General features: G+C 70.1%; 48 protein-coding genes and 2 pseudogenes (2 of these 50 only partly in view). 33 read left to right on the plus strand and 17 right to left on the minus strand.

Features of this window, described 5'->3' with window-relative positions; translation table 11 throughout:
- Window positions 1-514 carry the 3' portion of a hypothetical protein gene (locus OG226_RS12745; RefSeq protein WP_329349022.1) on the plus strand. It extends 440 nt beyond the left edge of the window, so only the last 514 of its 954 coding nucleotides appear in the window; its start codon lies beyond the left edge, outside the window; its stop codon occupies window positions 512-514.
- Window positions 515-727: 213 nt separating this feature from the next.
- Here the strand turns inward: OG226_RS12745 and OG226_RS12750 are convergent, their stop codons facing one another.
- The 3 genes from OG226_RS12750 to OG226_RS12760 form a co-directional block, all read right to left on the minus strand.
- Window positions 728-2,248 carry a cellulose-binding domain-containing protein gene (locus tag OG226_RS12750; RefSeq protein ID WP_329349023.1) on the minus strand — a complete coding sequence of 507 codons (1,521 nt, stop codon included), beginning with the start codon at window positions 2,246-2,248 and terminating at the stop codon, window positions 728-730.
- Window positions 2,249-2,462: 214 nt separating this feature from the next.
- A complete protein-coding gene (locus OG226_RS12755; RefSeq protein WP_329349024.1) occupies window positions 2,463-3,791 on the minus strand; it encodes a radical SAM protein in 1,329 nt (442 codons plus the stop codon).
- 337 nt (window positions 3,792-4,128) lie between these two features.
- A complete protein-coding gene (locus OG226_RS12760) occupies window positions 4,129-4,806 on the minus strand; it encodes a pyridoxamine 5'-phosphate oxidase family protein (protein ID WP_329349025.1) in 678 nt (225 codons plus the stop codon).
- 147 nt (window positions 4,807-4,953) lie between these two features.
- Between OG226_RS12760 and OG226_RS12765 the strand changes: the two genes are divergently transcribed.
- The 13 genes from OG226_RS12765 to OG226_RS12825 all read left to right on the plus strand — a co-directional run bounded on the left by OG226_RS12765 (window position 4,954) and on the right by OG226_RS12825 (window position 20,830).
- A complete protein-coding gene (locus OG226_RS12765) occupies window positions 4,954-6,198 on the plus strand; it encodes an FAD-binding protein (RefSeq protein WP_328677181.1) in 1,245 nt (414 codons plus the stop codon).
- 254 nt (window positions 6,199-6,452) lie between these two features.
- Complete coding sequence (locus OG226_RS12770) at window positions 6,453-7,703, plus strand: ROK family transcriptional regulator (RefSeq protein ID WP_329349026.1); 1,251 nt, start codon at window positions 6,453-6,455, stop codon at window positions 7,701-7,703.
- 11 nt (window positions 7,704-7,714) lie between these two features.
- Window positions 7,715-9,589: a glycoside hydrolase gene (locus tag OG226_RS12775; protein WP_329349027.1), complete on the plus strand. Its 1,875-nt coding sequence runs from the start codon at window positions 7,715-7,717 to the stop codon at window positions 9,587-9,589.
- A 225-nt stretch (window positions 9,590-9,814) separates the two neighbouring features.
- On the plus strand, window positions 9,815-11,080 hold the full coding sequence (locus OG226_RS12780) for an ABC transporter substrate-binding protein (protein WP_328677186.1): 1,266 nt from the start codon (window positions 9,815-9,817) through the stop codon (window positions 11,078-11,080).
- Window positions 11,081-11,100: 20 nt separating this feature from the next.
- Complete coding sequence (locus OG226_RS12785) at window positions 11,101-12,069, plus strand: carbohydrate ABC transporter permease (protein ID WP_328677187.1); 969 nt, start codon at window positions 11,101-11,103, stop codon at window positions 12,067-12,069.
- Window positions 12,066-12,932, plus strand: coding sequence for a carbohydrate ABC transporter permease (locus tag OG226_RS12790; RefSeq protein WP_328677188.1), 867 nt, complete (start codon window positions 12,066-12,068; stop codon window positions 12,930-12,932). Before OG226_RS12785 ends, OG226_RS12790 begins: the two co-directional genes overlap by 4 nt.
- Window positions 12,933-12,959: 27 nt before the next feature.
- On the plus strand, window positions 12,960-15,842 hold the full coding sequence (locus OG226_RS12795) for a glycoside hydrolase family 2 TIM barrel-domain containing protein (RefSeq protein WP_329349028.1): 2,883 nt from the start codon (window positions 12,960-12,962) through the stop codon (window positions 15,840-15,842).
- Between the two features lie 89 nt (window positions 15,843-15,931).
- On the plus strand, window positions 15,932-17,011 hold the full coding sequence (locus OG226_RS12800; protein ID WP_443066992.1) for an MFS transporter: 1,080 nt from the start codon (window positions 15,932-15,934) through the stop codon (window positions 17,009-17,011).
- Between the two features lie 34 nt (window positions 17,012-17,045).
- Window positions 17,046-18,056: an ABC transporter ATP-binding protein gene (locus tag OG226_RS12805; RefSeq protein ID WP_329349030.1), complete on the plus strand. Its 1,011-nt coding sequence runs from the start codon at window positions 17,046-17,048 to the stop codon at window positions 18,054-18,056.
- Between the two features lies 1 nt (window position 18,057).
- A complete protein-coding gene (locus OG226_RS12810) occupies window positions 18,058-18,861 on the plus strand; it encodes an ABC transporter permease (RefSeq protein WP_329349031.1) in 804 nt (267 codons plus the stop codon).
- A complete protein-coding gene (locus tag OG226_RS12815) occupies window positions 18,861-19,667 on the plus strand; it encodes an ABC transporter permease (protein WP_328677193.1) in 807 nt (268 codons plus the stop codon). Before OG226_RS12810 ends, OG226_RS12815 begins: the two co-directional genes overlap by 1 nt.
- A 96-nt stretch (window positions 19,668-19,763) precedes the next feature.
- Window positions 19,764-20,333: a SigE family RNA polymerase sigma factor gene (locus tag OG226_RS12820; RefSeq protein WP_328677194.1), complete on the plus strand. Its 570-nt coding sequence runs from the start codon at window positions 19,764-19,766 to the stop codon at window positions 20,331-20,333.
- On the plus strand, window positions 20,330-20,830 hold the full coding sequence (locus OG226_RS12825) for a hypothetical protein (RefSeq protein ID WP_329349032.1): 501 nt from the start codon (window positions 20,330-20,332) through the stop codon (window positions 20,828-20,830). Before OG226_RS12820 ends, OG226_RS12825 begins: the two co-directional genes overlap by 4 nt.
- A gap of 108 nt (window positions 20,831-20,938) precedes the next feature.
- On the opposite strand, the gene OG226_RS12830 is transcribed toward OG226_RS12825, so the two are convergent.
- The 4 genes from OG226_RS12830 to OG226_RS12845 form a co-directional block, all read right to left on the minus strand.
- The gene (locus tag OG226_RS12830) at window positions 20,939-21,286 is read right to left on the minus strand and encodes a hypothetical protein (RefSeq protein ID WP_328677196.1); all 348 of its coding nucleotides are present in this window, start codon (window positions 21,284-21,286) and stop codon (window positions 20,939-20,941) included.
- 13 nt (window positions 21,287-21,299) lie between these two features.
- Window positions 21,300-22,571 carry an MFS transporter gene (locus OG226_RS12835; RefSeq protein WP_329349033.1) on the minus strand — a complete coding sequence of 424 codons (1,272 nt, stop codon included), beginning with the start codon at window positions 22,569-22,571 and terminating at the stop codon, window positions 21,300-21,302.
- Window positions 22,568-23,197 carry an ArsR/SmtB family transcription factor gene (locus OG226_RS12840; RefSeq protein WP_329349034.1) on the minus strand — a complete coding sequence of 210 codons (630 nt, stop codon included), beginning with the start codon at window positions 23,195-23,197 and terminating at the stop codon, window positions 22,568-22,570. Before OG226_RS12840 ends, OG226_RS12835 begins: the two co-directional genes overlap by 4 nt.
- A 74-nt stretch (window positions 23,198-23,271) precedes the next feature.
- A complete protein-coding gene (locus OG226_RS12845; protein WP_328677199.1) occupies window positions 23,272-24,549 on the minus strand; it encodes a YhgE/Pip domain-containing protein in 1,278 nt (425 codons plus the stop codon).
- A gap of 123 nt (window positions 24,550-24,672) precedes the next feature.
- Here OG226_RS12845 and OG226_RS12850 point away from each other — a divergent pair, with 123 nt between their 5' ends.
- Window positions 24,673-25,254, plus strand: a complete 582-nt coding sequence (locus OG226_RS12850; RefSeq protein ID WP_328677200.1) for a TetR-like C-terminal domain-containing protein — start codon at window positions 24,673-24,675, stop codon at window positions 25,252-25,254.
- Window positions 25,255-25,506: 252 nt separating this feature from the next.
- On the opposite strand, the gene OG226_RS12855 is transcribed toward OG226_RS12850, so the two are convergent.
- Window positions 25,507-26,106, minus strand: coding sequence for a TIGR00366 family protein (locus OG226_RS12855; RefSeq protein WP_329349035.1), 600 nt, complete (start codon window positions 26,104-26,106; stop codon window positions 25,507-25,509).
- 55 nt (window positions 26,107-26,161) lie between these two features.
- Here OG226_RS12855 and OG226_RS12860 point away from each other — a divergent pair, with 55 nt between their 5' ends.
- Both OG226_RS12860 and OG226_RS12865 read left to right on the plus strand, forming a co-directional pair.
- Complete coding sequence (locus tag OG226_RS12860) at window positions 26,162-27,589, plus strand: hypothetical protein (protein WP_329349036.1); 1,428 nt, start codon at window positions 26,162-26,164, stop codon at window positions 27,587-27,589.
- A 22-nt stretch (window positions 27,590-27,611) separates the two neighbouring features.
- Window positions 27,612-28,337, plus strand: a complete 726-nt coding sequence (locus OG226_RS12865) for a hypothetical protein (protein WP_329349037.1) — start codon at window positions 27,612-27,614, stop codon at window positions 28,335-28,337.
- Here OG226_RS12865 and OG226_RS12870 read toward each other — a convergent pair.
- Window positions 28,324-28,746 (minus strand): NUDIX hydrolase, encoded by a 423-nt coding sequence (locus OG226_RS12870; RefSeq protein ID WP_328686297.1) that lies wholly within the window; start codon window positions 28,744-28,746, stop codon window positions 28,324-28,326. The genes OG226_RS12865 and OG226_RS12870 overlap by 14 nt on opposite strands.
- A 194-nt stretch (window positions 28,747-28,940) precedes the next feature.
- Here OG226_RS12870 and OG226_RS12875 point away from each other — a divergent pair, with 194 nt between their 5' ends.
- Window positions 28,941-30,512: a hypothetical protein gene (locus tag OG226_RS12875; RefSeq protein WP_328677204.1), complete on the plus strand. Its 1,572-nt coding sequence runs from the start codon at window positions 28,941-28,943 to the stop codon at window positions 30,510-30,512.
- Here the strand turns inward: OG226_RS12875 and OG226_RS12880 are convergent.
- Window positions 30,457-32,163 carry a DUF2264 domain-containing protein gene (locus OG226_RS12880; RefSeq protein ID WP_328677205.1) on the minus strand — a complete coding sequence of 569 codons (1,707 nt, stop codon included), beginning with the start codon at window positions 32,161-32,163 and terminating at the stop codon, window positions 30,457-30,459. The genes OG226_RS12875 and OG226_RS12880 overlap by 56 nt on opposite strands.
- Window positions 32,164-32,247: 84 nt before the next feature.
- Window positions 32,248-33,291, minus strand: a complete 1,044-nt coding sequence (locus OG226_RS12885; RefSeq protein WP_329349038.1) for a rhamnogalacturonan acetylesterase — start codon at window positions 33,289-33,291, stop codon at window positions 32,248-32,250.
- 187 nt (window positions 33,292-33,478) lie between these two features.
- Between OG226_RS12885 and OG226_RS12890 the strand changes: the two genes are divergently transcribed.
- Together OG226_RS12890 and OG226_RS12895 are read left to right on the plus strand one after the other, a co-directional pair.
- A complete protein-coding gene (locus OG226_RS12890; RefSeq protein WP_329349039.1) occupies window positions 33,479-35,158 on the plus strand; it encodes a rhamnogalacturonan lyase B N-terminal domain-containing protein in 1,680 nt (559 codons plus the stop codon).
- Between the two features lie 39 nt (window positions 35,159-35,197).
- Window positions 35,198-36,268 carry a pectinesterase family protein gene (locus tag OG226_RS12895; protein WP_329349040.1) on the plus strand — a complete coding sequence of 357 codons (1,071 nt, stop codon included), beginning with the start codon at window positions 35,198-35,200 and terminating at the stop codon, window positions 36,266-36,268.
- An 8-nt stretch (window positions 36,269-36,276) separates the two neighbouring features.
- Here OG226_RS12895 and OG226_RS12900 read toward each other — a convergent pair whose 3' ends face one another.
- The gene (locus OG226_RS12900) at window positions 36,277-37,689 is read right to left on the minus strand and encodes an RICIN domain-containing protein (protein WP_329349041.1); all 1,413 of its coding nucleotides are present in this window, start codon (window positions 37,687-37,689) and stop codon (window positions 36,277-36,279) included.
- 160 nt (window positions 37,690-37,849) lie between these two features.
- Here OG226_RS12900 and OG226_RS12905 point away from each other — a divergent pair, with 160 nt between their 5' ends.
- Window positions 37,850-39,958, plus strand: a complete 2,109-nt coding sequence (locus tag OG226_RS12905) for an autotransporter-associated beta strand repeat-containing protein (RefSeq protein ID WP_329349042.1) — start codon at window positions 37,850-37,852, stop codon at window positions 39,956-39,958.
- Window positions 39,959-40,046: 88 nt separating this feature from the next.
- Window positions 40,047-40,970, plus strand: coding sequence for a homocysteine S-methyltransferase (mmuM, locus tag OG226_RS12910; RefSeq protein WP_329349043.1), 924 nt, complete (start codon window positions 40,047-40,049; stop codon window positions 40,968-40,970).
- Here mmuM and OG226_RS12915 read toward each other — a convergent pair.
- Window positions 40,960-42,015 (minus strand): LacI family DNA-binding transcriptional regulator, encoded by a 1,056-nt coding sequence (locus tag OG226_RS12915; RefSeq protein WP_328677212.1) that lies wholly within the window; start codon window positions 42,013-42,015, stop codon window positions 40,960-40,962. The two genes, mmuM and OG226_RS12915, sit on opposite strands and share 11 nt — an antisense overlap.
- A 178-nt stretch (window positions 42,016-42,193) precedes the next feature.
- Complete coding sequence (locus OG226_RS12920) at window positions 42,194-43,798, minus strand: carboxylesterase/lipase family protein (RefSeq protein WP_329349044.1); 1,605 nt, start codon at window positions 43,796-43,798, stop codon at window positions 42,194-42,196.
- 270 nt (window positions 43,799-44,068) lie between these two features.
- On the opposite strand from OG226_RS12920, the gene OG226_RS12925 reads away from it, so the two are divergent.
- The 10 genes from OG226_RS12925 (at window position 44,069) to OG226_RS12970 (ending at window position 54,272) form a co-directional block, all read left to right on the plus strand.
- Entirely contained in the window at window positions 44,069-45,082 is a 1,014-nt protein-coding gene (locus OG226_RS12925; RefSeq protein WP_329349045.1) for a hydroxyacid dehydrogenase, read from the plus strand.
- A gap of 114 nt (window positions 45,083-45,196) precedes the next feature.
- The gene (locus tag OG226_RS12930) at window positions 45,197-46,288 is read left to right on the plus strand and encodes a LacI family DNA-binding transcriptional regulator (RefSeq protein WP_329349046.1); all 1,092 of its coding nucleotides are present in this window, start codon (window positions 45,197-45,199) and stop codon (window positions 46,286-46,288) included.
- Window positions 46,289-46,524: 236 nt separating this feature from the next.
- A complete protein-coding gene (locus OG226_RS12935; RefSeq protein ID WP_329349047.1) occupies window positions 46,525-47,856 on the plus strand; it encodes an ABC transporter substrate-binding protein in 1,332 nt (443 codons plus the stop codon).
- Between the two features lie 10 nt (window positions 47,857-47,866).
- Window positions 47,867-48,751, plus strand: a complete 885-nt coding sequence (locus OG226_RS12940; protein WP_329349048.1) for a carbohydrate ABC transporter permease — start codon at window positions 47,867-47,869, stop codon at window positions 48,749-48,751.
- Window positions 48,751-49,656 (plus strand): carbohydrate ABC transporter permease, encoded by a 906-nt coding sequence (locus OG226_RS12945; RefSeq protein WP_329349049.1) that lies wholly within the window; start codon window positions 48,751-48,753, stop codon window positions 49,654-49,656. The genes OG226_RS12940 and OG226_RS12945 overlap by 1 nt, the downstream gene beginning before the upstream one ends.
- Window positions 49,653-51,248 carry a family 43 glycosylhydrolase gene (locus tag OG226_RS12950; RefSeq protein WP_328677219.1) on the plus strand — a complete coding sequence of 532 codons (1,596 nt, stop codon included), beginning with the start codon at window positions 49,653-49,655 and terminating at the stop codon, window positions 51,246-51,248. Before OG226_RS12945 ends, OG226_RS12950 begins: the two co-directional genes overlap by 4 nt.
- A gap of 200 nt (window positions 51,249-51,448) precedes the next feature.
- Entirely contained in the window at window positions 51,449-52,492 is a 1,044-nt protein-coding gene (locus tag OG226_RS12955; protein ID WP_328677220.1) for a LacI family DNA-binding transcriptional regulator, read from the plus strand.
- Window positions 52,493-52,501: 9 nt separating this feature from the next.
- Window positions 52,502-52,945: a hypothetical protein gene (locus tag OG226_RS12960; RefSeq protein ID WP_328677221.1), complete on the plus strand. Its 444-nt coding sequence runs from the start codon at window positions 52,502-52,504 to the stop codon at window positions 52,943-52,945.
- Window positions 52,946-53,163: 218 nt separating this feature from the next.
- Window positions 53,164-53,799, plus strand: a complete 636-nt coding sequence (locus OG226_RS12965) for a VOC family protein (protein WP_328677222.1) — start codon at window positions 53,164-53,166, stop codon at window positions 53,797-53,799.
- A 68-nt stretch (window positions 53,800-53,867) separates the two neighbouring features.
- Complete coding sequence (locus OG226_RS12970; RefSeq protein WP_328677223.1) at window positions 53,868-54,272, plus strand: VOC family protein; 405 nt, start codon at window positions 53,868-53,870, stop codon at window positions 54,270-54,272.
- On the opposite strand, the pseudogene OG226_RS12975 reads toward OG226_RS12970, so the two are convergent.
- Both OG226_RS12975 and OG226_RS12980 read right to left on the minus strand, forming a co-directional pair.
- Window positions 54,255-54,950 (minus strand): annotated as a pseudogene (locus OG226_RS12975) (helix-turn-helix domain-containing protein); the annotation flags it as partial. The gene OG226_RS12970 and the pseudogene OG226_RS12975 sit on opposite strands and share 18 nt — an antisense overlap.
- Window positions 54,951-54,960: 10 nt before the next feature.
- Window positions 54,961-55,896: an AraC family transcriptional regulator gene (locus OG226_RS12980; RefSeq protein WP_328677224.1), complete on the minus strand. Its 936-nt coding sequence runs from the start codon at window positions 55,894-55,896 to the stop codon at window positions 54,961-54,963.
- An 81-nt stretch (window positions 55,897-55,977) separates the two neighbouring features.
- On the opposite strand from OG226_RS12980, the pseudogene OG226_RS12985 reads away from it, so the two are divergent.
- A pseudogene (locus tag OG226_RS12985) lies at window positions 55,978-56,852 on the plus strand (NmrA family transcriptional regulator).
- Between the two features lie 158 nt (window positions 56,853-57,010).
- Here the strand turns inward: OG226_RS12985 and OG226_RS12990 are convergent.
- Window positions 57,011-57,671: the 3' portion of a YihY/virulence factor BrkB family protein gene (locus OG226_RS12990; RefSeq protein ID WP_328677225.1), read on the minus strand. Its footprint extends 512 nt past the window's final position; only the last 661 of its 1,173 coding nucleotides appear in the window; its start codon lies off the right edge, out of view; its stop codon occupies window positions 57,011-57,013.

Genomic DNA, 57,671 nt, shown 5'->3' on the forward strand with positions numbered 1-57,671 from the left:
GCACCACGGCGACAGCAACGGCGGCGCCGACCACCTGAAGCTCAACACCCTGATCTCCTACGGCACTTCGGGTGCCGCCAACGACACCGACGAGGACACCGTCAAGGACGACGGACTCACCGCCGGCCTGTCCGACGTACCCACCACCGCCACCGCGGGCGGACCCGGGGTGACCTTTCGCGCCACGGTGTCCAACCCCACGGCCTCGGCGTACGAGAACGTGACGGGCGTACTGTTCACCAGCCGCTACGCCACCGTGCAGGTGCTGCGCTCGGGCACCTGGACGACACTCAAGCCGATCACCGCCCCCGCCGAACCGGACGTCTACGGCTTCGCCGTCACCGGCAAGGACTCCACCTTGGCGGCCCACAGGGATCGACGCCGTTCACCGGCACCACGTTCTGCGGAGCCTCGGCGTCGAGCGGCGGGCACAAGGACGACAAGATCGGCGCCAAAGCCCCTCTCAGTGCGAGCCAACGGCACGTGGACCTGGAGCAGTTCGGCGACTGCGTGAAGAAGCTGAAGGAACTGGAGAAGGACTGGAAGGCCGAGCCGGCCAAGGCCAAGACGGATCAGGAACGCGCCGCGCTGTAACGGGACTTGATCGGCAAGCGTAGTAACGCCGGTCCGTGAGCCGGTAGTTCGCCTGGCCGTGGTCGTCACCCGCCCGGAGAAGACGCCGGGGCGGGTGACAGCCCGCCCGAAGGGAAGGGGGGCACGGGTCGGGCTACTTGCAGACCGCGCCGTTGAGTGTGAAGCCGTACGGGGCCGAGTTCTTGCTGTTGTCCCACGTCCCAAGGAAGCCGAAGGTGAAGCTGCCGTCCGCGGCGACGTTCTTGTTGTAGTCGGCGGCGGTGGCGGTGACCCGGGAGCCGTCCTGGGCGACGCTCGCGTCCCACATCTGGGTGACCTGCTGGCCGTCGCGGTAGGACCAGGCGACACGCCAGGTGTCGAGGGCCTTGGTGGTGGTGACGGTGACGGAGGCCTGGAAGCCGTCGGGCCACTGGTTGACGAGGTCGTACGTGACGTCGCAGCTCGCCGGCGCGTTCGTACCCGCACCCGACCCTGATCCGGAACCTGAACCCGAGCCCGAACTCCTCGTCGGGTCCGGTGAGTTGCCCGCCGTGGCCGAGGCGGTGCCCTGGGGTTCCGTGTCGGGGTTCTTGTCCCCGGAGTCGGTCGCCGTGCCGCTCGCCGCGGGCCGGGTGGACGACCTGGCCGTGCCCGACGGGTGGGCGCCGACGGACGACAGGGTGGGGGCGGGATCTCCCACCGGCTGGCTGTCGGCGTCGTCGCTGGCCGCGTTGTCGTGCCCGGAGCCGCCCATCGGCATCATCGAGACCCCGAGCGCCACCAGCGACAGCAGGACGGCCGCGGCGAGCAGACTGTTGCGTACGAGGCGCGCCTTGCTCGCGCCCTCCTTCGGCTCCCCGGCCTCCAGTTCGGCCACGGGGCGCCCCGCGCCCAGCCGTACCTCGGCGGCCCGGCGGCGGCGCTCCAGATAGGCGAGCCCGCCCCAGCCGATCACCCCGCCCGCGAGGGCCGCGGGCAGTCCGCCGCCCGCCAGTCGGAGGCAGGCAGCGGCTTCCGCGCACTGCACGCAGGTGGCGAGGTGCCGGGAGAGGTCCTCGGGGGTGTCGGCGGCCGGTGAACGGGTCACCGCGTCCAGCAGCCGGGCGTAGCTGCGGCACTCCGCGTCCATCGGTGTGTCGAGGTGGTTGCGGTGGCAGCGGTCCCTGAACAGGCCCCGCACCTGGGCGAGTTCACTGGAGACGGCCGCCGGGTCGAGGCTGAGCCGACGGGCCACGACGGGCAGCGGCAGCGCCTCCACCTCGGCCAGCCACAGCAGCGCCGCGTCCGACTCCTGCAGGTCCCGCAGACCGCGCAACGCGATCGGGCGCTGCAACGGCATGCCGTGATAGCGGGCCGCCTTCTCCGAGTTGAGCCACAGCCGCAGGTCCGGGTCGAGCCGGTGCCCCCGCCCGGCGAGTTCCCAGGTGGCCGCCGTGGTCCGTACGGCGGTCAGCAGCAGCGGTATCACCGGGAGCACCCGGCGGGCCGGGCCGCGCATCGGACCGGACCCGGCGGAGCGGGCCTCCTGGATGCCGAGCGCGAAGGCCTCGCCGGCCAGTTCGGTGGCCGAGGCGGCTCCGGACGTGCACAGGTCGGCGTAGGACAGCACGGCGTCCCAGCTCTCGGTGAACAGCGCTGCCTCAGCGGCGTCCTGAGGAGTCGGCAGGTCGGGCATGGGTCTCCTGCATCCACGAATGACGGCCAACTAGCTCTGACAGTAAGCAAGTTGGAGGGGGGCTGCCTCGTGACAGGGCCAGAGCCTTTCACGCATCCCACACAACTGACAAGCCAGGTATTCAATTACGGTGACTGACAGTCGCCTCTGTGCAGTTGTACGTGTCCGAGCCTCTCCCGGCTCACCAGTCGCAGGAGTTGGCCACACCGTTACCTTACAAAGGCGCGGGCTCCTCGGCGTGCTCGGCGGGGAGACTGTCCATGAAGGAGCTGACGGAGAAGACCGCGCGGCCGGGACCCGGTTCGCCGTATCCGGGCGGGGACTTGAGGCCGAAGTCCTCCATCGTCGCGCGGTAGGCCTCCAGCAGCCGGATGTGGTACTCCAGCGGAGCGCCCTGCGGATTGGCCTTGCCCAGCGGGGTGGTGGGCTCCGGGCACCAGGTGGTGAAGCGGGGCGTGATGCCCTGCGACATGAAGAAGCGCAGGCCCTCGGTCGTCGACGCGATCGCCTCGTCGACGGTCTTGAAGCCGAACGGCTCCGCCATCTCCACGCCCGCGACGAAGTTGGGGATCACGTTGCGCGCGCCGAAGATCTCCGCGGAGTCGAGAATCCGCTTGTGCCACTCGGCGCGGCCGACATAGCGCTCCTTGCCGGGGCAGTGCAGCTTGAACAGATACTCGTCCCACACCTCGTAGTTGGGGTGGTAGATCTGCACGCCGTAGTCCTTGAACCGCTGCACGTCGTCCTTCGGCAGCGCCTGCGCGACGACCTTGCCGATCCAACGGCCCGGGAAGCGCTCCTCGATGGCCTTGGCGTAGTGGCCGTAGAAGTCGGCCTCGTCGCGCCCGGCGACGGTCTTGGTGATCGCGCCGCCGGTGAGGGTGTAGGCGGTGGACACCTTCGCGGTGTCGTACCGGTCGATGATCTCCAGCGCTTCGAGGACCTCTTCCACGTCCTTGACGCCCGTGTACGGCCGCCCGGCGGCCTTGTGCTGGCGCCAGTTGTGGTTGATGTCGCAGTACTGGCACTCCTCCTTGGCGCCGAAGTACTGGCAGACGCGGAAGACGGTCAGGTAGATCAGGTAGCCCCACTGGATGGTCGGGGCCACCTCCATGACGGACTTCCCGTTGGCGAGCTTGTGCCGGTAGTACTCCGGCATCGGCGGCACACCGACGTCCGCGATCCGCTTGCCGTCGAGGTACAGCCCGAGGACACCGTCCTCGTCGGAGGCCACGCGGTACGGCGAGGTCGGGTTCACCCGCACGGAGACGACGGTCCGTCGCAGGTCGTACGGGCCACCCGTGAGGATGATCTCCTCCGGCGGGCGGCGGAGCGCGGCCTCGCCCAGCTCGGGCAGGGTCCCGTGGTCGAAGGAGAAGATGAAGTACGACTTCGGCTTCACCTCACCGCCCTCGTTGTCGCTGAGCGCGGACGGGTCGAAGGCGACTCCCCCGCGCAGCAGGTCCTCCTTGAAGACGGCCTCCCGCGGCACGTGCGGAAAGCGCTCCATCAGATCCTCGACCAGCGCGGTGCGGCTGCCCATCCCGTATCTCCTCCCGGCTCAGGCGCCCTGCTCAGGCGTACGACTCCTCACGGTATGCCTCCGGCGGTCGGGCGGGGGGAGCGGGGGGTCGGTGTGGTGCGGTTCGGGTGTGTTTGGCCGAGGGGACGGGGCGGGGGTGGGGGGTCGGGTTGGCTGCGGGGTGCGGGTGCGTTGGGGCTGGGCGCGCAGTTCCCCGCGCCCCTGAGGGGGTGGGGGTGGGCGGGGTTGGGGGTGCCGGGCCGGGCTGGCGATACGTCCCTGGCGGCACCGCCCCGCGGCGGCACAGGAGCTTCACAGGCGCGGAACACCACTGGCACAGGCAGAGGTCCTTGCCGGGTCAGCCCTGCTTGGTTCCCTCACGGATCGCGATGTGGTCCGGTACCGGGATGCCCGGGGGCAGCGCGGGGTCCGGTACGGGTGTGCCCCAGGTCGAGGTCAGTGGGAGCGTTCCCGCCCATACGGGCAGTTCCGCGTCCGGGCCGTCGCCGTCGTCGGGGGCGCCGGTACGGATCTTGACCGACGCCTCTTCCAAGGAGAGGGCGAGGAGGGTGGCGGCCGCGAGTTCCTTGCGGTTCGGCTGCCTGGCGTACGACCACTGCCCTGGCGTCGCGTGTTCGGTGAGGCGGCGCAGGCCGGCCAGCTTCTCCTCCGGGTCGGTGACCTTGCGGGGCACCCCGTGGATCATCGCGCTGCGGTAGTTCACCCCGTGCTCGAACACCGACCGGGCCAGCACCAGCCCGTCGACAAGCGTGACGGTGACGCACACGGGGTCTCCGCCCGCGAGACTACGACTCGCGACGGACCCGTGGACGTACAGCTCCCGCCCGTACCTCCCGTACACCGTGGGGACTACTACCGGCCGCCCCTCGATCACGACCCCCAGGTGGCAGACGAAACCGGCGTCGAGGATCGCCTCCAGGTCGGCACGGTCGAGGCTGCCCTGTTCGGCGAGGCGGCGGTGCCGGGTGAGGTCGGTGACGGGGAGCGGGTCGGGAGCGGGGCCGGGAGAGGTCATATCGCCGGAGGCTACCGATATCGCAGCAATATGGCTACACATTCACCCATCAGGTCCGTCTCATCACCACATATCAACGAAATCCGTATCAGCCGTCCAGAGGTGAGAAGGTCGGGGAAAACGCGTACACCCGGAGGGACGGCAGGGATGACGGAGACGGTCACCAACTGGGCCGGCAACATCACCTACGCGGCGAAGGAACTCCACCGCCCGCGCACACTCGACGCGCTCAGGACCCTCGTGGCCGAGAGCGCGCGGGTGAGGGTGCTGGGCAGCGGCCACTCCTTCAACGAGATCGCCGAGCCGGGCCCCGACGGGACCCTGCTGTCGATCGCCGCCCTGCCGCCCGAGTTCGACGTGGACACGACGGCCCGTACGGTACGGGTCTCGGGCGGTGTCCGGTACGCGGAACTGGCCCGCCGGGTGGACGGACACGGGCTCGCGCTGCCCAACATGGCGTCCCTGCCGCACATCTCGGTGGCCGGTTCGGTGGCGACCGGCACGCACGGCTCGGGCGTCCGCAACGGCTCGCTCGCGTCGGCCGTCCGCGAGGTCGAGATCGTCACGGCGGACGGTTCCACGGTCACGATCGCGCGCGGCGACGACCGCTTCGACGGTGCCGTGACCTCCCTCGGCGCGCTCGGTGTCGTCACCTCGCTCACCCTCGACCTGGAACCGGCCTTCGAGGTCGAGCAGTACGTCTTCACCGAACTGCCGCTCGCCGGGCTGGACTTCGAGACGGTGGCGGCGTCGGCGTACAGCGTGAGTCTGTTCACCGACTGGCGGGAGCCGCGCTTCGGACAGGTGTGGCTGAAGCGGCGCACCGACCAGCCGGCCCCCGACTTCCCGTGGGCCGCGCCCGCGACCGAGGCGCTGCACCCGGTGCCGGGGATGCCCGCGGTGAACACCACCGAGCAGCTCGGGGTGGCCGGGCCGTGGCACGAGCGACTGCCGCATTTCCGCGCGGAGTTCACGCCGAGCAGCGGGGCGGAGCTGCAGTCGGAGTACCTGTTGCCGCGGTCGGCCGCACTCGACGCGCTGTACGCGGTCGACGGCATCCGGGAGACGGTCGCCGGTGTCCTGCAGATCTGCGAGGTGCGGACGATCGCCGCCGACGCGCAGTGGCTGAGCCCCTCGTACGGGCGGGACACGGTCGCCCTGCACTTCACCTGGATCGAGGACACGGAGGCGGTCCTGCCCGTGGTGCGACGGCTGGAGGAGGCACTGGACGCCTTCGACGCACGGCCGCACTGGGGCAAGGTGTTCACCGCTCCGGCGGAGGTGCTGCGCGGGCGCTATCCGCGGCTCGGCGACTTCGCGGCGCTGGCGCGGGACCTCGACCCGGAGGGCAGGTTCGCCAACTCCTTCGTCCGGGACGTGCTGGGCGACTGACCGCGCGGCCGACCGGGTGGCCGCCCCCCGCGACCGCCCGGTGGCCGACTTTGTATGGCCCCTTTCCTAACCCCTTGTCGAACGTCGCCCGCTGCCCATAGCCTTGCGCCGCGCCGGTGCCGTCGTGCCTCGGCATGACGCAAGGGGGAAGGGATGGCGACCGCTCCGGCACTGTGCCTTCCCGGGGGACAACCCCCGGACCCCCGGCAGGAAAAGCACTCGTACACCCGGTGCTTGCCGGCGAGGGGAGCTCAATGAAGCGGCGTGGCACGTCACGAGACATCCGTACCGCGAACCGCTACGAGGTGCTGCGCCAGATCATCGCCGAATCGCCCACCTCCCGGCAGGAGTTGGCCGCCGCGACCGGGCTGAGCCTGGCGACGGTGGCCACGCTCGTCGGTGAGCTGCTCGACCTCCGGATGATCACCGAGGTCGGTTTCGAGGACTCGGCGGGGGGCCGCCCGCGCGGTCTCGTGGCGGTCAACGCGTCGGGGGGCGCGCTGATCGGCGTCGACATCGCGGAGACGTACGTCCACGTCGAACTCTTCGACCTGGCACTGAACGTGCTGGCCCGTGCCGACGAGGACATGCGTCCCGGCGAGAGTCTGCCGGAGCAGGTGGTCAGCCATGTGGCCGCCGCCGTCGGCTCGGTGGTCGCGCAGGCCGGCATCGAGGGCGCGCGCGTGCTGGGCGTCGGGGTGAGCGTGCCGGGGCAGGTGGACCGCGACACCGGCATCTCGGAGTACGCGCCCAACTGGGACTGGCACGACGTGCCGTTGCTCGACCTGCTGTCCGAAGTGATCGCCTATCCCCTGTACTTGGACAATCCGCTGCGCGCCTGCGCGGTCGCGGAGATGTGGTTCGGGGCGGCGCGCGGGCGCGGGGACGCGGTGGTGGTCAACCTCGGGACCGGCGTCGGCGCGGGGCTCGCGCTCGGCGGGGCGCTGTACCGGGGGGTGAGCAACAGCGCAGGCGAGTGGGGCCACACGACGCTCGTGCTGGACGGGCGGCTGTGCCGCTGCGGCAACCACGGCTGCGTGGAGGCGTACGTCGGCGCGCCCGGAATCATGCTGAACCTGAGGGAGTTGAGCCCGCGCAGCCCGCTGCTGCACTCCGAGGACCAGACGGCCACCATCGACGCCCTGGCCCACGGCGTGGACGCGAACGATCCCGTGGCTCTCAAGGTCGTACGGGAGACGGCCCGTTACATCGGTGCGGGCATCGCCAACCTGGTCAACATCCTCAATCCCGAAGTCGTCGTGCTCAGCAGCTGGGTGGCCCGCAGGCTGGGTGAGCCCCTGCTGCACGAGGTGCGCGAGGCCGTCCAACGGCACGCGCTCAGGCGGCCGTTCGCCGCCACCCGGATCGTCCTCTCCCCCATCCTCACCGACCCGGCGTGCCTGGGCGCGGCAACGTTCGCGCTGGAAGGGGCACTTCAGTCGGTCGGGCAGAGGGCAGGTAAACGCACCGCCCCCACAAGGAGCCGTACCGCACCACCTTCATGACGACGGAAGGGATGCACGTGACTCACCCCCACCCCAGGAGAACGATCCTCGTGACAGCGGCAGCCGCGCTGGCTGTCACCGGGGCCCTGCTCTCCGCGCCGCCCGCGAACGCCGACGGCGTCGCACCGGCCGAAGTCTCCCCCCACGCGGCCCAGACCATCGACAACATCGGCGCGTCCGGCGCCTGGTGGGTCAACGACCTGCGGAACTTCACGCCCGCGGTCCAGGCGCGAGTGGCCCAACTCCTGTTCTCCTCCAAGGGGTTGGACCTCTCCTCGTACCGCTACAACATCGGCGGTGGCGGTACGGCGGTCACCACCCCGGCCCGCGCCGCCCAGGATTTCCTGAACGCCGACGGGACGTACGACTGGAGCAAGGACAAGGGCGGTCGGACGTTCCTCGGGTACGCCGCGAAGTACGGCGTGCGGGACCTGATCGGCTTCGTCAACAGCGCGCCCGCGCAGTGGACGACCAACGGGCAGAGCTGCGGCGGCCAGTTGAAGCCGGAGAACGAGAGCGACTACGCGAAGTACATCGCCGACGTGACCGCGCACTTCGCCAGACAGGGCGCGAAGTTCGACTACATCAGCCCCTTCAACGAGCCCGACAACGACTTCGGCGACTGCGGCCAGGAGGGCATGCAGGTCACCGTCGACCAACGCGACGACATCGTAAGGGCGTTGGGCGCCGAGCAGCAGGCCCGGCACCAGAGGACGAGCATCATCGCCGACGAGTCGAGCAGCACGGTCAGCTTCGCCACGGAGGTCCCGCAGTGGATCTCGCAGCCGGACACCGCGCAGTACGTGTCGAAGCTGGCGCACCACACGTACAACAACCCGAACGACGGCCAGTTGGGCAACGTCTACGAGACGGCGAAGACGGTCGGCAAGCCCTCCTGGGCCACCGAGATCTGCTGCTTCGGCAAGGGCGGCACGGGCTGGAACCAGGAGTACGACCCGACGATCGACAACGCCCTGCTCATGTCCCGGATCATCTACAAGGACTTCGCGACCTCGCACGACTCGGCGTTCCAGTGGTGGGTGGCGCTCGCCAGCGGCTACGGCACGGACCCGGCCGCTCGCAACGACGTCGGCTGGAACGACGGTCTGATCTACTACGACCCCGACTACGCGACGAACGGCAACCAGACCCTGTACTTCACCAAGCGGTACTACGCGCTGGGCCAGTACAGCAAGTTCGTGAGCCCGGGCTCGGTCGCGCACAACGTGACGGGTGCGCCGAGCGGTGTCGAGGTCAGCTCGTACGACCGGGACGGCAAGTGGGTCGTCGTGGTCAACAACCAGAACACGACCGACACTTCGCTGAACCTGCACTTCAACAGCAAGGTTCCGGTGCGGGCGACGCAGGCGGTCCGCACCTCGGCCACGGAGAACTGGGCGAAGGTCGCGAAGCCGGACGTGAGCGGCTCCACGGTGTCCACGACTCTCGCGGCCCGCTCGATCACGACGTACGTCTTCGACCAGAAGGCCCGGAAGGGCGGCAACGGCGTTCAGGGACACGGGAGTTCGACTGCCGTCACCGGCGCCCTCCAGGGCAAGCAGTCAGGCAAGTGCCTGACTGCGGACACCTCGGGAGCCTCACTCGGCACCTGCACGGGCGGGGCCGGGCAGGCGTGGTCGTACGACGCGAAGGGCGGCCTGAAAACCGCCAACGGGTATCTGACGGTGCGGAGTTCGGGGCTGACGACCGCCGCGGACTTCACGGGTGATCCCGGCCAGCGATGGCTGCTGAACGGCAACGGACAGATCCTCAGCGAGGCGTCCGGCAAGTGCCTGGACGTGAGCGGGCAGGCGACCGCGGACGGCAGCAGGGTGATCCTCTACAGCTGCAACGGCGGGTCCAACGAGGCCTGGTCAAAGGTGTAATGACCACCTGAGTACGGGGTGCGGGTCGCCTTCGCGGCGGCCCGCGCCTTCGTCACGTCCGGTATCCCGAACGCTACACAACGCTTCGAACAGACTTCGTCCAACCCCTTGCCGAAGGCTTAGGCGAAGGTTAACGTCCCGCTCCGCACCTCGATTTGAGCCACCGGCCGCCACTCAGCCGTGGAGCCGTGGAGCCGCAGCCGCGCGAGAGACAAGGACGTCACCATGTCGGCAATGAGCAACAGCAACTGGTCCCGCCGATCGATATTCCGGGCGGCAGCGGGAATGGCCGCGGCCGGCACGCTGGCCGCGTGCGGGGGGAACAACGGGCGGGGCGGAGGGTCCGGTTCGGGCACGAACCTCGTCCAGTACTTCCACGCCTACGGCGAGGCCGGGACCGAGCAGGCCATCAAGCGGTATGCCAAGGCGTACTCCAAGGCCGACGTCACCACGAACTGGATCACCGGCAGCAACTTCGAGGCCAAGCTCTTCTCGTCCCTGCTCACCAAGCAGGCACCCGACGTCTTCGAGTTCCACCCGCAGCTGCAGCTGGTCAAGAGCGGGCAGGTGGCCGACCTGAGCGACATCATCGATCCGGTCAAGGACGACTTCAACCCGGCCGACATCAAGTCGCACACCGTGGACGGCAAGGTCTACGGGATCCGGATGATCGACGACCCGCAGTTCTTCTACTACCGCAAGTCGATGCTGGAGAAGGCCAAGGTCGAAGTCCCCACCACGATGGACGAGTTGCTGGAGGCCGCCGCCAAGCTCACCACGAGCAAGGTCAAGGGCGCCTACCTCGGCAATGACTTCACCGCGGTCCAGAACCCGATCATCTGGTCGGCCGGCGCCGACACGCTCGACGCCAACAACCAGATCGCCTACCACACGGACGGGGTCGTCCAAGGCCTCAAGCAGCTCCGCCAGTTGTTCACCAGCGGCCACGTGCTGCTCGACGCCCCGACCGACTTCTGGGACCCGTCCTCGCTCAACCAGGGACTGTGCGCCATCCAGTGGGGCGGCATGTGGTCCATGCCGGCGATGCAGAAGGCGCTCGGCGACGACCTGGGCGTCTTCCCGTTCCCCAGCATCGGCAGCGCGGGCAAGCAGTCGGTGTACAACGGCGGTTGGTCGATGTTCGTCAACGCCAAGAGCGAGAACCTCGAAGCGGCCAAGGCCTACGTCAAGTGGCTGTGGATCGATCAGAAGAAGTACCAGGAAGACTGGGCGCTGTCCTACGGCTTCCACATCCCGCCGCGCTCCTCGATCGCCGCCGAGGCCACCAAGCTCAAGTCCGGCCTCCCCGCCGAGGGCGTCAAGCTCTTCACCGACTACGGCCACTTCGACAACATCGGTTTCGACCAGACCATGCTCACCGCGTTCGGCGACGTGATCGCCAACTCCGTGCGCAAGAACGGCAATCCGGAAGCCGCGCTCGACGCCTGCGACAAAAAGGTCGATGTCGAGCTCAAGAAGCTGTTCGGATAGGCCGGCGGACGGAACCCGAGATGTCGACCACCACCACACGCGGGGTCGCTCAGCCCGCCACGGCCAAGGCCTCCCAGGCCCGGCCGCGGCGGGGGCTGCGGGGCAACGCCACCCTGAACTTCTGGCTCTTCACCGGCCCGTTCCTCATCGGCCTGGTGATCTTCGTCTTCGTCCCCATCGGATGGAGCATCTGGCTCAGCTTCTTCGACGCCCGCTACACCGTCACACCGAGCCATTTCATCGGCTTCGACAACTACAAGCAGATCCTGACCAACAGCAACTTCCCTGAATCGCTGCTGACGTTCACGGTGTTCGCCGTGTTCATCGTGCCGACCACATGGGCGCTGTCGCTGGGGCTGGCCCTGCTGGTGAACCAACTCCGGTTCATGCGGGCGTTCTTCCGGTCGGTGTTCTTCCTGCCGACCGCCGTCTCGTACGTCGCCGCCGCGCTGATCTGGAAGATGTCCATCTTCAGCGGCGTCCGCTTCGGCCTGATGAACACCGTCCTCGGCTGGTTCGGTGTCGACAACATCGCCTATCTGGCGAACCCCAGCCCGCCCTGGTATTGGCTGGTCATCGTGAGCCTGCGCCTGTGGATCCAGGCCGGCTTCTACATGATCCTGTTCCTCGCGGCGCTCCAGAACATCCCGGCCGAGCTGTACGAGGCCGCCGCCATCGACGGCGCCAAGCGAGGCTGGCAGACCTTCCGGTACATCACGCTGCCCCAACTCCGCGCCACCTCGACCGCGGTGATCCTTCTCCTGCTCGTCGCCGCCTACCAGGCGTTCGACGAGTTCTTCAACATCATCGGAACCAAGGCGACTTGGGCTCAGACCCCGCTCATGGAGCTCTACAAGACGGCCCTCGGCACCAGCCAGGACTACGGCGCCGGCAGCGCGGGCGCGGTCATCCTGTCCCTGCTGATCTGCATCGTCACCCTCGCCCAGGGCAAGATCATGGGCTTCGGAAGGGGGGAGGAGGCCAAGTGACCACCACCGCACCGCAGTTGGGCAAGAACCGCAAGAAGCGCGGCAGCATCCTCGGCAATACCGGCCTGTATCTCGCCGTCGGCGTCGCCGCCCTGCTCTTCCTGCTCCCCTTCTACCTGATCGTCCGCAACGCCCTCTCCACCGACCCGGAGATCACCGGCGAGAACTGGAAGCTGCTCCCCTCCTTCCAGTGGGGCAACGTCTCCGAGCTGTTCGACGACCCCACCGTCCAGTTCGGCCGCTCCCTGTGGAACTCCATGGTCGTCGCCGTTCTGATGACCGTAGGCACGCTCCTGGTCTGCTCGTTGGCCGGCTACGGCCTGGCCCGCATCCCGTACAAGCACTCCAACAAGGTCTTCTACGCCGTCCTGGCGACCCTGATGGTCCCCACAGCCGTGACCTTCGTGCCGAGTTTCGTGCTCGTCTCGTCGCTCGGCTGGGTCGACACCTACCGGGGTCTCATCATCCCGGGCCTCTTCAGTGGTTTCACCTGCTTCCTCTTCCGGCAGTACTTCCTGGGGTTCCCCAAGGAGTTGGAGGAGGCGGCGCGCGTGGACGGGCTCGGCTACTGGGGCGCGTACTGGCGGATCGTCGTGCCCAACTCGCTGAACTTCTTCGCGGCGATCGCCACGATCACGTTCATCAGCGGCTGGAACGCGTTCCTCTGGCCACTGGTCATCGGCCAGGACCCGGACTCCTGGACCGTCCAGATCGCCCTGTCGTCGTTCATGACGAACCAGACCGTCAACTTCCATCTCATCTTCATGGCCACCGCAGTTTCCATCCTGCCCCTGGTGTTCGTGTTCCTCTTCCTCCAGCGCTGGCTGGTCCAGGGCATCGCGCAGACCGGCATCAAGGGCTGACACCCGCATCTCACGACCTGGAGACCGATGACTTCCAGCACCGCCGCCGACTACATCGAGGACGTCTCCCCGGGCAGCGGAGCCCTCCCACCCCGCGCCCGGTACGCGTCCTCGGACGCGAAGTCACTGTCGCTGAACGGCAGTTGGCGCCTGCGTGTGTCGGCGACGGCCGACGCCGAGGACGACTCGTTCGCCGGGGAGGGCTACGACGCCGGGGGCTGGGCCGAGGTCGCGGTCCCCGGCCACTGGGTCCTGCAGGGGCACGGCTCCCCCATCTACACCAACCACCTCTACCCCTTCCCGGTCGACCCGCCCCGCGTCCCGACCGAGAACCCGACCGGCGACCACCTCCGCACCTTCGACCTGCCGTCCGAGTGGCCCTCGGACGGCGGGGCCGTGCTGCGTTTCGACGGCGTGGAGTCCTGCGCCCGCGTCTGGCTGAACGGCACGGACATCGGCGAGTTCAAGGGGTCGAGGCTGCCGCACGAGTTCGCCGTCGGGCACCTGTTGAAGCCCTCCGGCAACGTACTCGCCGTCCGCGTCCACCAGTGGTCCGCGGGCTCGTACCTGGAGGACCAGGACCAGTGGTGGCTGCCCGGCATCTTCCGTGACGTCACCCTGCTGCACCGCCCGCCGGGCAGCGCCCTCGACTTCTTCGTGCACGCCTCCTACGACCACGTCACGGGCGACGGCACTCTGCGCGTCGACTCCGACGTCGACGGACGGGTGACCGTGCCCGCTCTGGACATCGATGTCGCGACGGGCGAATCGGTCACCGTGCCCGTGCGCGCGTGGTCGGCCGAACTCCCTTGTCTGTACGACGGGTTGCTCACCACCGAAGGCGAACGCATCCCCCTCCGCATCGGCTTCCGGACCGTCGAACTCTCCGACGGGCTCATCAAGGTCAACGGCAGGGCGGTCCTCTTCAAGGGCGTCAACCGCCACGAATGGCACCCGGAGAAGGGCCGCGCCCTCGACCTGGAGACCATGCGCGAGGACGTGCTGCTGATGAAGCGGCACAACATCAACGCCGTCCGCACCTCGCACTATCCACCGCACCCCGACTTCCTGGACCTGTGCGACGAGTACGGCCTCTGGGTCATCGACGAGTGCGACCTCGAAACCCACGGTTTCACCGAACAGGCCTGGCGCGACAACCCCGTTGACGACGACCGCTGGACCCCGGCGCTGCTCGACCGCGCGGCCCGCATGGTGGAGCGCGACAAGAACCACCCGTCCATCGTCATCTGGTCCCTGGGCAACGAAGCCGGTACCGGTCGCGGCCTCACCGCCATGTCCGAGTGGATCCACGCCCGCGACTCGTCCCGCCTCGTGCACTACGAGGGCGACATCAACTGCCGTGACACGGACGTCTATTCACGGATGTACGCCGACCACGCCGAGGTCGAGCGCATCGGCCGGGGCCTGGACGGCGGAACCCACAGGCGCCGTCAACTGCCCTTCATCCTCTGCGAGTACGCCCACGCCATGGGCAACGGCCCCGGCGGACTCGCCGACTACCAGCGCCTCTTCGAGTCGTACGACCGGCTCCAGGGCGCTTTCGTCTGGGAGTGGATCGACCACGGCATCAAGGACGAGCGCTTCGGCTTCGCGTACGGCGGTGACTTCGGCGAGGAGCTGCACGACGGCAACTTCGTCTGCGACGGCCTGATCTTCCCGGACCGCACGCCCTCCCCCGGCCTGATCGAGTACAAGAAGGTGATCGAGCCGGTCCGGATCACGGGCGACGGCGCGGACGGCACCGTACGGATCACCAACGCGTACGACTTCGCCGACCTGTCCGCCCTGACCTTCGCCTGGTCGTACCAAGTGGACGGCGAGACAGTCGAGTCGGGCACCCTCACCGTGCCCTCGCTCGCCCCCGGCGAGTCGGCCGACGTCAAGCTGCCCGAACCGCCCACGGGGTCCGACGGCGCCGAATCCCAGTGGACGGTACGGGCGTCGCTCGCGGCCGGCACCGCATGGGGTCCCGCCGGACATGTCATCGGCTGGGGTCAGTTCCCGGTCGCGGCCCGCCCGTTGCCGTCCGTCTCCGCCGTCGCCGGGCCGGTGCTCGACGATCGGCGCATCACCCTGGGCCCTGCCACCTTCGACGCCCGCACAGGTGAGTTGAGGACGATCGGCGCGGTCGACGTCACCGGTCTCCGCCTCGACATATGGCGGGCGCCCACCGACAACGACGACGGCGCGTCCTGGCAGACCGACATCCGATTCGGCCCGCTCTGGCGGAAGTTCGGGCTGCATCGCATGCGCCACCGGCTGGACGGTGTGGAGTTGAGCGAGGACGCGCTGACCGTACGCACCCGGGTGGCGCCCGCCGCCTGGGAGATCGGACTCGCCACGGTGTACCGCTGGACCTCGGACGGTTCGCGGCTACGGCTGACGGTGTCCGTGGGACCCGAGGGCAACTGGACGTTCCCGCTGCCGAGGTTGGGCATCCGCTTCGGCATCGACGCGAGCGCGGACCGGGTGCGGTGGTTCGGCGGCGGTCCCGGCGAGGGATACCCCGACACCAAGTCGGCCTCCGTACTCGCCCGTTGGGAGTCCACGGTCGACGGCCTCCAGACCCCCTACCTCCGCCCGCAGGAGAACGGCGCCCGCCCGGACGTCCGTTGGGCCGAACTGGGCGGGCTGCGCATCGACGGCGACCCGGATTTCTGGTTCACCGGCCGCCGCTGGACCACGGAACAACTGGACGCGGCCACCCACCGCACCGACCTGACGCCTGGCGAGACGGTCTGGGTGAACCTCGACCACGGCCAGCACGGCATCGGCTCACAGTCCTGCGGCCCGGGCCCGCTCCCGGAGTACTTCCTGAACGCCCGGCCCACCGAGTTCTCCTTCGTGTTCTCGGAAACCGTGAACACGAGATCCCCGGAGACCAGTTGACTGACATCGTCACGGAATCGTCTGCGGCCGGCCGGCTCTTCACCCGGTCGGCCGCGGTCGCGTCCTGCGTCGGCTTCATCCTCATCGGCATGCTCCAGGCCCTCTACGGCCCCGCGATCCCGGGCCTGCGGCACGAGTTCGGCCTGTCCCCCTCGGCCGCCGCCCTCGGTCTGAGCCTGCACTTCGCGGGCGGCGTCGCCGGTGTCCTCGCCTTCAACGCGATCCACTCCCGGATCAGCAACAGGGCACTGCTGGCGTGGGGTTACGGCCTGATGGCGGCGGGCGCGGCCGGATTCGCCCTCGCACCCAACTGGCCCCTCGCGCTCGCCGCCGCCTTCCTCGCCGGCCTCGGCTTCGGCGGCATCGACTACGGCCTCAACCAGCTCTTCGCCGTGGGCTTCGGCGGCCGGTCCACCGCCATGCTGAACGTGCTCAACGCGCACTTCGGCATCGGGGCGGTGCTCGGCCCGGCGATCGTGGCGTGGCTCGGTCCGGACGGCTACCCGTACGCGTTCGGCGGGTGCGCGGTGCTGGCGGCGGTGCTGGTGTTCGGCGGCTCAAGTGGCGTACGTACACGTGTATCTGACGCTCCACCAGCAACGACGGGAAGCCGGGGTCTCGGCCTGTCCCGGGTCCTCGTCGGGTTCCTGGTCCTCTACATCCTCAACGTGGCCGTGGAGGCGGGCGTCGGCGGCTGGGAGCCAACCCATCTGGAGACGGTCGGCTACACCGCGACCGTGGCCGCGTCCGCGACCTCGGTGTACTGGCTGATGATGACGGCGGGCCGCTTCCTCGTCGTACCGATCGCGATGCGCCACGCCCCCGAGCGGATCCTCGCGGTGTGCGCGGCGGGGATGACGGTGTGTCTGCTGTTGACGCTGGTTAAAGGAGTGGCACCGGTGGCGTATGCCGGTGTTGGCTTGTTCATCGCTCCGGTCTTTCCGACGGGCCTTGCCTGGCTCAACTCGGCGCTCCCCCAGGCCAGGCGCGCGGGGGCGTGGGTGATCGCGGCCTCGAACGTCGGCGGAGTGGCGGCTCCGCCGCTGCTCGGCGTCGGGATCGAGGCCTCCGGGATCCACGCGGTGCCTTGGCTGTTGACCGTGTTGTCGGGCGCGTCGCTGCTGGCGACGCTCCGGCTGATCCGACTCACGAGGAGGTCCGCGTCATGAACGCACTGTTCCGGCTCACCCGAAGGCTGATCCAGTGAGCGCGAGCAGCATCGAGGTGCGCGGTCTCTCCCGCACCTTCCACACGACCGTCCGGCGGGCGGGTCTCGTCGGCGGTCTGCGCTCCCTCGTCAACCCGGAGCGCGTGCCCAAGCACGCCGTCTCCGACGTCACCTTCGACGTCGCCCCGGGTGAACTCCTCGCCCTGCTCGGGCCGAACGGCGCCGGCAAGTCCACCACCATCAAGATCCTCACCGGTATTCTGAGGCCCACCTCCGGCGAGGCACGGGTCGCGGGCGTGGTGCCGTACGAGGAGCGGGAGCGCAACGCCCGTAACATCGGGGCGGTGTTCGGGCAGCGGACGCAGTTGTGGTGGGACCTGCCGGTGCGCGAGTCGTTCGCGATCCTGCGGGACATCTACGAGGTGCCGAAGGCGCAACACGCGGCGCGGCTGCGGGAGTTCGACGACATCCTCGAACTGTCCGCCTTCTGGGACACCCGGGTCCGCCATCTCTCGCTGGGCCAGCGGGTGCGCTGCGACCTGGCCGCCGCGCTGCTGCACGACCCGCCGGTCGTCTTCCTCGACGAGCCGACCATCGGCATGGACGTGGTCGTGAAGGAGCAGGTGCGGGAGTTCCTGCGGCACCAGGTGGAGGAGCGCGGCCGTACGGTCCTGCTGACCACGCACGACATGACCGAGGTTGCCCGGCTCGCCGAGCGGGTCGTCCTCATCAACCACGGCCGGCTGGTGCTGGACGGCACCCTCGACGAGATCCGCCGCAGGTTCGGCTCGACCTGGCAGATCCGCGCGACGCTCGCCGACGCGCACGCCGAGGTCGTGGCGCTGCCGGGCATCGCACTCGTACGGCGGGACGGCCCGCAGGTGGTGTTCGGTCCGGACGGAGCCGAGGGGCCGACCGTCCACCAGGCGCTGAAGCAGGTCATCGAGCGGTACGAGGTGACCGAAGTCGCGATGGACGAGGCCGAGTTGGAGGACGTGATGCGGGCCGCCTACGTCCAGGCCGGGCCGCCGGCCGAGGAGGCCTGACATGGCGGCCCCGCACGCCTGGCGCGCCGCCCGCGTCACCCCGCTCGGCGAACTGCTCGCCCCGCCCCGCATCACGGCCGCCCTGCTCCGCCTCACCGTACAGGTGGTCCTGGTGGCGTCCCTGTGGCGCGGCCTGTACTCCCACACCGGCACCACCGCCGGACTCACCCGCGACCAGGCGGTGACGTACGCCGTGCTGGCCGTACTCGCCTCCCGGCTACGGGAGTTGGACCAGTACGCGGGCCGGGACACGGTCCTTCAGCACATGCACTTCGGCACCATCATCTACTGGTATCTGCGCCCGCTGCCGCCCCAGCGCTACTACGCGCTGCGGGCGTTCGGTGAGCAGATGTACGGGCTGGCCTGGGCACTGACGGGCTACGTCGTGTGCCTCGCGGCCGGGGTCGTGGACCCTCCCAAGTCACCTGCCGCGGCAGGGGTGTTCGCGCTGAGCATGCTGCTCGGCCAGCTGGTCCTCTACTACGTCATGCTCGTCATCGACCAACTCTGCTTCTGGACACTCCGCAACGGCGCCGCGATGTTGATCCTGATCTTCGCGCAGAACCTGCTGTCCGGGGTGTACGCGCCGCTGTGGTTCTTCCCGGACTGGTTCATCACGATGAGCCGCTTCCTGCCGTTCCAGGCGACGCTCAGCGTGCCGCTCTCGATCTACGTGGGCCGGGTCCCGTTGTCCGACGCGGGGGCCCAACTCGCCCTGCAGGCCGCCTGGGTGGTGGCCCTGTCCCTGTTCACCCGGTTCCTGTGGCGGCGCGCCGCCCGACGAGTCGTGGCCCAAGGAGGTTGATGCGTGTGAATGCCGTCCGGATCGTGTGGCGCATCACGCGCCTCAACTTCCGTGCCCAGCTGGAATATCGCACCGAGTTCCTGCTGATGATCGCGATCGGCGCGATCTGGCAGGTGTCGGTGATCGTGTTCGCGACGGTGCTGCTCACCCGGTTCGCCGGGATGGGCGGCTGGGACAGCTCGGACGTGCTGCTGATCCCGGCGACGCGGATGATGGCGCACGGCCTGATGGTGCTGTTCCTGGGCCGTATGCACGGCATCGGCAGGTACATCCAGGAGGGCCGTATCGACATCTACTTGGTGCGCCCGATGCCGGTCCACCGCCAGGCCCAGCTGGAGTACTTCCCCACCAACGCGATCGGCGACCTGACGGTGGCGACCGGCCTGATGATCGGCGCGCTCGGCCGCAGCCACCTGGACTGGACGGCGGGCCGCACCGCGTATCTGATCGCCGCGCTCATCGGCGGCATGCTCCTGGAGGCGGCCCTCTTCACGGCCGTGGCCGGCGCCTCCCTCCGCTTCCCGTCCGCGGACTACTGGAGCCGCTGGCTGGAGGACCTCCTCGGCACCTTCGGCAGCTACCCGCTCAACGTCCTGCCCCGGGCGGTCGGCGGCTTCCTCACCTACGCCCTTCCGCTCGCGTTCGTCGCCTACCTCCCGGCCGCCGTACTGACCGGGCACGGCCACGACACCGGCGTCCCGTACTGGCTGGCGGCGGCCTCACCGCTCGTGGGCGTGCTGGCGTATCTCGGGGCTCGGTTGCTGTGGCGATGGAGTCTGAACCACTACACGGGCGTCAACGGGTGAGCGCGCCAGGGGAGTTGTGACCCAGGTCTCAGAGAGGCCGTGCAGCAGATCCGCCCGTTTCCCCGTCGAGGAGGGGTGACAGGAAGGGAGGAGCGTGTGGATCTGGCAGCCAAGTGGGCAACGGGCGCGGGGCGCAACGGAGTCGGTTCGACGGAGGGTGACTTCCATGGATTCGTCGCCGCCCGGTCGGCCGCGCTGTTCCGGGGCGCGCTGGTCCTGACGGGCAGCCGCGACGCGGCGGAGGACCTGGTCCAGGAGACCCTGGAGCGGGCCTGCCGCAAGTGGCGCACGATCAGCGCCAAGGACGCCCCGGACGCGTACGTACGGCGGATCATGGTCAACCTCGCCAACGACCGCTGGCGACGGTTCCGCCGTACGGCTCAGCACCCGGTGGACGGCGACCCGGTCGCGCCGGGCGACGAGTACGGACGGATCGACAGCCGGGACCAGTTGGTGCGTGCTCTGCAGCAACTGCCCATGCGGATGCGGACGGTGGTGGTGCTGCGGTACTTCCACGATCTGTCCGACGCCGAGATAGCGGCCGACCTGAAGATCTCGCAGAGCACCGTCCGCTCCCAACTCGCTCGTGGAATCGACCGGTTGAGAAGCCAGTTTCCCGCACTCTCCACCCCTTCATCGCAGCAGCTCACGGAAGGAACGCGATGAGTTCGCACGACCCGCGGTCCTCCGGCTGCACACCTTTCGAAGAGGAACTGATCAACGCCATGAACGACTTCGCGCACTCCACCGACTCGCCGGCCTTCGACACGACCGGCATGGTCCACCGCACCCGCCGCAGGCGCGCCACCCTCATCGCCGGTGTCGCCACGGCCCTGATCGTGGCGGGCGGCGGCACGGCCCTGGCGTCCATCAGCGGCAGTGGCTCACAGACGGCGGCGGGGACCACCGCCTCGACCGTCGACCACAAGAAGGCCACCTTCCTGTTGGGCGGCATCTCGAAGACGCCCATCCCGGTCGACCTCACGGGCCAGGACCTGGCCACGGCCAAGCAGCAGTTCCTCAAGGCACAGCTCAAGATGGGCACGATCGTCAAGACGCGGAGCCCCGGCTGCAAGCCGGCCTCGGTCGTCGAACTCACTCCCCACAGCCCGAAGATCGTATTCAAGGGCGACACGGTCGACGTGAAGCTCTGCGCGGGCTGACCGACCCCGTCACCGGATGAGCACCCGGTCCTGAGCGTGCGCGCGCGAGCCGCCCAGGACCGGCCGAACCGCTGACGACCGGTACGGCGACGCCCTTGGCGATCGGCCTCACTTCAGATCATCACCGGCGAAGGCCGCAATGTCACCAAGGGCGTCTTCAGCCACGCCACCCAGTGCGGGGTCGTCCAGCAACTCTTCAAGCCGCCGGACGACGTCGGCACTTACAGCTCCGTGGATTCTCCCCACGTGCCCCATGCAGGTCACGGCCAGAACTCTGATCTGCGGATCGGCGGCAGGGGACAGGCAGTCGAAGAGGACGGCCTCGACCCGCTCGCGGTCCGGATCGTCGAATGTCATCGCCAGCAACGCTCTGGGGGACACCCCGACCTCCGGACTCCCCAGCTCGGACATCAGAGCCGCCCGCCACCTCTCCAGCTCCCGTTCTTCTCGATCCATCACGGAGACTCAATCACTCCTGCCTCGATTCCACCGGCGCATGCCGCAACTCCCGTATCCCCGGTATCGGCGAAGCCAGCAACCACAGCGCCGACATCGCGCCCCCGACGGCCGCGACCGTAAGGGTCGCTCTCAGGCCCACCAGTGTGGCCAACTCGCCCCCGATCAGGGCCCCCAGCGGACGTACCCCGTAGTTGACCGTGCTGTACGCGCCCGCCACGCGGCTGCGGAGGCCGTCGGGGACCACCGATGTCTGGAGGGAGTTGAGGTTGACGTCGAAGAGCATGACACCGAAGGCAGAGAGGAACTCGGCCGCGCCGAGGAACCCAAGGCGGGTCCAGGCAGGGCCGGTTGCCGCCGCGATCAGGGCGAAGGGGGCCGGGAACAGCACGGCCCCTACGACGATGCTGCGGCCGATGCCGATGCGGCGGGCGATCGCGGGGGACGCCACCGCGCCGAGGAGACCGCCCGTCGCGCCCACGCCGAACGCCAACCCGATCGCGCCGGGCGACAGTTGGAGGACCCGGTCGGCGAACAGCACGAGCAGGCCCGTGCCCGACAGGAACGTGAAGAAGTTGACGGTCGTGGCGCAGAGGAGGCCCGCGCGCATGACGGGCTCGTGGATCACGAAGGTCAGGCCCTCTCGGGCACGTCTTGGCAGCGAGGGGCCAGTCGAAGTCGTAGGAACTGGAACGGGAACTGGTTCGTCAACTCCCGTACGTCCTATCAGGATTGCCGATGCCACGAACGACAGCGCGTCCGCGATCACCGCGACCGGTGCCGTCAGGGCCTGGACCAGGCCGCCGCCGACCGCGGGTCCCGCGATGAAGGACACCGATCTGCTCGCGCTGAGCTTGCTGTTCGCCTCGACGTACGACTCCGGCGGTACGAGGTGGGCGAAGAAGGACGAGTACGCCGTGTTGAACACGACCGCCGCCGTGCCGGTCAGCACGGCCACCGTGTACAGCTGCCCGAGGGTCACCGTGTCGAGGGCGTAGGCGATCGGGAGCGACAGCAGTACGGCGGCCCGGATCACGTCGGCGAGCCGCATGAGCCGGCGTTTGGCGGGGCGATGGTCCACCCAGGCGCCCAGGAACAGGCCCAGGAGGTTCGGCGTCCAGACCAGCGCGGTCAGCAGGGCCACCTGGTTCGCGGAGGCGTGCAGTGCGCCAACCGCCAGGAGGGGTAAGGCCAGTTCGGAGATCCGGTCACCGAACTGGGAGACGGACTGGCCGCACCAGAACCGTACGAAGCGGCGGTCACGCCACAGCGATCCCCCGTTCATTCCGGCAGGTCCGTCGTCTGCTCGCCGTCCTCGCTCCCGGGACCTGGCGATTCCGGCAACGCGTACATCAGCAGGCGGACACCCCGGCCGTCCGCCGGTCGCCGGTCCGGTGCGCGGACGACGTACGGCGCGATCAGTTCCTCGAACGCGTCCTGCAGCGCGGCCAGTTCGTCCGCCGTCACCACGATCCGCGTGTTGTTCGCCCGGGCGATCCTGGTCCACTCCGGTTCCAGTTCGGGCGCCGTGTCCAGCAGCCAGCGCAGGGGCAGTTCGGCGTTGCGCGCGAACATCTCGCCGGTCAGCACCCGAGCCGCCGACCGACCCTCCTCGTCCGCCGGATCCTCCGGCATCTCGAACCGGAAGCCTCGCGCCACCGCCGCCCATCGCCGCTCCCGCCGGTCCGTCCCGCCCTCCGCGTCGCGGACCAGGCCGAAGCCGGCGAGATGGCGCAGATGCCAGCTGGTGACGGACGGGGTGGCGCCCACGTGCGGGGAGAGGCGGGAGGCGGTGGCGGGGCCGTGGCGCTGGAGGCGTTCGAGAATCGCGAGCCGCACAGGGTGTGCCAGCGCGCGCATGGCCTTCGGGTCGGATATCTCTAGGTCGCCGTAACGGTTGCCGGAATCCATGGTCTGAGAGTGTTCTCTCGGAAAACCTGAGAGTCAACTCTCAGACCTCACCAGGACGTTGGTCGTCGGGTGCCTCAAGCCGGCTGCGGGGTAAGGCGCTTGTGGCCCTTCCTGTCGTAGTACTGGACCATCGCGAAACCGAAGAGCAGACCGATCGCCGTACCGATCCCGATCATGGTCCACGCGCGTGTGAGGCCCGCGTCGCCGCGGGCGTCGAAGTAGAGGATCGCCCTTACGCCGTCGCTGAGTTGGCGCATCGGCTCGAAGTGGGAGAGGAAGCGGTAGAAGCCGGGGACGGCCTGGAGAGGGACGGTCGCGCCGGAAGAGGGGAGGCCCAGGACGATGAACACGAACATGGAGACCAGCTGGCCGATTCCGCCGAACGCGGCGTTGATGGCCTGGACGCCGAGGCCGACGGCGAGGGCGGCACAGTAGGAGTAGATCCACAGGAGCGGGATGTGGGTCGCGTCCATGCCGAGGATGCTGACGCTGGCGAGCATGATCAGGGAGACGCTGAGGAGGGTGATGCCGGCCGTCATGACCATCTTCAGGAGCAGGGTCTGGGTGCGGTTGATGGGGACGGTGGGGCGGCGGGTGTGCCAGGGGCCGATCTCGTTGTCGGCGTAGCCGAGGCCGGTGTCGACGCCGTTGCTGATGACGTTGCCGCCCATGAATCCGGCCAGGACCAGCAGCAGGGTGTAGTAGAACGCGGTCAGGCCGATGCCGCTGTTGCCGCCGATGGGATGGCCGACCTGGGTGGCGATCCGCACCGGGTCCGCGAGCAGCAGCTTCTGCGTGGAGTCGGCCTTCGTGGCCGTCGCGCTGAGCTGCTTGCCGATGGTGAGCGAGGCCTGCTGAGCCGCCGTGGAGGAGATCTTGCCGGCGAGGGAGGACCCGAGGCTGCCCTTGCCGGGGTTGGTCAGCACGGTGATGGTCGGGCGGGCGGTGGCGTTCGTCGTGGTCAGCGCGGCGACGGAGTTCGTGAAGTCGGCCGGGATGACCAGGGCGCCGTAGACCTTGCCCGCGTCGAGTTCGTCCTGGGCCTGGGCTCTCGTGAGCTGGCGCCAACCGGCCGCGCGGCTACCGGAGTTGGTCACGATGGAGTGGGTGATCTGGGTGCCCAGGTTCTGCTGCTGGCCGGTGAGTGGTCTGCCGGTGTCACTGTTGACGAGGGCGATGGGGAGGTCGTTCAGTTCACGGTTGGGGTTGACGATGCCGCCCATGTAGAGGAGGGACAGCAGGAATGCGAGCAGGCCGGTGAGCACGGTGGGGATGAGCCACAGTTTGGGGCGGCCGAGGAGTGCGGTGGCGCGGAGGCCGGTGGGGGCGGGGGTGCCGGAGTCGTCGTCCATGGTGGGAAGTCTGCTGCCGGAGTCCGGTGACGGCCGTGGTGAAACGCGCCGGGCGCCCCACTTGTTATTGGCTAGTGTCCTAGGGGTTCCAGTCGTCTCAGGTCAGAGGAGAGGTGGTGGGTCGTGGCGCGCGCGGGACTGACCGCCGACCGTGTCGTGGCGGCCGCCGCCGACCTCGCCGACGAGGTCGGTTTCGAGAACGTCAGTCTGTCCGCGCTGGCCCGTGGCTTCGGCGTGAAGGACGCGAGCCTCTATTCGCATGTCCGGAACCTCCGGGATCTGCGCACCCGGGTCGCGTTCCTGGCGGGCGGCGAGCTGATCGACCGGATCGCCGTCGCGGTCGCCGACCGCACGGGCCGGGACGCGCTGGGCGCCTTCGCGGACGCGTACCGGGCCTACGCCCTGGAGCACCCGGGCCGGTACGCGGCCACCCAGATCCGCGTCGACCAGTCCCTGATCGCCGACTCCCCCGCCCTGCGCCGCACCGCGGAGATCACCTACGGCATGCTGCGCGCCTACGGCCTGGAGGAACCCGATCTCACCGACGCCGTACGGCTGTTGAGGAGTACGTTCCACGGTTACTGCGCGCTGGAGTCAAGCGGAGGGTTCGGCGCGCCGCGGGACGTACAGCGGTCGTGGGAGCGTGCGGTCGACGCGCTGCACGTGGCATTGACGCACTGGCCGCGCGAGGGTCAACTGCGGTGACGGAGACGCCGGTTCCGGTCCGCGCCCCAGCCGTATCGCTGACCGCTCAGTGGTCGGCTCCGGAAATCCTTCGGGGGTTGACTCTGGGGACATTGAGGCGTGGCACGAGGTCCTGGAACTCGTCGAGCTGGTGCGCGGACCCGCGTGCGTGGCCGGACGTACGGGATTCTGGCAGTGTCGAGGAGATCCGCGAGGCATGACGACACCCCGGGGCGGGGCGTCAGGGGAACGGGAGGGTGCGGGCGAAGAGGGTCACGAGGACCAGGGTGGCGGGAAGAGGGCGAGGAACATCGCGAAGGTGTAGCCCATGACGTCGCGTGCCTTGAGCCCGGGGATCGCCGGGGTGGGGAGCATCCAGAACGGTTGCAGCAGGTTGGCGCCGGCCTCGCCGAGGTCGTGGACGACGACCATCCAGCCCTGGTCGACGTGGAGTTGGTTCGCCGCGTCGAGGACGTAGGGCGCCTCGACGACCCACTTGCCGCCGCCGCTGGGGACGAACACGCCGAGGACGCGGCTGTGGATCGCGATGAAGGCCGGGTAGAGGAACTCGTTCGACACCGAGACCAGCCGGTCCGCGATCGTCTGGTGCAGTCCGGTGTACGCGATCATGCCGAAGATGCCGCCGTACAAAGGGAATTGGAGCAGTCCACCCGAGGTCGCGGGGGCGCCGTCACGGACGGCGCGGGCGAGGCGGCAGGCCGATGTTGAGTGCGGCGTTGATGCGTACTTCGAACTCGATCTCACAGTCGCCGAGCGCGGCGAGCCGGGGTGATCGGCGGCCAGTCGCGCAGCAACCGGTACTCCCGGCAGGACCGAATGATCAACCCCCGAAGAGCTTCCAGGCGAGACCACTTAGACTGGAAACTTCGCGAACGTCACGTGCCACCCAGGGGGGAGGGAGCGCGCCTTGTCTCAACAGCAGCTGGGACGCGGCCCCTTGAGGGCCCCGGGGCCGCCCGGTCCGGCGACTCCCGGCGGGAGCCCGCCGACCCGCTTCGTGAGCTGGCTCGGCCGGTTCGGTTGTGTGGCCGCTGGATACGCGGTGTTCCAGTTCCTGTTCGGCGTGCTGCCCGACTCGATCGACGGAGAGCCGGCCAAGTACCTGATCTCCGGGCTGAGCGGGTTCGCCACCGTCGGGATGACCTGGCTGGCGGCGGCCCTGCTCCGCGCCCGCACCGCCGGACCCGCGCCGCTCACCGCACCCGCTCCCCTCCTGCCGAACGCTCCCGGCCCACTGCCTCAGGTGTTCACTTCGGCCTACGACACCCTCGCCGCCCAGGTCGCCGTGGTGGACGACCCGGTGCGCGGCCGTCTCGTCGGCTGGCCGCACTCCCTCCGGGAGCTGGACGGCCCGGCCCGCCCGACCTCGCTGGCCACGGCGTACGGCCTGCACATCGTGCTGGACCTGGGCGTTCCGGACGGACGCCTGCACACCGCCGACCTCATCGACACCCTGTGGAGGCTACGGCTGCGGGGCGGCGGCTGGTCGGCCCGCTCGCAGGGGTCGGTGGCCCGGCCGGAGGTCACCGCGACGGTGTTGGGCGCGCTGGCCCGGGCGGGGGCCTCGCGGGAGCGGCTGGCGGACGAGGTGGCGCGCTGCGAGGCCGGTTTCACCCGTGAACTCGACGGTACGGGGCGGGCGTTGACCCATGTCGTCACCACCGTGATGCGGGGGCTGCTGCGCGCGGCACCGGACGCGCCGACGCTGCCCGTGCTGCGCGGCGCCCTGATCGACGGCGCGCTCTCCGACCCGCAGCGCCAGCACCGCCGCTGCTGGAGTCACCGGCTCTCCCCGCTGCCCTGGGTCGGGCACCCGGCTCAGCCCTCCGCGCTGCACACCGCGCAGGCCGTGGTCGCCCTGGACCGGACGGCCCGGGTGCTGGGCGAGGGGCCCGTCGAGCGTTCGGCGCGCGAGGACGGGGTGCGCTGGCTGCTGGCCTGCCCGGCGACCGCGCACGACAACTGCGCCGACCTGGCGAACCTGCGGGAGGAGGTGCGCCGGCACCACCCGGACGACTCCTCGCACCACGAGGTGCTGAACGTCCGGCATTTCACGGCGAGTTGGATCGTGCGGGCGCTGCTCACCCCGGGCGCCCAGGAGATCGCGCGGGAGGACGGCGTCGAGGACGCGTGGCGGGAGCGGCTGGACGGCGCGGCGGCAGCGGTGTGGGCGGCGCAGACCGACGGCATCTGGTCGTGGAGCCGGGACGGGTCGGCGTTCACGACGACGGAGGAACTGCGCCAACCGATCTGGATGACCTGCCAAGGCCTTTCGGCGCTGCGCGCTCATGCCGTATGGATGTACCAGCCGGACCCTCGGACGAGGCCGGTGTGAACCGGAGTCGGGGAGTGAGTGCATGGGTGGCCGGCAGATCCTGGCGGCGCGACGGCTGCTGACCGAGGCGCTGGACGGTGACCTGTCCGACCACGCCACGGTGACCGCGGCCCGTGCGGTCGTCGCCGAACTGGGCTCCCCCGACCGCCTGTTGGAGCTGATCGCCGAACTCGCCTCCGGTGAGGGCGATCCGGAGGCCTGCGCCGGGCTGTCGTACCGTCATGTCCTGGGCTTCGACAAGCTGTTGCTGATCGACGGCGGCCCCCGCCACATGCTGCGCGCGCACCTCTGGCATCCCGGCGCGACGGCGATCGGCGCGGAGGACATCCACAACCACCGTTCCCCGCTCGCCTCTTACGTGGTCCGGGGCCGACTCGCCATGGAGTTGTACGAGGCGCGGGGCGACGGCGGCATCACGGCGGACCGGTACGAGGAGTCCCTGGCCGAGCGCGGCGCCGACTGGCGGCTGCGGCCGACGGGACCGGCACGGCTGCGGCTGACGCACACGGGGCGGTACGCGGCGGGCAGCGCCTACGCCCTCCCGGCGCACACCCTGCACCGGGCCTGGTGCGACACGGACGTACCGACCGTGACACTGTTCCTGGAGACGGGGGCCGAACGGCGTCGCCACACCGACGTGTTCACGGCGGCGGGCCCGCATCCGGGGGCGGTGGCGAAGGTGCCGCTCGAAGTGCCGGAGTATCTGGGCGCGTTGAACGATCTGGCGGAGTCGCTCAGAAGTTCGTGAGGGCCTGTCGTACGACGTCCAGGTTGTACGCGTCGATGTCGATGCCGGCACCGGCGAGCTCGGAGGGCGGGAGCCAGAGGTAGGCCTGGTCGGGCTCGGGGAGGGTGATCTCCCAAGTGAGCGGCCTGACGAGGAAGTTGTCCTGCCAGTTCTTGATCTCGCGGCCCCGGTACTCGCTCACGAAGGACGACTCGCCGATCTTGCGGACGATCTCGCCGAGGAGCCCGGTCTCTTCCTTCAGCTCCCGCAGCGCACCGTCCTCGGACCGCTCGCCCGGCTCCAGCTTCCCGCACGGAACGCCCCACGCCCGCGGCAGGAACCTCTCGGTGGCACTCCGGCGCACCAGAAGCACGCGTCCGTCGTCGTCCATCACGACGGCCGCCGCCAGTCGCTTGTCGCCGGGGTCCATGGCCATGGTTCCTCGGTCCCTCGCCGGTGATGAGTCCAAAGGGTCTGATACCCAGGAAGACATCCAACGTACCAGGATCGGCCTGCCCCGGCTGGGGAGCCGGTCTCACCTTCGGACACCGCCGGACCACCGACCTCCCCATGTTTCGCGCGGCTCGACGGCAACCTCCCCCGCACCAGCGGCGACTTGGGGACATGACCAACGCAAGACGCACCACCACGCACCGTCGCCGTTCCCCCCGCCGCATCGCCCGCAAGCCGCTCGCGGGCTCGCTCGCCGTCGCGGCCCTGCTCGGCGGTGCCTGGTACGCGACCGCGGCGACGAGCAGCGGCGAGAGCGGCAGCTCTACCGCGGCCGGGACGTCCGCCTCCCCCTCCGTGTCCAGCCGCACCTCCGCCGAGGCCGCCGCCCAGGGTTCTCCGTCCACCACCGGTACGGCGACCACGTCCGCCTCGGCGAGGACCACCCCGAAGGCCGCCGCGCAGACCTCGACGACCGCCAAGGACGCGACCGGCACCCTCTCCCCGACCAGCACCACGGTCCCGCTCGCCGCCAAGTTCCCCTATCTGACGGCCGGTTACAACAACACCCGCGAGTGGACCCGTACGACGACGGCCGTGGCCCCGAACGGGACCCTGCGCGTGGCCTGGCCCGCCGCCGACGGTGTGCACGTGACCCCGCTGAACGCCGCCGGGCTGCGTTCGGGCGCCGACACGATCGTCAAGGGTGCCAAGGAAGTTGGGGGGCTGGTCGCGCACAACGACGGGTTCGCGCTGCTCACCCGGGTCGCCGACACCAACAAGTGGAAGGAGACGGCCGCCGCGATCGTCCGCTACACCAACGGCGAGCAGACCTTCCGCACCAAGCTCACCGGCACCGCGTCGAACGACACCTCCCCGGGTCTCGACGGCCAACTCACCTGGAACGGCGCCAAGTACGGCGCGTACTTCGTCGTGCACGGCGCGGGCGGTTTCGCGGACGGTCATTTCGGCGACAAGTTGGCGTACATCAGCGCCAAGGGCACCGAGCTGAGCGGTGGTTGGAGCTGGGGCTGCAGCCACAACGAGGGCATCGCGCTGCACGCGGAGACCTCCGGCGCCTTCACTTCACTCTGCTTCGACGACTGGCGCTCGGGCCTGTTCGTCTCCACCGGGATCGGCGCCCCGGACACCGCGCCGGTCGTGCAGCGCGAACAGTGCTGGGCGGGGTACTGCGGCGGTACCTTCCCCGGCCGCACCGGTGACCTGGTCAAGTCGGCGAGCGGCCGGTACGCCACCGCCTTCGCCTCCCGGGGTGCCGCCGCGGCCAAGAAGAACGCCGCCGACTCCAGCGGACGCGGCTGGACGGTCACCCCGAGGACGAGCACGCACCAGGTCGCCGTCGCCTTCATGGCGAACCGCAACTCCGGCCCCGGCAAGGCGATTTACCTCACGAGCGCGGCCGGTACCGAGAACGTCGACGTGCACATCGCGCCGTACGGCAAGGACCGGCTCCTGGTCTCCTGGGAGTCCCTGAAGGGCGCCAAGTGCGCCGCCGGCACCTGCACCGGCACCTTCACGGGCACCCACCTGCGTCTCATCGACTGGAACGGCAAGGCCCAGGGCGCGGACAAGGTGGTGACCGCCCGGATCAGCGGCGACCTGGCGGTCCTGAAGAACGGCGCCCTGACCTGGGCCTACGCCCCCGTCACCCCGACCTACGCGACCCCGCTCAACGGGGCGTCACCGACCACGACGAGTCTCCGGATCGCCCGGCTGACTCCGTGAACCGGAAGCCCGTCCGCCTGCCGCCGGCCCACTGAACGGAGACACCGTGATCCCCGTCGACCTCCACGGACACCAGTTCCGCGAGGGGACGGGGGTCCGGCTCCCCGGTGAGCCGGGCCAGCGCGACGAACAGGGTGGGCCCGTCACCGACGACACCCACACCGTCCAACAGCCCGTGCAGGGAGGTGAGTTCGGCTTCCAGCCCATCCCCCGCCGACCACCCCGTGACCCGGACCGACGTCCCCTCACCCACGCCCACCACCAGATGGGCCCGCACCTCCACCGCCCCCTCGGCCACCACCAGGCTGACCACCCGCGCCCCGGAGGCCGCCGTGTGCCGGGAGGCGACCCACCCCTCCCCCACCCCCAACGGCACGATCTCCGTACGGCTCGGATCGCCGCCGAGGATCACGCTGTTGTCGTACGACGGCGAGGGCGCCGTGACCGTGGAGTAGGCGAGGCGCGTGTAGTACGGGTCGTAGCGGACGTCCTCGCTGCCGTGGTTGTGGAGGCGGACCAGGCCGTCCGAACTGGTGGACTGGAGCAGCCAGTTGGCGGGGGCGACCGCCGTGACCGCGTCCGCACGCTCAGCCGGGCCAGGTTCCTCGGCCGCCGTCCACACCTTGTGGTCCGGCGGGAGGAGCAGGCCGAGGAAGCCCTTGCTCGCCCAGTACGGGGACGCGGGGCCCGAATAGCCTTGCAGGACAGCCTCGTTGGGGCCGTGCCACCCCAGACTCAGCAGCCCCCGGTCGTCCACCGCCCCGCGCTCCAGGAAGTACTGCAGCGCGCCCGACGCCAGCCGTCGCGTCTCCCCCGGCGACAGCGGCGTACGGCCCGTCAGCGCCCCCAGCCACAGCGGAGCCGTCGTCGCGAAGCGGTACGTCAGCGATCTGCCCTGGTGCATCGGCGCGCCGTCTCCGCCGAACAGGCGGGCGTAGTCGGCGAGATGGCGTTCCAGACGGCCGCCGTAGAGGTCGAGGAGGCGGGGGTCGTCGGCGAGCCAGGCGTGCAGGACCGGGTAGAGGTGCATCGCCCAGCCGTTGTAGTAGTCGAACTTGCGGCCGTCGCCGTCGGTGTACCAGCCGTCGCCGACGTACCAGTCCTCGATGCGCGACAGGCCCCGGTCGACGGCCTTGCGGGAGGCGTCGGGCTCGTACCCGATGTCCTGGAGGAAGCCGCCCACCGTGACGGGGAACAACTCCCAGTTGCAGGGCCAGGGTTCGGCGGTCAGGGCGTCCGCGAGCCAGGCCGCGGCGCGCTGTCGTACGGGCTCGTCGAGGCGGTCCCAGAGGAGGGGGCGGGTCAGGCGCAGGGCGAGGGCGATGGAGGCCGCCTCGACCAGGGGCTGACCGCGGTCCTCGATGCTCGGCCAGACGCCCGCGACGCCTGCCGCCAAGCCGTCCGCGTAGCGCTCCAGGGCCGTCTCGTCGCGGCGGAAGGCGGCCAGCAGCAGGGTGCGGGCGTAGCCCTCCAGGCCGTCGGAGAGCCTGCCGGACCAGCTGGTGTGTGTGCCGGGGAGGTGGTAGAGCGCGCGGTCCTCGGTGGCGTACGGCTCCACCGCGGCGAGGAGAGAGTCGGCGGCCGTCTCCCAGTGGGCCCGGGTGTAGCCGGTGCAGGGGCTCAACGTGCGGTTGTCGGCAGGGAGTTGCATCGGCTCGCTTTCACACGCACGGCGGGAGAGTGGAACCTGGGGCGCCCCGGTTCCGGTCGGAACGCCCCAGGGGTCTTTGGGGTCTCACCCCACTCGTACCCGGTCCTCCGGCAGCAGATGCCGGGCGACGAGCGCGTCGCGGACCAGACCCGCGTACACGGTGGCTCCGTGCGCGGAGGTGTGCGTGTTGTCCTTCTTCTCGTTGTAGAGGTAGATGGCCTTGGAGCCTTCCACTCCCAGCGATTCCACCAGCGCCTTGGTCTGCGCCGTGAGGTCGATCAGCGTTACCCCCTCGGCGGCGGCGACCGAGCGGACGACGCCCGGCAGGTCGACGCCGAGCCCGTTCACCAGCAGCGCTGTGTTGTTGTTCAGTGTGCCGTCGGCATTGAACCAGCGTCGGACGATCGGTGTCACGAGGACGGGACGACCTCCCTTGTCACGGATACCCCGTACGAGGGTTTCCAAGTTCGCGCGGTACATGGCCTCGTCGGTCGTCTTGTCGTTGTGGGCCAACTGGACGAGGACCAGGTCGCCGGGGCGGATCAGCGGCTGAACCGTCCCCCACAGCAAGGGATTCTCCAGATAGGTGACCGTACTCTCCCCGGAATCCGCGTAGTTGGCGACGGACACGCCCTTCCGCAGGAACTGCGGGAGCTGTTGGCCCCAGCCGGAGTACGGGTCGCCCGGTTGGTCGCAGACGGTGGAGTCGCCGATCAGGATGATCTGGCGGGCGTGGTGGGCGGGGGTGACGCGGATGTCGGCGAGTGCGGGGGCCGTGCCGCCGAGGGTGAGGTCGAGGCCGGGGGTGCCGTCGGGGCCGGTGGGTTCGCCCTCGGGGGTGCGGACGTTCACCGTGAAGCCGCGGGTCACCGTGCGGCCGGCGGCGGTGGCCGTCTCGGGGAGCAGGGAGCGCCTGGTCTCGCCGCTGACGGCCGTACTCGCCGCGCTCTCGCCGCCGAGGCGGACCGTGACGTCGTAGGTGCCGGGCGGGACGTCGAAGTGGCAGGCGGTGGCGGTGCAGTTGGCGAGGCTGAGCGGGGGTGTGCGGTCGTGTGCCTGGGCGGGTGCGGTCGACAGGGCGGTGCTCAGGGTCAGTGCGGTCAGCAGGGCGATGTTGAAACGTCTCATTCGCGGCTCCTCCGTCCGACGACAAGGCCTGGCGGTGGACCGTACCGCTACCGACAAGCGCTTTCTAGACCTGCGGCAGATTTCACGCCTTCGCCAACTCCAAGGCTGCGAAAGCACTTTCGCGAAATCGATTCAACTGCCACCCTCCAAGCACCCGCACCCCCACCCTCCCGAAGGAGGCACCCCCATGTCCGGCTCTGTGAACAGACCGGTTCGTCGCCGCACCTTCGTCCTCGGCGCAGCGGCCACGGCCGGTTCGGCGGCGCTCGCCGGGCCGCTCGCCGAGAGCGCGTCCGCCGCGAGCTTCGGCTACACCGACGACGGTTCGAACTACGTCGTCGACACCGGCGCGAGCCTGGTCTTCAAGGTCAGCAAGACGAACGGCGATCTGACCTCGCTGGTCTACAAAGGCACCGAGTACCAGGGTTACGGCGGCAAGAACTCGCATGTCGAGTCCGGCCTCGGCACCTCCACCGTGACGATCGCGCAGTCGGGTTCGACGATCCTGATCTCCGTCGCGTACGGCACGCTGAAGCACTACTACGCGGCCCGCAGCGGCGAGAACAACGTCTACCTGTGGACGAACAAGGCCGACACGTCGGTCAGCGCGACCCGCTACATCGTGCGCGTCAAGGCCGGGCTGTTCCTCAACGACGAGCCGGATTCCTACACTTACGCGCCGACCACCATCGAGTCCGCGGACGTCTTCGAGAAGTCGGACGGCCAGACCCGCTCCAAGCACTACTCGAAGAACCGGGTCGTCGACTACGACTACGTCGGCTGGACCACCGGCAGCGTCGGCCTGTGGGTCGTGCGCAGCAACCACGAGAAGGCGTCCGGCGGACCGTTCTACCGCTCGCTGCTGCGTCATCAGAGCGCGGACGGCGGCGGGTTGTACGAGATCCTGTACTACGGCGAGAACCAGACGGAGGCCCAACGCTTCGGTCTCCAGGGGCCGTACGTCATCGCACTCACGGACGGCGGCGCACCCTCCTCCTCGCTCTACCACGCCAACCTCACGACCCCGTGGGCCGATTCGCTCGGCATCTCCGGCTATACGGCGGCGAGTTCGCGGGGCCGCGTCGCCGGTGTGGGCATCACCGGGCGCGACACGGCGTACGCGTACACGGTCGGGCTCGCCGACTCGGCTGCCCAGTACTGGGGTTCGGCGCGGGCCTCGGACGGCTACTTCTCGATCGCGGGGGTGCTGCCGGGGACGTACACGCTGACGGTCTTCAAGGGTGAACTCGCCGTCTACACCGGGTCGGTGGCGGTCACGGCGGGCGGGACGACGACGCTGAACAGCATCGCGATCCCGTCCTCGAACGATCCGTCCAACGCGAGCGCGATCTGGCGGATCGGCAACTGGGACGGTTCGCCGAGCGGGTTCAAGAACGCGGACCTGATGACGTACGCACACCCCTCGGACGTACGGGCCGCGTCCTGGACCGGCAACGTCGTCGTCGGCAGCGGCACGGAGACCTCGGGGTTCCCCTGCTATCTGTGGAAGGACGTCAACAGCGGCATCATCGTGTACTTCAAGCTGACGGCCGCCCAGTCGGCCGCCGCGCACACCCTGCGCATCGGGGTGACGACGGCGTACGCGAACGGCCGCCCGCAGGTCGTCGTCAACGACACCTGGACCTCGGCCGTCCCCTCGCCGCCGACCCAGCCGAGCACCCGGTCGCTGACCGTGGGCTCGTACCGGGGCAACAACAACACGTTCACGTACAGCGTTCCGGCGTCGGCCTGGCTGACGGACGCGAGCGCGTACAACACGCTGAAGATCTATGTGGCCAGCGGCTCGGGGACGACGTCGTTCCTGAGTGCCGGTACGTCGGTCGACGCGATCGATCTGCTGGCGTAGGGGCGGCAACTCCCGGGCGGGGCACGGCGACTTGAAGGCATGACAGAGCCGAACACGCACCGCCGCTCCCCCGCCCGGCGCCGAGCCGCCGTGGCGACCGGTACCGCGGCCGTCCTCGGGCTGGTCGCGGTGTCGCTGGTGACCCAGGCGCGGGCCGCCACCGTCATCACCGTCGCCAAGGACGGATCGGGCCGCTTCACGACCGTGCAGGCCGCCGTGAACGCGGCAGCCGCCGGTGACACCATCTCCGTCGCGAAGGGCACGTACGCCGAGATCGTCAACGTGCCCACGAGTAAGACGGGGTTGACCCTCCAGGGCGCCACCGGCAACGCCGAGGACGTCGTCATCACCTATGACCGGGCCGCCGGTTACACCGATTCCAGTGGCAACAAGTACGGGACGCGGGGCAGTTCGGTCGCGACCTTCTCGGCGAGCGGCCTCACCGTCACCGGGATCACCGTCCAGAACACCTTCGACAAGTCCACCCACCCCGACATCACTGACACGCAGGCCGTCGCGGTCACCGCGCAGGGCGACCGGCAGACGTTCACCAACGACCGGTTCATCAGCCGCCAGGACACCGTCCTCAACTGGTCGCCGTCGTCCACTGGTCAGTACCGGCAGTACTTCTACTCGTCGTTCATCACCGGCGACGTGGACTTCGTCTTCGGCAACGCCACCGCCGTCTACGACCGGGTGAACATCCAGCTCCGGAACTCGGGCGCGGCTGCGGGCGGTCTCAACGGCTTCCTCGCCGCGCCCAACACCAGCTCCGCGAAGACGTACGGCATCCTCGTCACCGGCAGTTCGGTGAGCAGCTCGGCGGCGGCCAACACGTACTACCTGGGGCGCCCTTGGCATCCGACGGCGGACGCCGTGGGGCAACTGGTCGTCCGCCAGACCTCGTTGCCCGCCGCCGTGAAGGTCGCCGGGCCCTGGACGGACATGAGCGGCTACTCGTGGAAGAACGCCCGCTTCTTCGAGTACAAGAACACGGGCGCGGGCGCGACGATGAACTCCGACCGCCCGCAGCTCACCGACTCCCAGGCCGCGAGCTTCACGGCGCAGAAGTATCTGGCGGGCACGGACGGCTGGAATCCGGTCCGGTAACCGTGCGCTCAACTACCGCGCGTCCACTGCTGGTTGGTCGCTCCGCTGCACGTGTAGGTGATGATCGCGGCGGAGTTGGCGGTGGACGCGCCGGACACGTCCAGGCACTCGCCGCTCGTCCTGGCCTTGACGAGGACGTAACTGCCGGAGGTGGTCAGGCTCCACTGCTGGGTGGTGGCGCCGGTGCAGTTCTCCTGGGTGACGTTCGTCGCGTTCTCCTGGAGGCACAACGAGCTGCCGCGGCCCATGAGTTCGTAGTAGCCGGTGCCGAGGTCCTTGAACCACCACTTCTGGTTGGTGCCGCTGTTGCAGGTGTACTGGCTGATCGCGATGCCCTGCCACAGCGACTGGTTGGCCACGTCCGCGCACTTGGCGCTGTTCCTGGCGATGAGCGTGTTGTACGTGGCGCTCGTCCCGGTGATCGTGCCGGCGGCCGTGTCGATCGACACCTCCGGGTACCAGGACGCCATGGACATCGAGGTCGTGGTCGGGAACGTCAACGGCAGCCAGACGTAACGGGAGTCGTTGACGGTGCCGCCGAAGGAGTTGCCCCAGCGGTCGCCCATGTAGAGGTACGAGGTGCCCGAAGTCCCCGTGACCGGGAGGACGTAGGCGGTCTGCGAGTTGTACGCGGTCGAGTCCCCGACGTTGGTGAAGGCGGTCCACGGGCCGGTGATGCTGGTGGCGGTGGCGTACTGCTGCTGGTTGGCGCTCCAGCCGGTGGCGGCCGAAGTCAGCATGAAGTAGACGCCGTTGCGCTTGAAGAGGGCGGGTGCCTCGCGGTGTCCGCCCACCCACGGGTTGGCGACCAGGCTGTCGATGGCGGTGTAGTCGGCGGTGAGTCTGTAGATGTGCAGGTCGTAGTTCTCGTTGGCGGCGGACACCATGTAGGCGGTGCCGTCGGTGTCGACGAACGTGGTGATGTCCCGGGACATGTTGTCGCCGAGCGGCTGGAAGCTGCCCTGGTAGGTGTAACTGCCGTCCACGGTCGAGGAGACGGCGACGGCGGCCTTGGCCTCGCTGTAGTCGACGCCGTTCTCCTTGTGCATCCACATCACGAACTGGCCGGTGGACGCGTTGTAGATGACCTTCGGCCGCTCGATGTAGGCGGTGCCCAGCTCGGAGGCGCTGGACTGGGTCAGGACGTGGTTGCGGAACTCCCAGTTCTTCAGGTCGGTGGAGCGGTAGGCGTCCACGTACTTGAAGGTGTTGTCGGCGTTGCGGTCCTCGCCGAACCAGTAGTAGTAGCTGCCTACTTTGATCACCCCGCCGCCGTGCGCGTGCACGGCGTTGCCCGAAGTGTCCGTGAACTGCGTGCCGTTGGTGATGGTCTGCGCCGCGGCCTGGGCCGGTCCCGCGGTCGCCAGTGCGGCGGCGAGCACGCAGCACAGGGCGACGAGGATTGCGTACACACGTCTCATCTGACGCCTCTCGGAGGGGGGTTCGAGATTTCGTACGGCATCTGTCATTACGAACGCCGAAAAGGTATGGGTGTGTTACGGGAAGGTCAACGGGTCGCGCGCGACAAAGACGGTCGCGAGATTTCTGTTATCGGCGCCGCCGCCGCACGTCTCCGGTGATGTGCGCAGCCAAACCCACAAGACCTCAGCCGCCGTAGGCGCCCTCGCGACCGTCGCCCTCCTGGTCGGCGCTCCCCCTGCCTCGGCCGCCGGCGCCCGGGACGCGACCGCCGACGTCCTCGCGGACCGCGATGTCACGCTCACCGGCGACACGGTGGTCACCGTGCCGTCCGGGACGACGACGTACGACGGGTTGTTCCGCGGCCGGGGCGCGCTGACCGTGCGCGGCGGCGGCACGCTGATTCTCACCAAGGACAGCGACTTCACGCTCCCGGCGTCCCAGCAGCGGCAGAAGGTGACCACCCAGGGCGGCAACCACCCGTACACCACCGTCACCAACCCGGACCCGCCCGCGATCACGGTCGCGAGCGGCACAACTCTCCAGTACGGCACGGGTGGTGGGACCGGCCTGATCGGCCACTTCCCCTACGGCACGCCCGGCTACCAGCTCAACGAGTTGAACGTCCGGGTCGACGGCACCCTGCGCCTCTCCCTGACCCGCACCTTCAACATCGGCACGATCAGCGGCTCGGGCCTGGTCACGCAGCCCCGCAACATGTGGGGCACGCTCGACCTGGCCGGAACCCACCCGTTCTCAGGGGTGATCGACAACGGCACCGGCATGGCGGTCGGCCGCCCCGAGTACCCGGTGGCACTGCCCGACGCCCGCGCGATCCTCAACCAGGGCTCCTGGATCATCGACACCCCGCTGTACCGGACGATCACCCTGCGCCAGAACTTCTACCAGCGCGCCTACGGCAGCGACGTCAACGTCCACTCCCGGCCGGGCAGCAAGGTCGTCCTCACGGGCCAGTACAGCTACAGCGACCAAGGCGGCGACACGAACCCGTCACTCAGCGACCCGAACCTCAACTGGCGTGCGATCCCGCACCAGTTGAACAAGCGCGGCACCAACATCGAGGGCGCGAACGTCCAGTGGGGCGACGGCACCACCCACCAGATCTTCATGCCGGGCACGAGGGACACCGTCTACATCAACCTCCACGCGGCGAGCGGCGTCCGGTCCAAGCTGACCTTCGACTACGACGGTCCGGTCACCCTGGGGGCGCCGATCGGCGGCGGCAGGTACCACGACACGCTGGCCGCGCCCGGCGCCGGGGACGTCGTCATCGCGGGGACGCGCGGGAACGACGTGACCTTCGCGGCGCCGCAGTACTACGACGGGTCGACGACCGTGGAGAAGGGGGCGGTGCTGCGGCTGGGGTCCGGGAAGCCTGGCGGCGACGGCGGGCTGCTGACCGGCACGGAGGGGCGGCGGATCGTCGACGACGGAACCCTTGTGCTGCGCAATGTGACACTCGGCGTCCAAGTGTCACATCTCGGCGGCAAGGGTTCCCTCGTCCAGTCCGGCGCCGCGACGACAACACTGACGGGCCCGGCGGTGACGTACACGGGGACGACGACGGTCTCGAAGGGCACGCTGGCACTGAGGTCGGGGGCAACTCTCGCCCACAGCAGGGCGATTCGGCTCACCTCGGCGGGGGCACGGCTGGACGTGGGTACGGCGGGCCTGCGCGTGTCGACCGATCTGACCGGCGTGGGCACGGTGAAGGGTTCGGTGACGAACGACGGCCTGGTGACCACCGGCCTCACCGTGACCGGGAACTACACGCAGAGCGCGAAGGGCGAACTGGTCCTGCGCGACAAGCCGTTGAAGGTCGCGGGCAAGGTCAGCCTCGCGGGCGACCTGGACCTCTCGGCCGCCGGGACGCACCCCGCACGGACCGTCACGATCCTCGACCACACGGGCAAGAGCTCAACGACGGGCGCGTTCAGGGGACTTCGCGAGGGCGCCGAGCTGAAGCTCGCCGACACGACGTACCGCGTCAGCTACCGGGGTGGCGACGGCAACGACGTCGTCCTGACCAGCGTCACCGCGAGCAGCCCCTCAGCCACCGCCGACTCCCGCCTCAGGTCGTCCTCCGGCACGACGGTCACCGAGGCCCGCACGGCGAACACCGCCCGCGGCGACGCCTTCGGCTGGTGGCCGTACGCACTCGGACTCGGCCTGCTGGGCGGCCTGCTGGTCCCGGCGACCAAGCGCACGCGGGGCGGCGGCAGGCGCGGGGGCGGAAAGCACGCGGCTTAGGAATCTCCCAGGTGTCCACATTCCGGGCATACCGTTCGCCGGCTGGACGTGGCCACGGCTCCGCGGCCGTATCGACTAGCGTCGAGACATGACCAGCGACACCGCTCCCCTCCTCGCCGACGCCCTCGCCACCGGGACCCTCGTCCTCGACGGCGGGCTGTCCAACCAGCTCGGGGCGGCCGGGCACGACCTGAGCGACGAGCTGTGGTCGGCGCGGCTGCTCGCGGACCGGCCCGAGGCGATCGCCGAGGCGCACCTCGCGTACTACGAGGCGGGCGCCGACGTGGCGATCACCTCCAGCTACCAGGCCACCTTCGAGGGCTTCGCGAAGCGCGGGATCGAGCGCGACCGGGCGGCCGAACTCATCGCCGCGAGCGTGGAGTTGGCCGTCGACGCGGCGGTGGAAGCGGGACGGCGGGGCATCGGACGGCCGCTCTACGTGGCGGCCTCGGTCGGACCGTACGGCGCGATGCTCGCGGACGGCTCCGAGTACCGGGGCCGGTACGGGCTGAGCGTGGCCGAGCTGGCGGCCTTCCACCGGCCCCGCCTGGAGGTGCTGGATCTCGTCGGGCCAAACGTGTTGGCCTTCGAGACGATCCCGGACGCCGATGAGGCCGAGGCGCTGCTGCGGGCGGTGCGCGGACTGCGGACGCCCGCCTGGCTGTCGTACTCGATCGAGGGTGACCGTACCCGCGCCGGGCAGCCGTTGGAGGAGGCGTTCGCACTCGCGGCCGAGGCGGACGAGATCATCGCGGTCGGCGTCAACTGCTGTGCGCCCGAGGACGTCGAGGGCGCGGTCGAGATCGCGGCCCGTGTGACCGGGAAGCCCGTCGTCGTCTATCCCAACAGCGGCGAGACCTGGGACGCAGACGCCCGCGCGTGGACGGGCCGTGCCACCTTCACCGCCGAACAGGTCGAGGGCTGGCGGGCGTCCGGCGCGCGGCTGATCGGGGGGTGCTGCCGGGTGGGACCCGAGGCGATCGCGTCCATCAGGCGGACGCTCACACCGTGACCGCCGCGATCGAGTCCCGCACCACCACATGCGTGCCCAGCAGCAGGTGCTCGTCCGGGGACTCCGCCGTGCGGCCCAGCGCGGTGCGTACGGCGAGGCGGCCCAGTTCCTCGTAGGGGACATGGACCGTGGTCAGGGCCGGGTACAGGTCGCGGGCGAACGGAATGTCGTCGTAACCGGCCAGCGAAACATCGCCGGGGACGGCCAGGCCCGCCTCGTGCAGCGCGGTGAGCGCGCCCGCGGCGACCATGTCGGTGGCGGCGACCACGGCCGTGAACTCCAGTTCCCGGCTCAGGGCGAGGCGCATCAGGCGGTGGCCCGAGTCGCGGGTGAAGTCGCCGTGGAGCAGGAGGTCCGGGTCGGGTTCGAGGCCCCGGGCGCGGTGGGCGGCGAGGTAACCGCGTTCGCGGCCCTGCGCGGTCGCGTGGTCCGGCTTGCCGCCGAGGAACAGGACGCGCTGGTGGCCCTGGGCCAGGACGTGCGCGACGAGGGCGTACGCGCCGCCCTCGTTGTCGTACTCGATGACCGTGACCGGTGCCCCCGGGCCGAGCGGCGGCCGGCCGCAGAGCACGAGCCGCGATCCGGCCGCGGCCAGTGAGTCGGCGATACGGCGGGTGCGCTCGCGGTACTCGGGGGTGTCGGCGGTGCCGCCGACGAGGATCACGGCGGCGGTGCGCTGGGCACGCATGGTCTCGATGAAGTCCAGTTCGCGCTGGACGTCGCCCTCGGTGCTGCACACCAGGCAGAGGTGGCCGAGCCGGGTCGCCTCGCGCTCCACGCCGTGCGCCATCAGCGCGAACGACGGTCCCGTGATGTCCTCCAGGACGAAGGCGAGGGTCGGCGTCCCGACACCCGCCACTGCCTTGGCGCGGGCGTCGGCGACGTAGTCGAGTTCGCGTACCGCCCGCAGCACGCGCGCGCGGGTCGCCGTGCTCACCGGGTAGTCGCCGCCGAGCACCCGCGACACCGTGGACGCGGACACCCCGGCGCGGGCCGCCACGTCCCGGATGGTGCTCCCGCTCGCGTCCTGGCTCTTCCTGGTCATGTCCCGCCTCGCCCCTCCCCGGCCTGTGGCAACACTCCGGCAACCGGTTCCCTGCGCGGAGGGTAGCAGCGGGTGAGGGGCTGGAGGAGAGGCGTGCGTAGGCCAATTCGCCAACGTCAGCACGGCAGTTGTCGGCGGTCGGCGTTGGGCAACCGGTTTCCACGCCGTCCGTCCACCCCTACGACGACCGCCGCACGTCCCCCGTCCGCCGCAACCGCCGTACGACCGACCGCAGTTCGGTGGCGCTCCGCGCGGGCGGCGCGCCCTCGGCCGGAGCCGCCGCTTCCTTCGCCCTGGCCACGGCGTCGGCCGCCCACAGGGCGAACTCGGGGTCGCGCGGCCCGTGCGCGACGTACGGATCGCCCTCTCCGAAGATGCGGACCGGGTGGGTGTCGTCCCAGGGCCGCCAGCCGGGGTCGCCGTCCACGGCGAATCGCACCCAGGCCCCGTGCATGGCGTCGGCGAGTGCCTGGGGCGCGTCCTGACCCGCGAGTTTGGCCGACTCGGGGATCTCGCCGGTGTCGAAGACGAAGCCGAGTTCGAGGGCGTGGCAGGAGCCGAGGTCGGGGCGGTTGGAGGGCCAGGCGAACTCGTAGACGTGCGCGGTGCCGGGGCGGGCGTCGGCGAGGCGGTGCAGGGGGTAGCGGAGGAGGTGGTCGGTGACGAGCTGGCCGACGGTCTCGGCGGTGCCGGCGCCGGGGTGCAGGGCGCGGTAGCCGCGGGGGACCTCGACGCCGCAGTGGCAGCGGGCCATCGCGCCGGCCAGGGCGACCGCGCCGAGCCGGTCGACGCGCTCGTGCAGGCCGCCCGGGACCAGCCACAGGCGGTACTCGTCGCGGGTCCAGCCCAGCATCAGGTCGACGCCCCGGCCCACCTCGCCGTCGACGAGCGCCTCCAGCGGGTCCCGGGGGACGAGGTCGCCGTCGATGACGATCCCGAACGTGGGGCCGCCGAGCACCGGGCTGCTGAGTCTGCCCACGTCGGCCTGGGTGCGGAGGAGGAGTTCGCGGTCGACGGCGGCGAAGGCCTCGGCGGTGGCGGGGATCTTCAGCCGGGTCGCCATCCGGCGCACCATCCGCCGTACCTTGTCGCGGTCGAAGGCCTCCGGGGGCCCGCTCTGCAGCACGGCGCGGCGGACCAGTCCCTGGGCCTGCGGGGCGGCGATCAGGGCGCCGATGCTGATCGCGCCGGCGGACTGCCCGAAGAGGGTGATCCGGTCGGGGTCGCCGCCGAACGCCGCGATGGAATCGTGCACCCAGCGCAGCGCGGCGAGCTGGTCGCGCAGGCCGGGGTTGGCGGGGGCGTCCGGGAAGAGGCCGTAACCCTCCACGCCCAGGCGGTAGTTGACCGACACCATGACCACGCCGTCGCGGGCGAAGGCGTGTCCGTCGTAGACCGGGACGGCCGACGAACCCCGGGTGAGCGCGCCGCCGTGCAGCCACACCATGACCGGCAGCCGGGCGCCCGGGCCGGGTTCCGGGGTCCACACGTTGAGGTTGAGGCAGTCGTCGCCGGGCACGACCGGGTCGGAGAGCAGTTTGGCGAAGGCTTCGGAGTACGGCGGTTTCGGCGCGGTCGGGCCGAAGGCGAGCGCGTCGCGCACTCCGGTCCAGGGCTCGGGCGGGACGGGCGGGCGGAACCGGTGGGGGCCGATGGGGGGCGCCGCGTAGGGGATGCCCCGGAAGACCGCGATCCCGTTCTCGTACCGGCCGCGCACCGTCCCGTAGGGGGTGCCCACCACGGGGCCCGTCCGCTCCGCCGTCTGCGTCGTCGTCGCCGTCATCTGCCCACCAGCTCCTCACCACGCTCGTGAACCGTGCTGCTCATCAGAGCATCACACCGAGCCGGGCTATTCCGGCGGACGAGCGCGGCTGGACGGGTCACGACGGGTCACCCGAGCACGCACCACGTCTCTTCAGGGTCTCTACGGGCCGGGCGGCATCGAAATATTTCCGTACCCGGGGTCCCTACTCACCGATTGACCCTCGCTCCACAGCAGATCTACGGTAGAAGACGTTTTCAGAAAACGTTTCCCACTCCGTACGGGAGGGTCATGCCCAGCGCCCAGCCGCCGAGGGCCGTGTTCGCCATGGATCCGGTGCACCTGCCCCTGCTCTTCCCCTCACCCCTGATGGACCGGCTCCGGCAGACCGCCGAGATCGAACCAGGGCTCGTCGTACGGGACTTCGGCGCCCCCGAGGCCGCCCGCGCCCTGGCCGAGGCCGAGGTCCTGATCACCGGGTGGGGCTGCCCGCACCTCGACGCCGACGCGCTGGCGGCGGCACCCCGGCTGCGCACCGTGCTGCACGCGGCGGGCTCGGTCCGTTCGCTGGTCGGCGAGGCCCTGTGGGAACGCGGGGTGACCGTCTCCAGCGCGGTCACCGGCAACGCGCTGCCGGTCGCCGAGTACACCCTCGCGATGATCCTGCTGGCCGGGAAGGACGCCTTCGCCCAACGGGAACGCTTCCGGCACACGCACGCGTACCCGACGCCGACCGAGACCGCGCCGATCGGCAACCTCGGCCGCCGCATCGGCGTCATCGGCGCCTCCCGGGTGGGCCGCAGACTCCTGGAACTGCTGCGCCCGTACGACTTCGAGGTCCTGCTCCACGACCCCTACGTCAGCGTCACCGAGGCAGCCTCCCTGGGGGCCGAACTCCTGCCGCTGGAGCACCTGTTGAGCGACAGCGACATCGTCAGCCTGCACGCCCCCGACATCCCCGGGACACAGCACATGCTGGACCGCGGGCGGCTCGCCCTCATCCGGGACGGCGGGGTGCTGATCAACACCTCCCGGGGCGCCCTGATCGACCACGAGGCCCTCACCGACGAGCTGTTGTCCGGCCGCCTGACCGCGATCCTGGACGTCACCGAACCCGAACCGCTGCCCCCCACATCCCCGCTGTACCAACTGCCGAACGTCTTCCTCACCCCGCACATCGCGGGCTCCCTCGGCAACGAACTGGCGCGGCTCGGCAGCATCGTCGTCGACGAGCTGGAGCGCCTGGCCGCGGGTCTGCCACCGGCCCACGAGGTACGGCACGCGGACCTGGCCCGTGTCGCCTGATCCGTACTGTCCACAGGCCGGCACGCCCGGAACGACCTTGGGATACGGTTTCCGGACCGGAGCAGGCCCCAGGGCGCCCGGTGGAAACACGGTCACGGTGAAGGAGTCGCCACGGTGAGTCAGCGCAAGGCGTCGGGCGACGTCGGCCGGGCGACGATCCGGGACGTGGCGGAGCGCGCCGGGGTCTCCGTGGCGAGCGTCTCGCGCGTGCTGTCCGGCAACTACCCGGTGTCGGAGGAGCTGCGGCGCCGGGTGATGAAGGTCGTCGGCGACCTGGACTACGTCACCAACGCGCACGCCCGTTCCCTGGCCGGTGGCGGTACGCCCACGGTGGCGATCCTCATCAACAACATCACCGGCGCCGCGTTCGCCCACGTGGCCAAGGGAGTCGAGGGCGCGGCCACGCTGCGCGGCTGGCTCTCCCTGGTCGGCACGACCGGCGACGACCCCGAGCGTGAACTCGCGCTGGTCAACCTCATGCGCCAACAGGGCGTCGCCGCCGTGGTGTTGCTCGGCGGGGCGTACGACGTCGACGAGTACCAGCTCCGCATGGCCCGCTTCGCCCGCTCCCTCGACGCGGCGGGCTCGCACCTCGTGCTCGTCGGCCGCCCGCCGCTGGAGGGCGACGTCCCGGCGACGACGGTCGACTACGACAACGAGGGCGGCGCCTACGCCATGGCCAGCCACCTCCTCTCGGCCGGCCACCGGCGCGTCCTGGTCCTGCCCGGGCACGCCGAACTCACCACCGCCCAGGGCAGGTTGAGGGGTGCGCAACGGGCCTTCGAGGCGTACGGAGTGCCGTTCGACCCGGGGACTGTGCGGCACGGGCCGTACGACTACGAGCACGGGTACGAGGCGGTGGAGGACACCCTGAAGGAGGGCCTGGACTTCACCGCGGTGCTGGCGGGGACCGACGTGGTCGCCGCGGGCGCCATGCAGGCGCTGCGCGCGGCGGGCCTGCGGGTGCCGGAGGACGTGTCGATCGTCGGCTACGACGACATCCCCCTGGCCTCCCAGCTGACCCCTCAGCTCACCACCGTGCACGTCCCGTACGAGGAGATGGGCCGGGTCGCGCTGCGCGCGGTGGCGGACCGGCGCGAGGGCGGCGGCACGGGCCGGCGCAGGGGCGGCGACGGCGACCATCTGGTCCTGGGCACGCATGTCGTCGTACGGAACTCGGTACGGCCGCCGGCCCGACGGGACTAGGACAGGGACTGGCGCAGCGCCCCCGCGGGACTGGCGCGGCACCCCTTACGGAACCGGCAAGGCACACGGAACCAGGGCGTTACGTAACCGGTTTCTCTTTAATTCCCCTGGCCAGACAGGGTCTGTCCTGGGCCATCACAACAACTTGCCGCACACCTCTTGCTCCGAACAGGCCATCCTGCCTACCTTCACAGCAACCGGTTTCTACCTCTTCTCTTCCGAAGGAACACGGTCTGATGAACTTCACCAGCCCCCGGAGAAGGTTCGCTCGTGCAGCCGTCGCGGGCCTCGCACTGACAGGTCTGCTCTCCGCCTGCGGCGGATCCGGTTCGGGGGACAAAGCGTCCTCGGGTCCGGTCACCCTCCCCTTCTGGGGCTGGGCCAACGGGCAGGACGCGGTCGTGAAGGCGTTCAACGCCGCTCACCAGGACATCAAGCTCAAGTACACCAAGGTCACCGACCAGTTGACGATGCAGAAGCAGCTGACCAACGCGGTCAAGGCCGGCAACGCGCCCTGCCTGGTGCAGAACACGGCGGAGTACGTGACCACCTGGGTCTCGCAGGGCGCGCTCGCCGACATCTCGAAGTACGTCGCCGCCGACAAGGCCAGGTTCAACGCGGGCTCGTGGGCCAGCGCGCAGGTGCAGGGCAAGTCCTATGGCGTGCCGACCAGTTCGGCACCCGCGTTCACGATCTACCGCACCGACGTCTTCAAGAAGTACGGACTCAAGGCCCCGACGACCTGGGACGAGTTCATCGCCGCGGGCAAGGTCCTGAAGAAGCACGGCGTCGAGATCACCAACTTCGCCGGTGAGGACCCGAGCACCCTGGAAGTCCTGTCCATGCAGGCCGGGGCGCACTGGTACGCCATCGACGGAGACTCCTGGAAGGTCGACTTCCAGGACGCGGGCAGCCTCAAGGCGGCCCAGGTGATCCAGGAGATCATCGACAACGACCTCAACTCCAAGCTCTCCTTCGCGGATTACGCGGCCGTCCAGCGCAACTACGACAACGGCGGCACCGCGACCCGGCAGATCTCCACCTGGCAGATGGCGGGCATGGTCCAGAACTTCACCAAGTCCGACGGCAAATGGGCACTGTCGCCCTGGCCGACGTTCCAGGGCGAGGCCGCCAAGACGCCCGCCGGGACCAACCAGAGCGGTGGCGTCACCCTGGTGACCAAGCAGTGCGCGCACCAACAGCAGGCCGCCGAGGCCGCGTTGTGGATGTCGACGAACACGGGTGCGGTGAGGACGATGGCGAGCCCGACCACCGGCAACGGTGTGATGCCGGCGCTGGCGGACAGCGATGCGTACGTCGCCGAGGCGATCTCCGACAAGCTGCTAGGCACGAACTACGAGCCCGCGAAGAAGGTCGTCACCGACAGCCTGAACACCGTCACCTCGGACTGGGTGTTCGGCCCGGACTGGACCGCGATGTTCACCGAGTTGCAGACCGGCTGGGCGAAGGTGATGAACAAGCAGGAGAAGGTCATCGATCTGCTGGCACACATGCAGGAGTGGACGGTCAAGGACCTGACGTCCCGCGGTATCAGCGTCAAGGGCTGAGGCAGCGCCGATGATCCGCTCCCAGCGCTGGAAGGGTGCCGCGTTCACGGTGCCCTTCCAACTCGGCTTCGTCTTCCTGTACTTGATTCCGATCGGGTACGCCGTCTACGAGTCGCTCTTCGTGGAGCACCAGTCGGGGCTCGGCCTCGGCGGCTCCACGCAGAGGTTCTCCGGCCTGGACAACTACCAACAGGGCCTGACCGACTCGGCGTTCATGAACTCGGTGCTGCGCGTGGTGCTGTTCGCGTGCGTGCAGATCCCGGTGATGCTGCTCGTCAGCCTGCTGCTGGCACTGTTCCTGGACGCGCTGTCCTCGAAGGCCGCGGGCCGCTTCCGGATCTTCCTCCTCGTGCCGTACATGATCCCCGGCGTGGTCGCGGCGATCGTGTGGATCAACCTGTACAGCCCGGACGTCGGCCCGTTGACGCCGCTGGGCAAGGTGTTCGGGCTGTCCTGGAACTTCTTCGCGCCCTCGATGGTCTGGCCGTCGATCGGCAACCTGCTGACCTGGCACGGCATCGGCTACAACATGGTGATCATCTACGCCGCGCTCCAGGGCGTGCCCCGCGACCTGTTCGAGGCGGCCCGGCTGGACGGCGCCTCCGAGTTCCGGGTCGCGACGAGCATCAAAATCCCTTACGTGCGAGGGGCGTTGGTGCTGACCGGGATGCTCTCGATCATCCAGATGCTGCAGATCTTCAACGAGCCGGCGCTGTTCCGGAACGTCACGCCGCAGACGGTCGACGACAGCTTCACGCCCATCATGATCATCTACAACCAGGCGTTCAACGCGGGCAACTACCACTACGCGGCGGCCCTTTCGGTCCTGCTCGCCCTCATCCTCGGCCTCGCCTCCTTCCTCTTCTACCGGCTCACCGCGAAGGAGGCCGACTGATGACCCTCACCGAAGAACGCCGGAACGCCCATCAGGTCCGCCGCCTCAACAAGCCCGATCCGGCGGCCCGTTCACGCGGCGGCCAGCGTTTCCTGCTCGTCGGTCTGGTCCTGGCCAGCGCCTACAGCCTGTTCCCGGTGTGGTGGCTGATCATTGCCGCGACCAAGGACCGCACGGGCCTGTACCAGAGCAACGGCCTCTGGTTCTCCGGCATGCACCTGTGGTCGAACGTGCGCCAGGTCTTCACCTACGAGAACGGCATCTTCCTGCGCTGGACCGCGAACTCCTTCCTCTACGCGGGAGTCGGCTCCCTGGGCGGCACGCTCATCGCCCTCGCGACGGGCTACGGCCTCGCGCGCTTCGAATTCCCGGGCCGCAGCGCGGTGTTCGCGTGCGTGGTGGGCTCGTTCCTGATCCCGATCGCGCTGCTCACCCTGCCGCTGTACCTGATGTTCTCGAAGATCGGCCTGGTCGACACCCCCTGGGCGATGCTGATCCCCTGCCTGATCAACCCGTTCAGCGTCTACCTCGCCAAGGTGTACACGGAGGCCACGGTCCCCTTCGAACTCCTGGAAGCGGCACGCCTGGACGGCGCGGGCGAACTCCGGATCTTCTTCAGCATCGTGCTGCGGATGATGACGACGGGCGGAGCGACGGTCTTCCTCCTGGCCTTCGTCAACACCTGGAACGCCTTCTTCCTCCCGCTGACCGTGCTGCGTGGCGAGGAGAACTGGACGCTCAACCTCGGCCTCTACAACTGGTCCGGAAAACGCATGGAGTCGGGCGTCGACCTGACGAGCCTGGTCCTGACCGGCGCACTCCTGTCGATCGTCCCGATGGCCGTGATGATGGTCGCGATGCGCCGCTACTGGCGCACCGGGGTCACCCTGGGAGCCCTCAAGTGACCCTGCTGAACAACCCGGTTGTCCGCGGCTTCGCCCCCGACCCGTCGATGGTCAGGGTCGGCGACCGCTCCTACGTGGCGACCAGTTCCTTCGAGTGGTTCCCTACGATCCCGATCCACCGCTCGCGGGACCTCGCCCACTGGGAGTACGCGGGTCACGTCCGGGGCGCGATCCCCGGCGACTCCTTGGCGGGCGTCCCGGACTCGGGCGGTGTCTGGGCGCCTTCGTTGAGCTGGGACAGCGAGCGCTTCTGGATGACGTACTCGATCGTCCGTTCGGTCGGCACTCCGTACTTCGACCTGGACACCTACGTGACGACGGCGACGGACGTGGCCGGGGAGTGGACGACTCCACGGCGGGTGGCGAGCCACGGCTTCGACCCGGCGCTGTTCCACGACGAGGGCCGGCTGTGGCTGCTCAACCTCCAGAACGACTGTCGCCCCGGCGGCCGCCGTTTCGCGGGCATCGTCGCGACCGAGCTGGACCGCGACACACTCGCCCCGATCGGCGTGACCCATCTGCTGCTCCAGCACGAACGGCTCATCGAGGGGCCGAAGTTGGTGCGGCGGGACGGCTGGTACTACCTGCTGCTCGCGGAGGGCGGCACGGGTTTCGAGCACGGGGTACGGGTGGCCCGCGGCCGTACGGTCACCGGTCCCTACGAGCTCGACGACCGCCCCTTGTTGACGTCCCGGGACGACCCGTCGCTGCCGTTGCAGAAGGCGGGCCACGGTGAGCTGGTCGAACTGCTCGGCGGGGACTGGGTGTTGAGCCACCTCGCGGCACGGCCGGTCCAGACACCGGAGGGGCCGCGCTGCACGCTGGGCCGGGAGACCGCGCTCCAGTCGGTCACATGGGACGCGGACGGCTGGCCGAGGCTGCGGCAGGGCGGTTGGCATGCGGCGGTGGAAGTGGACGTACCGACGCGTCCCGCCGCACCACCGGCCCAAGTCCCGGACTGCGAAAGGCCGTTGGGATGGCCGTGGAGCAGTCCGCGTGCGTACCCGGACCCGTCCTGGGCCGACACCGCCGCCCGTCCCGGCTGGATCCGGCTGCGCGGGCGGCACGGGCCGGAGTCGCGGTGGGCGCACAGTCTGCTGGCCCAGCGGATCACGGAGCACCGCGCGGAGGCCGAAGTCACGGTCGACGCACGGCCGTTGACGTTCACGCAGGCGGCGGGGTTGGTGCTCTGGTACGGCGCCGAGGCGTATCTGAGCCTGCATCTGACGTGGGCGGAGCCCGAGGGTGAGGGACAGCGGGGTCAGCAGTGGCGGGGTGGCGGCCGTCCGGTGCTGAGCCTGGTGGAGCGGGACGAGGGCGGCACGCGGCAGGTGGCCGTCGTAGAGGTGGACGTCCGGGTTCCGGTGGCGCTGGGGGTGACGGTCGAGGGGGCCGAGGCGCGGTTCTGGTATGTGCGGGACGGGGTGCGGACGGCGGTCGGGGCGGGGCTGGACTTCAGTCGGTTGTCGGACGACTACGGGTCGCGGCTGCGGTTCACCGGGGCGATGGCGGGCATCCACGCGTGGGATCCGGTCGGGGTCGCGTTCAGCGCGGACTTCGCGAATTTCCGGCTGACGTGCAGGCCGGAGTGACCTGTAGGTGACGCTTTCTCCCTTGTTCGGGGTTTCGAAAGATCGGGTCGGCGCCATCGCGTGAATCCCCTGGTCTTCCCGCCGTGTTGACGCGCACCTATCGTAGGAAGCGCTTTCTGGATGACTGATGGTGGAGTCGGGGAAGCGGCGCTGGTCGAAACTTTCGATGGCCCTCGGGCGGGCTGGAGAGGCGGTACCCGATGGTCCGTGCGGGGAGCGCGAGCGTGACGGCAGGGCCGACGCTGGCGGTGGTGGCCCGGGAGGCGGGGGTGTCCGTGCCGACCGCGTCCAAGGTGGTCAACGGCCGGGAGGACGTGGCGCCGGAGACGCGGCGGCGGGTGACGGAGGCGCTGGAGCGGCTCGGGTACGTGCGCAGGCCCCGGTTCGACGCGGGCAAGGCGTCGGGGATGGTCGACCTGGTGGTGCACTCGCTGGACAGTTCGTGGTCGGGAGCGGTGCTGCACGGGGTGGAGGAGGCCGCGTACGAGGCCGGGCTGGAGGTGGTGGTCTCGGCCGGGCTGACCCGGACGCGGGCCGACCGGCCCGAACGGGGCTGGCTGGACAGGCTGGTTGGCCGGGGTTCGGCCGGAGTCCTGTTCAATCTGGCGGAGTTGACACCGGCCCAGTACTCGTGGCTCGACCAGCACCGCATCCCGTTCGTGATGATCGACCCCGTGCACGAACCGCCGCCGGGCGTGGTGTCCGTCGGCGCGGCCAACTGGCAGGGCGGGGTGACCGCGACCGAGCACCTGCTCGCCCTGGGCCACGCACGTATCGCCGTCATCGCCGGCCACCGCCACAAGATGTGCAGCAGCGCCCGTGTCGCCGGTTACCGCTCCGCGCTCGCCGCCGCCGGCGTGACCGTCCGCCCCGAGTACATCCGCCACGGCGGGTTCGACCAGGCCATGGCCCGTAGCCGTATGCGCGAACTCCTCGACCTGCCCGAGCCGCCCACGGCTGTCTTCGTCTGCTCCGACCGGATGGCGCTCGGGGTCTACGAAGCCCTGACGGAACGGCAGTTGAGCGTCCCGGGCGACATCAGCGTGGTCGGTTTCGACGACCTTCCCGAGTCCCGCTGGGTGACTCCGGCGCTGACCACGATCCGGCAGCCGCTGTCGGAGATGGCGGCCACGGCGCTTCGGCTACTGGTCCGGCTGATGGACGGGGACCGGCCGGAGGGCACGCGGACGGAGTTGTCGACGCGGTTGGTGGAGCGGGCGAGCACGGGGGCCGCCGGTCGGTAGCCTGCCGGTATGGCCAGGTCATGGGACAAGCGGCAGTTGATCGCGGACGGCTTCGAGCTCACGTACGCGGACGTGGAGTGGCACGACGGGCCGCGCAAGGGACTCTCGCTCGTCGACGGTGTCCCGCACTACTGCGAGATCCGGGACGGCAACCGCGTCGACGAGGCCGAGGAGTACGTCGTGTGGCCCGCGAGCGAGGCGACGGTGGCGATGGAGCGCGAGCAGTGGGCGATCTTCATCAGGTATCAGCTTTCCGATGCAGGGACGGAGGAGCATCCGGGGCACGGAGGGATCGATGTCCGTTACGACGAACCGACGTTGCTCCTCGCGCCGCGCCGTCAGGCACCGGACGGTGCTCGCCGACTCATCGGTGAGGCGCGATTCGACGACGGGGACGACCGCTACCGGTTCGACGGGGTCGACCACTGGTTCCGGTGGCGCCCGGCGGAGTGAGGCGGGGCGCCGTCCCGGTGCCAGCCGAACCGGCCGCCCGCCGAGCGGAGTTGTCCGCGCAGGATCCTGCCGTTCGCGTTGCGGGACACCGCGGGGAGCAACAGCAGCGGCAGGGCGCGCACGGCACGGATCCTGTGGCCATCCTGCCGTACGGGTGTTCCACCGTTAAGGGACTTTTCCCTCCTCCGGTGCGGTTCCGCCGCGTAACCTCGGTGGGGATGAACGCTCTTCCCGCACGCCTCGACCATCTCGTCCTCGCGACGCCCGAACTGGCGGCCACGGTCGCCGAGTTCACCGAGCGCACGGGCATCGCGCCGGTCGCGGGCGGTGCCCATGTCGGGCTCGGCACCCGCAACTTCCTTGTCTCGCTGGGTGGTTCCCGTTACCTGGAGATCATCGGCCCGGACCCGGAGCAGTCCGAGCCCTCGGGTCCGCGTCCCTTCGGTGTCGACGGGCTGGCCGCCGCCCGGACGGTGACGTGGGCGGTCTCCCCGCCCGACCTGGACGCGGCGGTCGCGGCGGCCCGGGCCCAGGGGTACGACCCCGGGCCGGTGCGGGCGATGAGCCGTCGCCGGCCCGACGGCACGCTGCTGGAGTGGCGGCTCACCGACGGGGACACGGCACATCCCTCCGGCCTGGTGCCGTTCCTCATCGACTGGAGTTCCTCGCCCCATCCGACGACCGCCTCGGGCCTGCCCGTGGCACCTCTGCTGGAGCTGACCGCGACGGCACCGGTCCCGGACGAGATCCGCCCGCTGCTGTCGGCCGTGGGGGCGGAGCTGGCGGTGGCGGCGGGGCCGGTGGGTCTCTCCTTCACGGTGGACACCCCGCGCGGGCCCGTGACCTTCAGCTGACCGATCCACCGAGCGCGGTGTCCGATTCCTACAAGACCGGCCGACCCGCCGCCGCCTACGGTTGCCCCATGACTCCACGATTCGACGCGATCGGCCTGGTCGTCTCCGACATGGCCGCCTCTGTCGCCTTCTACCGCCGGCTCGGGCTCGGGTTTCCCGAGGACGCCGCGAGCCAGCCGCACGCCGAGGCCCAACTGCCCGGTGGGCTAAGGCTGTTGCTGGACACGGAGGACACCGTCCGCTCGTTCCAACCGGGTTGGCGGGCACCCAGCGGCAGCGGTCGGGCCGCGCTCGCCCTGCTCTGTGACGACCCCGCCGAAGTCGACCGGGTCTACGCGGAGTTGACCGGCGCCGGGCATCACGGCGAGCTCAAGCCGTGGGACGCCTTCTGGGGCCAGCGGTACGCCCTGGTGCACGACCCCGACGGCAACGGGGTGGACCTCTTCGCCCCGCTGGCCGGCTCCGCCGAGTAGTTCGCCCAGCGGCATCCCCGCCAACTCCTTGACGTCCCGGGCGAGATGGGCCTGGTCCGCGTAACCGGACCGGGCCGCCGTCTCCGCGAAAGGGACTCCGGCGCGGGCCAGCGCGAGGGCGCGTTGCAGGCGCAGGACCCGGGCGAGCGTCTTGGGGCCGTAGCCGAACGCGGTGAGGGAGCGGCGGTGCAACTGGCGCGCGCCGAGGCCGAGTTCGTCGGCGGTGGCGGCGACGGGGCGGCCGGTGTCGAGGGCCGCCACGAGGTGTCGTAGCAGCGCATCGGGTGGGGACACGTCCGCCGCGCGTTCCAGTGCCGCTTCTTCCAGCGCGGTCGCGGGGTCGGGGGCCGTGGAGACACGGGCGCCGAGGCGGCGTACCGTCGCGGCGGGCCAGAGGTCGGTGAGGTCGACCCTTCGGTCGCGGAGTTCGTGTGCGGGGACGCCCAGGTAGGTGGGGGCGGTCCCGGGGGCGAAGCGGATGCCCGCCCAGTGCGTGGGCCCGGTCCCGGGGACGTACGCGCGGGTGTCGGGGCCCGCGACCAGGAGGCGGCCCTCGTTCCAGAGGATGTCCATGCAGCCGTCGGGCAGGACGGGGTGGACCGGGCCGACGGTGCAGGCCTCGATCGTGCGGCTCCAGACCACCGCGCCCGGCAGCCGGGACTCCCTCTCCGCGTACACGGTCAAAAGGCTACGCCGACCTCGTCCGGTGCTCCTGCGGGCTCACGCCGTAGACCCGCTTGAAGGCGCTGGACAGGGCGAACGCGCTGCCGTAGCCGACCTGCCTGGCGATCGCGCCGATGGTGTCCTCGGTGTCGCGGAGGCGGTCCGCGGTGAGGGCCAGGCGCCAGGCCGTGAGGTAGGACATCGGGGGTTCGCCGACGAGGTCGGTGAAGCGGCGGGCGAGGGCCGCGCGGGAGACGCCCGCCTTGGCGGCGAGGGAGGCGACCGTCCAGGGGTGGGCCGGGTCGTCCTGGAGGAGGCGCAGGACCCTGCCGACGACCGGGTCCGCGAGTGCGCGGTACCAGGCCGGGGCCTCGGCCTCCGGGCGGGAGAACCAGGCCCTCAGGGCGGCGATGACCAGGAGGTCGAGGAGGCGGTCCAGGACGACCTCCTGGGCGGGTTCGTCGCGGACGATCTCGTCCATGAGGAGCGGGGTGAGCGGGCACTCCCAGACCTCGGAGGGGAGGGAGAGCAGCGGTGGGAGGGCGTCCAGGAGGCGGCCGTTGATCTCGCCGCGCATGAGGTAGGTGCCGATGAGCATGACCGTGGAGCCGTCGGGGCCGTCGCCCCAGGTGCGGACGCCGAGGTCCATGGAGCCGTTGAGCGGGGTGCCGTCGGGGTGGTGGCACTCGGCACCGGGGAGGATCACGGCCTGCGGGGCGGTGTCGGGGGTGTCGCCGCAGGTGTACGGGGCGGGGCCGCGGGCGATGGCGAGGTCGCCGGCCCGCAGGCGGATCCGCTCCCCCGTGTCCGGGGTGATCCAGGCGTCGCCGCGGACCATGAGCATGACGGTGAGCGGGGCGCGGTCCTCGACGCGTATCGCCCACGGCGGGTCGAAGCACGCGCGGATCATGAAGGCGCCACGCGCGCGTGGACCCTCCAGAAGGCCTGCCAGGGCGTCCATGTGGCCAGCGTAGACGCGCGGTTATGGGAATGAGCCGTTCAGCGATGGTCCGTGCTCGTGGACAGGCGTTGGCTGGAGGGCATGACACAGAATGCGCGGAACACGACGATTGTGGTCACCGGTGCTTCGGGGCGTACCGGGCGGCGGGTGGCGGAGGCGGCACGGGCGGCGGGTCTGACCGTGCGGGAGGCCTCGCGGGCGCGGGGGTTCGACTGGGCGGAGCGGTCCACGTGGGCGGACACCCTGCGGGGTGCCGATGCCGCGTATCTCGTGTATCCGTCGGACGTGGGGGCGCCGGAGGCGGGCCGTGCGGTGGGGCTGCTGGCGCAGGAGGCGGTCGGGTCGGGGGTACGGCGACTGGTGCTGCTGTCGGCTCGGGGGGCGGAGCGGGCGCGGCCGACGGAGGAGGCGTTGCGGGGGTCGGGGGCGGACTGGACGGTCGTTCGGGCGTCGTGGTTCGCGCAGAACTTCAGTGAGGGGCCGCTGGTGGAGGGGTTGCGGGAGGGCGGGGAACTGGTGTTCCCCGGGGGTTCGGTTCGGGAGCCTCCCCCATAGCCTTAAGGGCATGGGAGGTGCCCCCGGTCGATGTGCGGGACATCGCGGATGTGGTCGTCGCGGCGGTGACCGGTGGGGACCGGTACGTCGGGCAGGCGATCACGGTGTCCGGGGCGCGGTTGTTGACGTTCGGGGAGGCGGTCGCGGAGATCGCTGCGGTGGCGGGGCGTGAGCTGACATATCGGGCGGTGTCGGCCCGTCAGTACGGGGACGTTCTCGCGGGGTTCGGGGTGCCGGCGGAGGAGGTGGAGTTCCTGGTGGAGTTGTTCGAGTCGCTGCTGGACGGGCGGAACTCGTATCTCTCCGAGGGGGTTCAGGATGTGCTGGGGCGGGAGCCGCGGGACTTCTCGGAGTTCGTGCGGGAGGCGGCCGCGGCGGGCATTTGGAAGGCCGGCGCGTAGCCCCGCGGCACCCTGCGGGGAGGCCGGTGCGTCGGCTGCGGGCTCGTTGTGGCCGGTCGCGCCCGCGCGGCGGAGCCGCATACCGACACAGCCCCGCGCCCGTTCCGGGGCGCCCTACTTGGCCGACGGTCGAAAGGCCCCCGTCCCCTTGGGACGCTTCACTTGTCCGGTGTCCGAGAGTCCCCGGGGCCCTTGCGGGTGTGGGTGTGGGTGCTCTTCGCGTGGGTGCGGAGCCGGGAGGTCAGGTCCTCCGGAGGGAGGAAGCGGGACCAGCGTTCCGGGAACTCGGAGGGCATGTACGAGTCGTCGGGGTCGTCGTCCTCGCCGTCCCGGGCGCGGACGGCGGCCATGTGGGCGACGTACTCGGCGACCTGCTCGTCCTGGCGGCGTTCGTTGGCGGCGCGGGCGGCGGCGGTCGCGGCGGCAGGCCAGACGCGGTCGATGGCCGCGTTGACGGCGGCTCCGACGAGGACGGCGAACGCGGACACGCCGATCCACAGCAGGACGGCGACGGGGGCCGCGAGGGAGCCGTAGATGGTGGGGCCCTCGACCGTGCCGGTGAGGTAGATGCGCAGCAGGTAGCTGCCGAGGACCCACATGGCGAGGGCGACCAGGGAGCCGGGGACGTCCTCGATCCACGGGGAGCGGACGGGGACGGACACGTGGTAGAGCGTCGTCAGGAAGACGACGGACAGGACGATGACAACCGGCCAGTACAGGACCTGGACGACCGTCTCCGACCACGGCACCACGTTCACCACGGCGTCGGGCCCGGCCACCATCAGCGGCAGCGCGATCGAGCCGATCAGCAGGGCCGCG

Source organism: Streptomyces sp. NBC_01261 (assembly GCF_036226385.1).
Classification (GTDB): Bacteria; Actinomycetota; Actinomycetes; order Streptomycetales; family Streptomycetaceae; genus Streptomyces.

Bases quoted from the DNA above. Each gene is read 5' to 3' on its own strand.
- OG226_RS12760 (WP_329349025.1), bottom strand. From the start codon at position 4,806: ATGACCTCTCCCGGCCCCGCTCCCGACCCGCTCCCCGTCACCGACCTC.
- OG226_RS12960 (WP_328677221.1), top strand. From the start codon at position 52,502: ATGGCCAGGTCATGGGACAAGCGGCAGTTGATCGCGGACGGCTTCGAG.
- OG226_RS12825 (WP_329349032.1), top strand. From the start codon at position 20,330: ATGAGTTCGCACGACCCGCGGTCCTCCGGCTGCACACCTTTCGAAGAG.
- OG226_RS12965 (WP_328677222.1), top strand. From the start codon at position 53,164: ATGAACGCTCTTCCCGCACGCCTCGACCATCTCGTCCTCGCGACGCCC.
- OG226_RS12895 (WP_329349040.1), top strand. From the start codon at position 35,198: ATGACAGAGCCGAACACGCACCGCCGCTCCCCCGCCCGGCGCCGAGCC.
- OG226_RS12810 (WP_329349031.1), top strand. From the start codon at position 18,058: ATGGCGGCCCCGCACGCCTGGCGCGCCGCCCGCGTCACCCCGCTCGGC.
- OG226_RS12885 (WP_329349038.1), bottom strand. From the start codon at position 33,291: ATGAGACGTTTCAACATCGCCCTGCTGACCGCACTGACCCTGAGCACC.
- OG226_RS12795 (WP_329349028.1), top strand. From the start codon at position 12,960: ATGACTTCCAGCACCGCCGCCGACTACATCGAGGACGTCTCCCCGGGC.
- OG226_RS12920 (WP_329349044.1), bottom strand. From the start codon at position 43,798: ATGACGGCGACGACGACGCAGACGGCGGAGCGGACGGGCCCCGTGGTG.
- OG226_RS12970 (WP_328677223.1), top strand. From the start codon at position 53,868: ATGACTCCACGATTCGACGCGATCGGCCTGGTCGTCTCCGACATGGCC.
- OG226_RS12955 (WP_328677220.1), top strand. From the start codon at position 51,449: ATGGTCCGTGCGGGGAGCGCGAGCGTGACGGCAGGGCCGACGCTGGCG.
- OG226_RS12840 (WP_329349034.1), bottom strand. From the start codon at position 23,197: ATGGATTCCGGCAACCGTTACGGCGACCTAGAGATATCCGACCCGAAG.
- OG226_RS12830 (WP_328677196.1), bottom strand. From the start codon at position 21,286: ATGGATCGAGAAGAACGGGAGCTGGAGAGGTGGCGGGCGGCTCTGATG.
- OG226_RS12775 (WP_329349027.1), top strand. From the start codon at position 7,715: ATGCACGTGACTCACCCCCACCCCAGGAGAACGATCCTCGTGACAGCG.
- OG226_RS12900 (WP_329349041.1), bottom strand. From the start codon at position 37,689: ATGAGACGTGTGTACGCAATCCTCGTCGCCCTGTGCTGCGTGCTCGCC.
- OG226_RS12980 (WP_328677224.1), bottom strand. From the start codon at position 55,896: ATGGACGCCCTGGCAGGCCTTCTGGAGGGTCCACGCGCGCGTGGCGCC.
- OG226_RS12780 (WP_328677186.1), top strand. From the start codon at position 9,815: ATGTCGGCAATGAGCAACAGCAACTGGTCCCGCCGATCGATATTCCGG.
- OG226_RS12940 (WP_329349048.1), top strand. From the start codon at position 47,867: ATGATCCGCTCCCAGCGCTGGAAGGGTGCCGCGTTCACGGTGCCCTTC.
- OG226_RS12755 (WP_329349024.1), bottom strand. From the start codon at position 3,791: ATGGGCAGCCGCACCGCGCTGGTCGAGGATCTGATGGAGCGCTTTCCG.
- OG226_RS12865 (WP_329349037.1), top strand. From the start codon at position 27,612: ATGGGTGGCCGGCAGATCCTGGCGGCGCGACGGCTGCTGACCGAGGCG.
- OG226_RS12815 (WP_328677193.1), top strand. From the start codon at position 18,861: ATGCGTGTGAATGCCGTCCGGATCGTGTGGCGCATCACGCGCCTCAAC.
- OG226_RS12925 (WP_329349045.1), top strand. From the start codon at position 44,069: ATGCCCAGCGCCCAGCCGCCGAGGGCCGTGTTCGCCATGGATCCGGTG.
- OG226_RS12945 (WP_329349049.1), top strand. From the start codon at position 48,751: ATGACCCTCACCGAAGAACGCCGGAACGCCCATCAGGTCCGCCGCCTC.
- OG226_RS12750 (WP_329349023.1), bottom strand. From the start codon at position 2,248: ATGCCCGACCTGCCGACTCCTCAGGACGCCGCTGAGGCAGCGCTGTTC.
- OG226_RS12765 (WP_328677181.1), top strand. From the start codon at position 4,954: ATGACGGAGACGGTCACCAACTGGGCCGGCAACATCACCTACGCGGCG.
- OG226_RS12835 (WP_329349033.1), bottom strand. From the start codon at position 22,571: ATGAACGGGGGATCGCTGTGGCGTGACCGCCGCTTCGTACGGTTCTGG.
- OG226_RS12915 (WP_328677212.1), bottom strand. From the start codon at position 42,015: ATGACCAGGAAGAGCCAGGACGCGAGCGGGAGCACCATCCGGGACGTG.
- OG226_RS12890 (WP_329349039.1), top strand. From the start codon at position 33,479: ATGTCCGGCTCTGTGAACAGACCGGTTCGTCGCCGCACCTTCGTCCTC.
- OG226_RS12880 (WP_328677205.1), bottom strand. From the start codon at position 32,163: ATGCAACTCCCTGCCGACAACCGCACGTTGAGCCCCTGCACCGGCTAC.
- OG226_RS12875 (WP_328677204.1), top strand. From the start codon at position 28,941: ATGACCAACGCAAGACGCACCACCACGCACCGTCGCCGTTCCCCCCGC.
- OG226_RS12870 (WP_328686297.1), bottom strand. From the start codon at position 28,746: ATGGACCCCGGCGACAAGCGACTGGCGGCGGCCGTCGTGATGGACGAC.
- OG226_RS12935 (WP_329349047.1), top strand. From the start codon at position 46,525: ATGAACTTCACCAGCCCCCGGAGAAGGTTCGCTCGTGCAGCCGTCGCG.
- OG226_RS12785 (WP_328677187.1), top strand. From the start codon at position 11,101: ATGTCGACCACCACCACACGCGGGGTCGCTCAGCCCGCCACGGCCAAG.
- OG226_RS12800 (WP_443066992.1), top strand. From the start codon at position 15,932: ATGCTCCAGGCCCTCTACGGCCCCGCGATCCCGGGCCTGCGGCACGAG.
- mmuM (WP_329349043.1), top strand. From the start codon at position 40,047: ATGACCAGCGACACCGCTCCCCTCCTCGCCGACGCCCTCGCCACCGGG.
- OG226_RS12770 (WP_329349026.1), top strand. From the start codon at position 6,453: ATGAAGCGGCGTGGCACGTCACGAGACATCCGTACCGCGAACCGCTAC.
- OG226_RS12845 (WP_328677199.1), bottom strand. From the start codon at position 24,549: ATGGACGACGACTCCGGCACCCCCGCCCCCACCGGCCTCCGCGCCACC.